Here is a 56466-nt window from a genome sequence, read left to right as displayed (position 1 = left end):
GCGGCCGGGGCCGGAGCGGTCCAGTAGTTCCGTCTGGATCGCGTCGCGGTCCGCTTCGTCAATATTCATGTCCGGGAGCAGGGCAACCGCTTCTTGCTTTAGTGCTGCATCCCAACTGGGTTCGTCGTGCAATCGTCCGGCCAGTGCCGCCACATCCTGATAATGGGCCTGCTCTTCCTTGAAGGCCTCCAGGCTGGGGTAGCGTTCCGGATCAAGCAGGCGCAGACGGGCATAGTGGCTTTCCAGGCCGAGCTGTTCCGGGGTGGCCGTCAGCAGCAGCAAGCCTCGTGCTTGTTGGGCAATGGTTTCCACGCGCTGGTAATCGTCACTGGCCTGCTGTGCGGACCATTCCAGGTGATGGGCTTCGTCGACCACCAGCAAATCCCAGTCGGCCGCCGCCAGTTGGTCGATATCGCACTGGCTGAGGAAATCCGTGCTGCACAGTATCAGCTGTTCACTGAGGAACGGGTTGTCGTCACCGCTAGCGGCGCTGACACTGCCTGGCGTTTCGTCTGCATCGTCGTCCGGGGCGTTTTCTTCTTCAATAATCTGCGCCAGCATGTCCTTGATGCTGGTTTCCGGCTGCAGGGCGTTTAGGCGCTCGGCATCAAAAATAGAGAAATGCAGATTGAAACGGCGCACCATTTCCACAAACCACTGGTGCACCAGCGGTGAGGGCACCACGACCAATACCCGTTTGGCCCGGCCAGTGAGCAATTGTTGATGCAGGATCAGGCCGGCTTCGATGGTTTTCCCCAGACCTACTTCGTCGGCAAGCAATACCCGTGGGGCAAAACGGTTGGCCACCTGGTCAGCGATATACAGCTGGTGCCCAATCAGGTCGATGCGCGGGCCACGCAATCCCTTGATGGTGGATTGCTGCTGACGGCAATGGGCATTGAGGGCGTCGATACGAAGCTCAAACCAGCGATTGGAAGACAACTGGTTGGAGAGCAGGCGGTCCAGTGCGGCCGTCAGACGCAGGGTGTGACCCAGGTTGGTTTCCGGCACTGGCTGAATATCGTCCGGGCTGCCGTCCTTGGGGTGAGCCATGTAGACCTTGAGGCCGTTGAGCTCGTTGACCTCGGTGACCACCAGCTCCACTTCATCGGCGGTGCGGATGGTGTCGCCGCTGTCGAACGTGACGCGGGACAACGGGGCATTGTTTTTTGCGTAGGTGCGCTCTTCCTCTACCGCCGGGTATTCCACGGTGACCAGTCGGTAATCCAATTCCTTGATGATGCCGAGGCCCAGTTCGGTTTCGGATTCGCTCAGCCAGCGTTGGCCGGGGATAAAGTCAGTCATTGTCGCTGCCGGTGATTGCTTGGGGGGCGAATTATACGGGTTTGTACGCCCCCCTTCGATGGTTGAAACCTATTGAATCTGATTTCGGAACCAGCGGCGGGTGGCCTCATCGGCGGGGAAGTAGTGTTCGATGCGCAGTTCTTCCATGACCACATCCAGCGCAGTGCCGAAGCTGGCCAGGGTGGAGAAGCTGCGTAGCCGCTGCCCGGCCAGCTCGATCTCCAGCGCCATCATGGGTTCGTCGCGGGGCGTGCCGGGCTGCTGGTGCAGCAGCTCATCCACATGGGCCAGTTCCGCCAGCCGGTCCAACAAGGCGGCCAGCGCCGGGTCCGGACGTGCTTGCTGGTCACGGTGCAGGCGGCGCAGCAGAAAACTGGCCACCTCATCCCAGTTGCGCAGAAACGGCCGATAACCCTGGGGATGGAACACCAGTTCGACCACATTGGCGGTGTGCGGAAAAGGCCCGCGCTCCTCAATCATCAAGCCCATTAGCCGCTGTTGAGCCTCGTTGCCCATTAATACGTTCCAGTGGGCATCGAGGACGACGGCAGGAAACGGATTATGGTTGCTGAGCATGACCGTCAGCGCTTCGCGGACCGGGGCCATGCTGTTACTGCTCAGGTCCGTTTCGGTGAAGGCGGGAGCGTAACCGGCCGCCAGCAATAACCGATTGGTGTCCCGGCAATTCAGCTCCATTTCCAGAGCCAGGCGTTTCAGCATGGTTGGGCTTGGCTGGCTGCGCCCGGTTTCGATAAAGCTCAGGTGCCGGCTGGATACGTCGGCCCGTAACGCCAGTTCCAGTTGGCTGAGGCGGCGGGCTTTACGCAGTTCCGCGAGGATCTGGCCAGTCTGCATCGGGACTCTCACTTTTCTGTGGCGGATCAGCATGGCCATGGCCGCCAGGCTTCGCCATTACCTCTGAGGTAATTGTTTCACTTCCTTGTTCAGCAGAAGCTGAATCTAACACTAACCGGCCCGTTGCGGTAATTCGCGACCGGAGCCATAAACTGGAGGTGCATCATGCCTTGGACTTCACTCAAACATGCTCTGTTATTCAATGCTGTCTGCTCAACGTTATTGGGTGCGGCGCTCTTGTTGGCCCCGGGCGGGCTGGCGTCACTGATGGGGGCGTTCAGCCCGCAGATACTGATGATTCTCGGGGGAGCCTTGCTGGTTTTTGCAGCAGATGTGGCCTTTGTGGCCACGCGCAAACCCATATCGCCCGGGCTGGCTAAAATGGTGACACTGGCGGATCTGGCCTGGGTATTGGCAACGCCGGTGGTCATGCTGCTGGGGGCATCGTGGTTGTCATTCTGGGGGCATGTTCTGCTGCTGGATGTGGCGTTGCTGGTAGCGTTCTGCGCCCTGTGTCAGTGGCGGGGGCTGCAGCGGCAAGTGTCACAATCCGAGCAGGGGGCTGCTCATGATTGAAATGACTGCGCTGGCTTTTCTGTTGATGGGGGCGGTGGCTCTGGTGTCGCCCCATTCGATAACGCGGTGGGTGGCGATAACAGCGCTGCCCGTGCCGGCCCGCAACGAGGTCCGCGCTGTGTATGGCGGTTATGGTGTGGCCATGGCTGTGCTGTTGGTGGTGTGCCGGGATCAGCCGCAATGGCGTGACGGGGTGGTGGTGACCCTGTCACTGGCCTTGCTGGGCATGGCGGTTGGCCGGTTGCTGTCCTGGTTAGTGGATCGCCGCCTGGACCGTTACCCCGCATTGTTCATGGTAATAGAAATCGTTCTGGGGGTGGGGTTGCTGACCTCGCTTTAACCGAAAGGGCTAATTTACGGTTCTTCGCGGATTAGAGTGAATAACACGCTTCTCGTCGTCTGATGGGTTTATCGCGAATAAACGCTCGACGCCGGATGCCTGACGCAAAGCCCCTTAGCCTGAGCGACTGTCGTTATTGCGGTATCTCTTTTGAGGGGTATTTTGAGGGATAGTCAGGGCCATCATTCAGGCAGTAATCGGGTAATGCATTTTGCGCAGAGAGCATGGGGGCCAAGGTTTTCAGGTTTTGAATGCAAGCGTCTGTCGTCGGGCATCCGGCGTCCAGCGGTTGCCAGGGCGGGATAATGAGACAAGTTCTGAAGCCGGTTGATCACTCAATTCCGCGATGAACCTAATTTACGGTATGCTCTGGTTACCAGTTGTAGTCACGGTGCTGAGCTAATGGGCGATATTCTGCCGTTTAAAAAACCGCAAAAGAAAATGCCAAGAAAAGGCATGTGTCAGCACGATTTTCACAAGTGGGTGATCTGCAAGGAAAAGCAGTTTGATGTGAAGCAGGGAAAGCTGGTGACGGTATACCGCTGTGACCGCTGCGGCAAAGAGAAAGTCAAAGCGCACTAACCGGGTGACCCTGATGCTTGAAATGCGATCCAGCTGTGAAAGTTGCCAGTGCTCTCTGGCGGCCGATGCAGAAGCCTATATCTGTTCCTATGAATGCACCTTCTGTGTGGACTGCTGCACCATCCATGCAAGCCGTTGCCCCAATTGTCAGGGTGAGCTGGTGAAACGCCCGCGCCGTCAGGAGGCCAGTAATGAAAGCGGCTGAGCAAATTTCTCTGCCTGGCGGCGCAGGTTATACCCTGCCGGTAAACTGGTACCCGGCAGAAAGCGCCCGTGGATCGGTGATTTTAATGGCGGCGGCGGTGAAAGAAATTGTCTGCTGGCATGAAAAAAACGGCGCAGAAAATATTAACGGCGGTCATAACGTCTGACCCACACCCTTGATTCCTTCATGCAATCCGCTATTCGATCAATAAGAGGATGCCTGTATGGCCATCGTCCTGCATCAATTCCCGATTTCCCACTATTGCGAGAAAGTGCGCTGGGCACTGGACTACAAAGGCGTGGATTACCGGCTGAAGAACCACCTGCCAGGCCTGCATTTGAAGAAGATGAAGGCGGTGGCGCCGTTCAGCAGTGTTCCGGTTCTGGAGCATGATGGCCATTACGTGCAAGGCTCTGCGTCGATTATCAGCTACCTGGATAAGCAGTTCCCGGTCCGATCATTGACCCCGCAGAGCCAGGAGGCACGAGAAGAAGCACTGCGCTGGGAATCCTTCTGCGATGACAATATTGGGCCGCACGTCCGCCGTTACTGTTATCACACCTTGCTGGACCACCCGAATCTGGTCATTCCTTTTTTTGCCCAGGGCGGCCCGCTCTGGGGGAAGGCATTTTTGCGGATGATTTTCCCGAAATTACAGGGAGTGATGCGCAAGGCCATGCAAATTCGCGAGCCCCATGTCAGTGACAGTCGTGTGGTCTTGGAGCAGTCTATCCAGATCTTGTCACAGGCTTACCAGGGGCGCACCTACCTGGTAGGCGAGCAATTCTCACGGGCAGACCTGGCGGCAACCAGCTTGTTGGCGCCGCTATTTATGCCGCCGGCGTACGGTCTGGACTGGCCTTCCTCGATGCCTGAGCCCCTGCAAACCTGGGTGAACAGCCAGGCGGGGCACCTCGAGCCGTTCAGGCGGCTATATGATGAGAAAAGATCGTTTTAAATCAATAATTTAATTTATTGCTGCCGTTTGTCGGGAAGATGCTGGTGGTTATGTTGTCTTGTGTAAGATAATTCGCACACATTGTAAGTGTGATACTGTGCACGTTTTTGCCTAACTAGAATAATAACAAGATTTCAGGATAGCCAAGATGACATTACGGATAGTGGCCGCTATTGCTGGGCGGTATTTGCTTGCGCTGGGGTTGCTGGCCTTGCTCTCGGCTTGTGGGGGCGGCGGATCCTCTGGCGGTGGGGCTGGACCGAGTACTCCAGACACAGATACCCCCACTGATCCGGGCACCGGTGGCGATCCTGATCCTGATCCGGATACCGATCCTGAAGTGTCTCCTCTGGACCAGTGGTTGCGCGCTGTGATCACCACGAAAGGGCTCACCGGGGACCCGGCGACCCCGCGGCAGCAGGCTCAGGCCACCCCCGACAGTGACCCGACAATCAAACTCGGGCAGTTACTGTTTTTCTCCCATAGTCTCTCTGGCGATCTTACTGCCTCGTGTGCTTCGTGCCACCATCCGGATTTCGGCGGGAGTGATGCCTTGTCGTTGGGCATTGGCGTGTCCCCTGTGGATGCTTCATTGGTCGGCCCGGAACGCAGGCTAAACCCTGACAACGATCTGGACCCGGCTGCTGACGGCAAACCGAATATGCACCGCAACAGTCAGACGGTGTTCAACAGTGCCTTGTTCGATCGCAGCATGACTTTCGATGGGCGAGTGTTTGTGCTGGATGACACCGTGACTGCCGGAGGTAAAGGGCAGGCCATTCGCACCCCGGAAAGCGGCAATGTATCTGATGCCTCAGAGGCGGAGGGGTTGATGGAGGTATTCTCCAAATTCCCGTTGACCAATCACAACGAAATGCGTGCCTACCTTTTCAGTGCGGAATCCCAGCAGCAATACCGCGAGCGCCTGGTGGCGCGATTGCGAGGTGAGCGAGACAGTGGACTGTTGTCGGATGACGGCCCGGAAAACTGGTTGGCTCTGTTCAGGCAGGCATTTTCCCAGCCCGAAGCCAGTGCTGAAGAAGTGATTACACTGGTGAATGTGCAGCGGGCCCTGGCGGCCTACATGCAATCCATGATCTTTATTGAATCCTCGTGGAAACGTTATGTTGAGGGCAATAATAATGTGCTGTCTCTGTCCGCAAAACGGGGGGCGCAACGCTTCTTTGCCAGCAAGGATGAAGGTGGCCTGGGGTGTGCCAGTTGCCACAGTGGTGATTTCTTTACCAATGAGAAATTCTACAATGTGGCGTTTCCGCAAATCGGGCGCGGCTTCATGCGTGCCGAAAAAGATGATATTGGCCGCTGGGCCAGCACGCGCAAGGAAGAGGATCGCTATGCTTTCCGCGTGCCGAGCCTGTTGAATATTGGTGTCACACAGCCTTATGGCCATGCGGGTAGCTTTGATCTGCTTCAGGATACCATTCGCTACCATGCTGATCCCCGTGGTGAGATTGAAACCTATGATTTCTCGTTGGCGGGTCTGGCCCAGTTCCAGGGGCTTGGCGGCTATGACTATTCAGAGACCCATACCCGAAAAGCGCTTGAGACCAGCAGTTTCCTGTTGGCAGAGCCGTTATTGCCTGGCCGGGCACTGAGTGACGGTGAAGTGGCCGACCTGGCCGCATTTCTGCGTTCGCTTACCGATGATTGTGTGAAAAATTATCTGTGCCGCAATCAATGGACGCCGGATTTGAGCGAGGACCCTGATGGCAATCTTTTGGTACATGGTGAAAATCCGGTGGCAAAGCCAGACGTGATTGTCGATCCGGAACCGGATGAAGAAGAGCCTCCGGCGGAGCCTTCGGATTATGCCAAAGCAGTTGCGCTAAATTTTACCGCTCCGGAGCTGGCCACTTTCGCAGAATTGGGAGACTGCGATGAGGACCCCTCTGTATTGGCACTTAATAGCGGGTTAAATGTATTTCTCCCTCGCCATGATTTGGCGTTCGGACTGTATGATTTTATGGGCAGACCTAGTCACCCTCACGGCTTTAATGCGGAAACATGGGATGTTTCTGATGTGTTTTCAATTGAGCCTACGATGGTTTCCGGTGGAGTGAGCGCAGGTTATCTAGATGATAATTGCTGGTTGGATCTGGCTTATGCCGGTGGGGAGGCCTCGGGTATGATTTTTTATCGTAATCGAGGCGGTCAGGCGGGGTTTGATTCAATGGAGTTGCTTGATGATGACCCGGGAGGCCTGTTTACCGGTGTAGGTATGGCAGATTTAAATGGGGATTACCGGCGCGAAATGTTATTTGGCAATATTAAGCAGAAAAATGTGCCTGTTTATTCAAGTAATAGCAGTAATAAATATTACCGTGTGGCGAATATTTCCATGAGTAGGCACACCTATGGAATGTCATTCTCAGATACTAATAATGACGGTTACCCGGAAATTTTTCTGGCGCATTGGGTTCCTGGAAATGTCCTCACTGCCCCTGTTTTTTGGAAAAATAACGGTGGTGAAGAATTGATGCATTTTGACGGTGAGTCTGGATTGTCTAGCGACAGTATGTCTCAAGATTTCAATTTTTCGCCCCAGTTTGCAGACATGAATAGCGATGGTGAAATTGACTTGTTATTGGCATCTGATTTCGGCACCAGCGTGGTTATGCAAGGGGAGGGTAGTGGTCACTTCGGTAACGTCACCGATAGGGAGGTTATTTCCGATGAGAATGGAATGGGGGCAGCATTAGGAGATTACGACAATGATGGCGATTTAGATTGGTTTGTGACCTCCATATACGATCCAAATAGTGAGGCTGAAGGTAATTGGGGGGTGACGGGTAATAGACTGTATCGTAACAATAGCAATGGTGGTGATGTTGTTCTTGAAAATATTACTGGTGAGGCTGGCGTTGCTGATGGGGGCTGGGGCTGGGGGGCCTGTTTTGCTGATTTCAATAACGATGGTTTTTTGGATATATTCCATGTGAACGGTTTTGGAACGATTCCTGATGGCATTGTAAGCAATGAAAGCGAGCAAGCCACGAAAGACTACTACCAGAGGATTACACAGGAGTATTTCGACTCCTTGCCTCGGCTCTTTATTAACCAGGGTGACGGAACCTTCAAGGATCAAGCATTCCAATGGGGCTTGATGTTACCCAGTGATGGAAGAGGAATCACTTGCCTGGATTATGACAGGGATGGTGACATGGATGTGGCGTTGTTGGATCACTCCAAGGGGTTGCAGTTCTTTAGCAACCAGACGGGTAATGGCTTTGCCAGCCGTTTCCTGTCGGTGCGTTTGGTCGGTGCTGCACCGAACACGGAAGCGTTGGGGGCAAAAGTGCAGGTGTTTGCCGATGTCGGTGGTGAATTCGGTGAGCAAACGCAAACCCGTTTCAGCATGGCCAATACCAACTTCAATGGCCAGAATCCGCCGGATCTGCATTTTGGTCTGGGCAGTGCGCAGCAGGCCGATATCACTATAACCTGGCCGGACGGCGTGCGTTGGCAGTGTGAAGCGCAGGCCAGTAACCGGTTCCTGATTTTCGACCAACGCAGCCTGCCCGGGACCTGCGCGATAGCCCCATAATTTGTGAGTTACGGGTTACGAAAAGATAAAAGAAAGTATTACCCCGAATACTTTTCGGGCTTGGCACTCTCGCTTCTCGTAATTCGTGAGTTCCTGGTTTCAGTCCAGCACCATGATGGCCTGGCCCGCATTGATCTGCTGGCCTTCCTGCCGGGCGAGGGCGATGACCTTGCCTGTGGTGGGGGCGGTGATTTCTATTTCCATTTTCATGGATTCCAGTATCGCCACCACGTCGCCCTGACTCACGTTGTCACCTTCCTGCACCTTCAGTTTCCAGATGCTGCCAGCCACCGGGGACTCTACAGGGGTGCCTTCCACATCCTCTGCGCCATTGTCGGCGTCCAGATCCTGCTCTGACTGAAAATTGATCTGGCCGCTTTCCACCCAGCGTTGCAACTCCGCATCAAATGCCTGATTGCGGGCATCGGTGAAGGATGCGATGTCCTGCTGGTTGTCATCGAGAAATTGCTGGTACGCGCTCAGGCTGAACGTGGTGTCTTCCACCTGAATCGGGTAGTGCCCCTTGGGGAAGTCGCGACGTATCTGGTTGAGCTCTTCGTGACTCACTTCGTAAAAGCGTATTTGATCGAAGAAACGTAATAACCAGGGTTGATCAAAGGCGTCAGTCTGGCGATAGCGGTTCCACATTTGCAGGGTTCGCCCGACGAATTGATACCCACCGGGACCCTCCATGCCGTACACGCACAGGTAGGCGCCACCGATGCCCACCGAGTTTTCTGCCGTCCAGGTGCGGGCCGGGTTGTACTTGGTGGTGACCAGACGGTGTCGTGGGTCGTAGGGTGTTGCCACCGGGGCACCGAGATACACATCGCCAAGGCCCATGACTACATAACTGGCGCTGAACAAAATTTCTTTCACCTCGTCCACACTGCCAAGCCCGTTAATACGACGAATGAATTCCAGGTTGGAAGGGCACCAGGGGGCGTCCTTGCGTACGGACTGCATGTATTTTTCGATGGCCTGGTGACAGGCTTCGTCATCCCAGCTCAGCGGGATATGGACAATGCGTGAAGGCACTTCCAGATCGTCCTGCCGTTGCAGGGCATGTTCGGCGTCGGCGAGTTTTTTCAGTAATGCAGGGCGCGGTAGTCGCAGTGGATCGAAATGAATCTGCAGAGAGCGAATGCCTGGCGTCAGTTCGATAACGCCATCCAGTTTCTGTTCTTCCAGCCATAGCATCAGGGCGTGGGCACGGAAACGCAGACGCAGATCCAGAACCAGCGGGCCATATTCCACCAGCAAATAGCGATCCCCCGCGGCGCGGTAGACTACGTCCACCCCGGCCTCGTCTGCGGACAGGGTGTTGAGGATGGGAGTAGTCATGGCCGCGCTTTCTACCTGTTTCACGGGGGCATGCAGGCCGGCTACACAGTTGTTCTGTTCTTCCGCCAGTGCATCCGCGTCTTCCAGGCTGATGGCGTCGAACCGCAAGGTGTCGCCGGCTTTCAGCTGACCGAGTTTCCAGCGGTCCGCGAGGATCACGGTAGCCGGGCAGACGAAACCGCCGAGGGAGGGGCCGTCGGGACCGAGGATCACCGGCATGTCACCGGTGAAGTCCACCGTGCCCACCGCGTAGGCATTGTCGTGAATGTTGGAGGGATGCATGCCGGCTTCGCCGCCGTCACTGCGAGCCCAGCTGGGCTTCGGGCCGACCAGGCGAATCCCGGTGCGGCTGGAGTTGTAATGCACCTGCCAGTCGGTGGAGAAGAACATGGCCATGTCGTCGTCGGTAAAAAAGTCCGGGGCGCCATGGGGGCCGTAAATAACGCGCAGGGTCCAGTGGTTGCCGAGCGCGGGCTTGAGGGAGTCCGGCACGGTTGCTGATGGCGGTGTCGGCGCGGCTTCCTGAAAATGCAGAACATCGCCGGTGCGCAGGGCGCGGCCACCATGCCCGCCAAACTGCCCCAGAGTGAAGGTGCTGCGTGAGCCCAGATAGGGCGTGCACTGCAGGCCTCCAGCCACGGCCAGATAGGCGCGGGCCCCTTCGCCGCTGACCTTGCCCAGCTTGAGGATCTGCCCGGGCTGTATCGCGATGACGCAATAGGAGGCAACCGGCTGACCATCCAGTGTGGCTTGCATGTCCGCACCGGTGAGGGCGATGCGGGTGACCTGGTTGAATTTCAGCGTGGGGCCATTAAGAGTGAATTCCAGCCCGGCGGCGTTTTCCGCGTTTCCGAGCAGGCGGTTGCCCAGACGGAAGCTTAGGTTGTCGAACGGACCGGATGGCGGAACGCCCACAGGCCAGTAACCCGTGCGGCCAGGGTAGTCCTGCACCGTGGTGAGTGTGCCTCCGGCCAGCACATCCATGGTGAACGGCTGATAGCGGAAATCGTTAAGGTAGCGGGTGGTCATTTCGCCCTGGGCAAAGACCGGGTCCGCCAGAATGGTGCGGATGTAATCCCGGTTGGTTTCAATGCCTTCGATGCCGGTTTCCGCGAGAGTGCTGTTCAACGCGGCCAGTGCGGCATCGCGGCTGGTTTCGTGAACGATCACTTTGGCCAGCATGGGATCGAACAGGGGCGACACCGTGAGCCCGGCTTCCACCCAGTGATCGATGCGGCGCGATTGCCCGTCTGCATCGGGGAACTGCACGGCGGTAAGCAGTCCTGCGCTCGGTTGGAAATCCTTGTTCGGGTCTTCCGCGTAAATCCGCGCCTGAATGGCGTGACCGTTGGCGGTGAGGTGGGTGCCGAGCGTATCCAGGGCAGGCAAGTTTCCGGCGGCCAGTTGTAGCATCCATTCCACTAGGTCCACGCCGTACACCTGCTCGGTGACACCGTGTTCGACCTGCAGGCGGGTATTCACTTCCAGAAAATAAAAGGCGTTGCTGTCCTGGTCGAGAATGAATTCGACGGTGCCGGCGTTGCGATAATGAACGGCTTCCATGAGGTTTTTTGCGGTGGCATGCAAGTCTGCGCGCACTGCATCTGGCAGGTTCGGCGCCGGGGTTTCTTCCAGCACTTTCTGGTGACGACGCTGGGCGGAGCAATCCCGTTCGCCCAGGGTGATAGCGTTGCCCTGGCCATCGCCGAAAACCTGCACTTCGATATGGCGGGCCCGGGCGATATATTTTTCGATGAAGACGCCGTCGTTGGAAAAATTATTGGCACTGAGGCGCCGAACGGTATCCCAGGCTTTGTCCAGGCTGGCCGCGTTTTCGCAGACCTGCATGCCGATGCCGCCGCCGCCAGCGGTGCTCTTGAGCATGATCGGGTAACCAATGGTGTCGGCGGCACTTAGCGCTGCACTTTTATCGGTGAGCAGGGCGGTGCCTGATAGCAGCGGGACACCGGTCTCTTCTGCCAGTGCGCGAGCGGTATGTTTCAGGCCGAAGGTGTTCATCTGCTCCGGGGTGGGGCCGATAAAGGCAATCCCCCGTGCTTCGCAGCCTTTCACAAAATCGGGGTTTTCACTAAGAAAACCGTAGCCGGGGTGCACCGCATCCACGCCATGCTCCTGCATCAGTGCGAACAGGGCATCCTGATTCAGGTAGGTATCCCGGGCGTTGCCATCGCCCAGGCAGTAACTTTCATCCGCCTGGGTGACGTGCAGGGAGTCCCGGTCGGCTTCGGCGAAAACGGCCACGGCGGTGACGCCCATTTTTTTCAGGGTACGGATAACACGGGTGGCAATGGCGCCGCGGTTGGCAATCAGCACTTTGTTGAACATGTGAGTGTCTCTTGACGGTAGCGGGCCGTCCCGCTGTGAATCCTTGCGCTGTATCCGGGTCGTCCCGGCAGGCGCGATCAATCGTTCCAGATCAGCACTTCGATCGGTGTCGGGTTGTATCCGTTGCAGGGGTTGTTCAATTGCGGGCAGTTGGAAATCAGGATGACCACATCCGTGCAGGCGGTCAGCTCCACATATTTTCCTGGTGCGGAAATGCCGTCTTCAAAGGTCAGGCCGCCTTCTGCGGTGACCGGCACGTTCATGAAGAAGTTGATGTTGTGAGTGATGTCGCGTTTGCCCAGGGCGAATTCCGGATGCTGGTTAACGGCGAGCATCCAGCTATCGCGACAGGCATGCATGCAGCGCTTTTCCAGATCGTAACGCACGGTATTGCTTTCCGTCGCACAGGCGCCGCCGAGGGTGTCGTGGCGGCCACAGGTGTCGGCAACAATTTCCAGTAATGGCTTCACCCGGTTGGACATCAGCGTGGTGCCGGCGGTGAGGTAGACATTGCCCTGTTCGCGGATGGTGTCCATGGCACTGTAGCGTTCTGCCGGGTCAGCGGCGCTGTAGAACAGGGTGTCGGCGGCCTGGTTCCCTTCCAGATCCAGCAGACGCACGGTCTGGCCCTGCTTCACGGTATGAATGAAGTAATCACCTGCCGCCACCACTTCGCGAAAGCTGGCCTGGTTCGGTTCACGTTGGCTTGCTTTGATCATGTTTTTTCCCTTGTTGCGTAATGCCTGTTACATGCAGCCGGGCTTACATGCCCAGGTGGTAAAGTCGGTTGTTCTCGAAGGCGCGGATGTTTTCCGGACGAAAATTTTTGCAGTAATCATCGTCGGGTACCGGAGGCGCTTTGAGCATTTCGATACCTACCGGCTTCATCGGGTAATCCTTCGCTGGATTGAGCGGATGGGGGCAGCTGTTCAGGATGACCAGGGTGTCCATTTCAAAACGCAGGGTGAGACTGGCTCCGGCTTTGGCCGCAGACGAATCAAAGACCAGGTTGCCGTCATTGTCGGTGGTGACCTTGGAAAACAGATTCAGGTTGGCGGCCATGTCCCGTTCGGTGAGGCCGTATTTCGCCAGTTCCGTGAGGAAGCTGTGTTCACCACTGAGGGTCCATTGATTGTGGTGATCCTGATAAGAGCGAGCGGTGTACTTTTCTTGCAGCGCTTTCTCGCTGAGTGTCCCGCATACGGAGTCATGCCAGCCGAAGTCGTCTTCCACAATGGACGCGAATACCCGGCCCATGTCGGAATACAGGCAGTTGCCCCGGGTCAGCTTGAAGGTGTGCTGGCCTTTTAATGTGTCCGGTGCGTTGTAGCGTTCCAACAGGTCTTCCGGGTTGTACATCAGCAGGCCCAGGTTGGCGCCACCGTCCAGGTCGGTGAAGCGCAGCTGCATACCACGGCGTACCCGCAGCGACCAGTGAGCGCTGCCGGGCAGGGTAGTGCTGTAGAGGGCATGACTGGGGGTGGCAGAATTGCTGAGTGATTCGGTCATGGTGAGCACCTTAAAAACGGTCGATGGCGCGGCTGGTGTTGTCCACGCTTTCGTTAATGGAGGTAAGCGTGCCGGTTTGGCAGTCCCCTACGGGCAAGTCATAGGTCACGCGGGCGCCGTAGGCACCGGGGGCTTGCGGGTCCAGGCGGGGTTTGTCGAAGACCCACAGACGGGTGCCCAGATAGAAGCCTTCGTTGATGTCATGGGTGATCATGAACACGGTGAGCTTTTGTTCTTTCCACAGGGACAGCACCAGCTTGTGCATGTCGGCGCGGATGCCCGGGTCCAGGGCACCGAAAGGTTCATCCAGTAGCAGGATGCGAGGCTTCTTAATCAGTGCCTGGGCGAGGGCAAGGCGTTGTTGCATGCCGCCCGACAGTTCATGGGGGTATTTGTCTGCTGCCTGATCCAGGCCTACCGATTCCAGCATTGCCAATGCTTCCTTGCGAAGCTTGCGGCGCTGTTTGCCGAAACTGATGCCCAGCCAACGGCTGCTTTGCAGCTCGCCTCCAAGCATGACATTGTCCAGTGCGGTTAAATGACTGAGCACGGAGTACCGCTGGAAGACGACACCGCGGCTGTCATCGGGCTCGGGAGTGAGAGGTTGGCCATCCAGTAGCATTTCTCCACGGGTAGGTTCCTCTGTGCCCAGCAGCATTTTCAGAAAGGTGGTCTTGCCACAACCGGAGGCCCCCACGATGGTGACGAACTCACCTTCCTGAACGGTGGCATTGAGCCTTTCCAGCACCACCTGGTCGCCATACTCCTTCCACAGGTTTTTCATCTCGATAATCGCCATCAGGACTTTCCTCCATGGAACCAGGGGTAGCGCCATTGCGAGTAGCGGCTGAGAATGAAGTCGATGGCAAAGGCCAGCAGGGTAATCCACATGACGTAGGGCAGAATCACATCCATGGCCAGGTAACGGCGCACCAGAAAAATCCGGTAGCCGAGCCCGTCGGTGGCAGCGATGGCTTCTGCGGCGATAAGGAAAAGCCAGGCGGGTCCCAATGAGAGACGCACGACGCCAATGAGTCGTGGCATCAACTGTGGCCATACCAGGCGGGTAATGATTTGCCAGGTGTTAGCACCCAGTGTCTGCATCTTGATGATTTGTTCGGCGGGAATTTCCAGCGCTCTTTGTTGAAGATCCCGGATCATGAAAGGGGTGATGCCAATAATGATCAGCATGACCTTTGCCAGCTCTCCCAGCCCGAATACGATGAACAAAACGGGAAGGATGGCCATGGGCGGCACGAGAGAAAGGCCGGTCACCAGAGGGGAAAATGTGGCACGAATCAAGGGGATGGTGCCGTTCCCTATCCCTACCATAAGGGCAACCAGGGCACTGATCCCGACCCCAATGGCCAGTCGCTGGAGGCTGGCCATTGTGTCGTTAAGCATCAGGTAGTCACCGGTGCGCTTACTGGGCTCAAACGCCATCCGCTCGATGGCCTGCACAAATGTATCCAGCGCAGGCAGCAGTTTGTCATTGGGGTTCTCTGCCAGGCGGGCATCGGATGCCAGCATGTAGATGATGAGAAGCAGCACAAAAGGCAGCATCCCCAAAGCCCAGCGAGCAGCGTTGGCTGGTCGGCGATTGATAAATTTCTTCATGGCGTTTCCTTGGTGCGAAGGCAGATGGCTCGCCAGCGGCAGAGGCCGGCACCTTGCGTGCCAGCGTGCCGTGCGGATGCGTCTTTACAGCTTCCCTTCGGCGGCCATGGCCATATAGTCCGGGATGAATCGCAGTTTGATGTTGCCCTTGTTGCCATAAACTCCAGACGGCGTTTCGATGCCAATAAAGCCGGCATCCGGGGCTCCTTCACCCAGCAGTCCATGGTCGAAAGAGAACCCCGCCACTTTCTGCATGGTGTCTTTCAGTGCGGCGCTGTTCACAAACTCCACCGCTTCAGCGGGTTGGTAGAACATGCGGGTGGAGGCCAGTTGCGCTTCGTAGCCGGCCAGGTCGGTGCCGGAGGCTTGGCCCATGAAGGTTCGGGCCGCTTTGCCGGCATCATCGTCGGCGGACATGGTGGCCATGATCTCGTACCAGGCACCGGTGAGGGCTTTGCCGAAATTGGGGTTGGCGTTGAGTGTTTCTGTGTTAACGATCATCAGGTCGATGATCTCGCCAGGAATTTTCGAAGAGTCGAAGACCTTGTGGCTGTTCGGCATGCGGGTGATTTCGCTGAGCAACGGATTCCAGGTGGCCACGGCAGTGACGTCATCACTGGTATAGGCAGAAACCAGATCAGCGTCGGAGGTGTTCACCACGGTCAGGTCTTTTTCGCTCAGCCCCACGCTTTCCAGTCCCCGTGCCAGCATGTAGTGAGAAACAGACAGTTCCACCAGGTTCACGTCCTGGCCCTTGATGTCAGCCAGTGTGTCAGCGCCTTTCAGCACAACGCCGTCATTGCCGTTGGAGAAATCGCCGACGATAAGAGCCGTGGAATCCACGCCGCCGGCGGCGGGAATGGTCAGGGCGTCCATGTTGGTCATGGCGCAACCGTCGTAGGCGCCGGCGGTGTACTGGTTGATGGATTCCACGTAGTCGTTGATCTGCACCACGTCGATGTCGATGTCGTACTTGTCGGCCCATTTATCCACGATTTTTTGCTGGGCGCCGTAATCCCACGGCATCCAGCCCACATAGATGGACCAGCAGATGCTGAAGGAATCTTTAGCCAGCGCGGTGACCGGCATGAGTGAGGTGAACAGGGCAAGTGCTGCAACGGCAGCGGTCTTTCGTACGGAACGGGTCATGGTGGACCTCCTTGGCTACGGACGATGAGGAATCCAATGACAAGGTTGTCATCGTGTCCTCCCGGGCTTTTGTCCCGCCGTGTAACCCCCTGCCGGTAGACGTTGTTGCGGGTCTATCGGCGCCAAGAAGGTCGACTGCTCTCGGACCAGGCATCGGCTGCTGACGCAGACGACCGGAACCCTAGCGGTCTATTGGTGCACATTGTGTTGAGCGTTGGATGGCAACAAGGCCATTCGATTCCTCTGTTCATAGCAAAGCAAAGGGAGTGCCAAGATAGACCTGTGTTGAGGAAAAAAGTGGGTTGGCCGCACGGGCTATGGGCTGGCGGAGAAAGAAGGAGAGCGCGAAAGGGGTGGTGTTTGCGAGGAGGGTGACCATGCCGGTACGTGAATTTGTGCCGGCATGGTGCGTGGTGCGCGGTGATGCGCAATTCTGGTGCGGGTGGTTATTCCTCGTGTTCCAGAAAGTCGACCAGCGCTTTCCAGCTGACCTGGTCCGCATGGGCACTGTAGGCCAGCGGCATGTCGAAGCGTTTGCCGGCGGCATCTGCCCCCGGATTGGTGAAGCTGTGTTTCACGCCGGGGAAGCTGAGTAACTGGAAATCAGCGCCGGCGGTGGTCATCTCGCTGACGAAACCACTGACCTGTTTGGCGGGCACCATGGGGTCTGCCTGGCCGGTGGCGACCAGCACGCGGGCCTTGATGTCGCCGGCCTTGGCCGGGTTCTCCGTGCCCAGGCTACCGTGGAAGCTGGCTACTCCGGCCAGGTCGGTTCCCCGGCGCGCCTGTTCCAGCACCACCGCACCGCCAAAGCAGTAGCCAATGGCAAACAAGCGGCCCGGTGCTACCTGCTGCTGTTTGAGCATCATGGAGCGGGCCGCCTGGAAACGGGCGTTCATGGTTTCCGGGTCAGCCAGGGCGGTTTCCATAAAGCTTTTTGCGTCTTTGGGGTGGGTCGCGACTTCGCCGGTACCGTACATGTCCACGGCCAGGGCGGTGTAACCCGCCTGGGCCAGCATGTGGGCGCGGTTACGGGCATAGTCGTTCAGGCCCCACCATTCGTGCACCACAATCACCCCGGGGCCAGGGTCTTTCTGGTCATCGTTGAGGTACATGATGCCTTTGCCCAGGCCGTCAGGCAGGGTGACTTCGGTTTCAATAATCTCGGCGTAGCCGGCCTGGCCAGCGACAATCAGGGATACCAGCAGGAAAAACCGTTTCATAGACCTGTCCTTGGATGTGCCATAAGGGTGCCATAAGGCGGGTTATTTATTCTGCCAGACCCAGCGTAGTGGTTCGCCGAAGTCGTCATAAACCAGTTTGCGCTGCGGTCGGGCATTCAAGCGTTGCCGGCGTGGCTTGTGCTTGCGTGAATCAATCGTGGCTGCCACCTGGCTCAGGTCAGTGCGTTGCGCCTGACGTGGGCCATTGAACAGCACCGTCTGGTGGCCTTTGCCGGAGACTGCATCGGCGCCACTCACCCCGTTTGGCACTTCACTAATGGACCCGCCTTCGGAGAGAAAGCGTTCCATGTCGCGTTCCAGGCGATACCGTTGTTGTTCCTTACTGTTACGAACTTTCACGGGACTCATCGGGGCTGATGGGTTGATCGATCACAATAGCAGGCTCATATGAACGCTGCCACCACCACAGTGGCTAGTCCGCCTGGCCTTGAGAGCCGGGCAGCGCTTGCCGGATGGCCGCTTCCAGCTTGCCACCCAGAGGCTTTTCCGCTGAGGGGAAATGGATAATGCCGTCGCCGCTGGCGGGCACCAGGTATTTGTTGAAGTTCCAGGCGGGCTCGCCGGCCGCCTGGTTCAGCGCCTTGAACACCGGGTTGGTGGCATCGCCCTTGACTTGACTGGTGGCTGCCATGGGGAAGCTGACGCCGTAGTTCACATAGCAGATGCTGGCGGTATCGGCCTCATCGTCCAGTTCCTGGCGGAAGTCGTCGGAGGGGAAGCCGATCACGATCATGCCCTGCTCGCGATACTTCTGGTATAGCGCTTCCAGGCCTTTGAACTGTGGGGTGTAGCCGCACTGGCTGGCCGTGTTGACGACCAGTGTCAACTTGCCCGCCGTCAGGGCGCACAAGTCCAGCTCGCTACTGGCGTGCAGCTTGCGCACGGAGGCATCCAGCGCCGGGGCGCAGGCTGAGTCGGCGCTTGCCAGCGGGGTCGCCAGCAGGGCAAGCGTGGTCAGGGCATGGCGCAGGGGGCTGGGCATGCAGGGTGTCCTTTGTTTGCGTCAGCGTGATTGCCGGAACGCTCGATATTGAGAGTATCGCGAAGACCGGTCAAGGCAGCGCGAAGGGACGTTCCGGCCTTGATGAGATTTCCTGTTCGCCGCATCAGGCGCCCAGCCAGCGCTATCCACGATGCCGCTATTTTGCTGCCAGTGCGGGAGTGTCGAACACCACCTGGCTCAGGCCGTGGCGCATGAAGGTGCGAATGTTGGCGTGGTCGCTGCCGTCCGGTTTGCCCAGTACGTGCTCGCGGTAAAAATGGCCGAAGCAGGCCAGGGTCTGCGCATCGGAAAGCGTCTGGAGTTTGGCGAAGGCAAAAACCTTGCACGAGCCTTCGTTGGTGCCGGCTTCGTTACGCACACTGTCATCGCCCTCACCATTGATGAAGGAGGCCGGGGTGTAGTGGTAGTGCTCGGCAATGACGGCTTGTACCGCGTCGAAAGTGATGCTTTCGGGGGCGCTGTTCAGGGTGTCCAGCAAGGTGCTTAGGGAGGTGCTCATGGGGGAGTCCTGTGCGATGTAAAGCGCTGCAGGATAGCGCCAACCCTGCACAGAGTCACGGTTGGCGCGGGGCGTTGCGGTTACTGCACAGCGGAATCTTTAGGCAGAACCATGCCAGTGCTTTGCAGCGGGCTACAGTTCTTGATGATGACTTTCCCTTCCAGCATGTTGCCACGGGAATATTCCCGGAAAATGCACTCGTTGGTTTCCGGGTTGTAGTTTTCGATCCACAGGTTGTCATCTTTCCAGGTGGCGCTGATGTGGTACTGCTCTTCGGGCACGGTGATATGCATGGTGCCGCCAAAGCGTTTCACGAAGACCTGCTGAAGCCAGAAGTAGTAGGCGATGGTGGCGGTCAGCCAGATGATCACAGCAATAATCAGCGCGGGCTTCCATTTTCCCAGCCGTACGCCCAGACCGAACAGCGTACCAATGACCAATGCTGCCACCAGGAACCAATAAAGATAGGTCACCATAATTGCATCCTTGTCGCTTGAGGTTTGTTGTAATGGCGCTTAAGTGCGCGCAGTGTCTCTGGCATCATACCAGCCATCGCAGGGGTGGGTGTAAAACCATGCAACAGTGGTGGGTGTATATGGTGGAGTGTGCGGACCGGTCATTGTATACCGGGATCAGCACCGAACCGGCGCGCCGGTTTCACGAGCACAACACCAGCCCGAAAGGGGCGCGTTATACCCGGGCCCGCCGTCCGGTGCGCCCGGTGTTGCTGCTGCCGGGGGGTGACAGGGCCTCTGCCAGTCAGCTGGAAGCACGGATAAAACGGTTAAGCCGCCGCGACAAACAACGGTTGCTGGCGGCCCTGCAAGCAGAAAAACGGCAGCAGCCGCTGTCGGTCTGGATCGATACGCTCAGAGAGCCGTGACGATTCTGACAACACAAACACCATCAAGGAGACTGGATCGATGACAAAGACACTGACCGCGCGGGCGATGCCGCGCATGGCCACGGTGTGGCGCAGCGCCATGCTGGTATTGCTGGCTGGCTGGTTGAGCGGCTGTGGCATCAACAACATCCCCACCTACGACGAGCAGGTCAAAGCCGCCTGGTCCCAGGTGGAAAACCAGTACCAGCGCCGCGCCGACCTGATCCCCAACCTGGTCAATACGGTCAAGGGCTATGCCAGCCACGAGCAGGAAGTGTTGGTGGACGTGACCCAGGCTCGGGCCAAGGTGGGCTCCATCCAGGTGGATGGCAACATGCTCAATAATCCGGAAAAGCTGAAGCAGTTCGAGCAGGCCCAGCGTCAACTGGGGTCCGCCCTGCAGCGGCTGATGGTGGTGGCAGAACGCTACCCGGATTTGAAGGCCAACCAGAACTTCCTGGCCCTGCAATCGCAGCTGGAAGGCACGGAAAACCGTATCAGTGTGGCGCGCCGGGATTACATCGCTGCGGTGCAGCAATACAACACGGAAATCCGCACCTTCCCCGGTCGCCTGTGGCACAGCTTCCTGTACAGCGACATGGAACAGCGTGACACCTATGAAGCCACCGCCGAAGACGCGGACCAGGCTCCCACCGTGAACTTTAACTAGGGCAGGGTTTAATGCGCTATTTCGCACTGATTGTTCTGCTGCTCAGCACCTCGCTGTGGGCGGCGCCGGAATTTCCGGCGTTGTCCGGTCGGGTGGTCGATGAAGCGGGGTTGCTGACCCCCGCCCAGACCCAGAGCCTCACCCAGGCCCTGGCCGCTGCAGAACAGAATACGTCCAATCAGCTGGTGGTGGTTACCTTGCCCGATTTGCAGGGCTACGACATTGCCGATTATGGCTATCAACTGGGCCGTGAATGGGGCATCGGCAGCAAAGAGAACGACAACGGCGTGCTACTGATCGTGGCCCCCAATGATCGCAAGGTGCGCATTGAAGTGGGCTATGGTCTGGAAGGTGTCCTCACGGATGCGCTTTCCAGTGTAATCGTCCAGCAGGAAATTTTGCCGGCTTTCCGTCAGGGGCAATTCTATGGCGGCATTCAGGCCGGGGTAACCAGCATCCAGGCTGCGATCAAGGGCGAGTACCAGGGTGAACAGCAACCCCGGCAGAAAGTGTCCAGCGGCAAGGCATTGCTGATTCTCTGCGTCATGATCGTGCTCACCTTCCTGCTCTCCTTTGGGGGCGGCGGTGGCCGTGGTGGTCGTCGTGGTGGCTTGATGTTCCTGCCCATGGGAATGGGCGCCGGTGGTTTCGGCGGTGGCGGTTTTGGTGGCGGCGGCTTCGGCGGCGGCGGTGGTGGTTTTGGAGGCGGTGGTGCCTCGGGAGGTTGGTAATGTTGTTGGATAACACTGCACAGGATGCACTGGCCCGCGCCATCAGCGAACAGGAAACCCGCACTGACGCGGAGCTGGTTACCGTGTTGGCCCGGCAGGCGGATGATTATCGCTACGTCACCGTCATGTGGGCGGCCCTGCTGTCCTTGTTGGTGCCGGCGGTACTGCTGTTCCTCCCCGTGTGGCTCACCCCGTTTGAAGCTCTGCTGCTGCAGTGGGGCGTGTTGTTGGGGCTGGCGGTGCTGTTCCGCGTGAAGCCAATCCAGTTCCGGCTGGTGCCGCGGCGGTTACAGCAGGCCCGTGCTGCCGGGTTGGCGCGCCAGGCGTTTCTGCAGCAGGGGCTGCATCGCACCAAAGGTGCCACGGGCGTGCTGATCTTTGTCAGCGAGGCCGAGCACTATGTGGAGATTCTTGCGGATCAGGGGATCGCCCAGCATGTTCCCGACAGCGAGTGGCAAAGCATGGTGGATGCCTTTATCGCGGACCTGAAACGCGGTGACGTGGCCAAGGGGTTCCAGGAATGCGTGGCCGCCTGCGGTGACAAGCTGGCGGCTCATGTGCCCGCCACGGAGCAGAAAAACGAATTGCCCAATCATCTGGTTATTCTCTGATTTCGGGGCATTCTCAAGAAGGGGCCATGTGGCCCTTTTTTTGGTTCTTTGCGGATGAACGTGAAAAACACCGGTTGCGCCTGATTGATCGTAGCGTTGCCAGAAATGCCGGCATTGCTGGATGGCTGGATGCCAAACGCCTGATGCTCGAGGTTAAATCAGCCCGCTGATGCGCTGGAAGGTTGAAGCGATGAACTGGGGAGCCTCTGTAAAACGCCCAACGGCACGGCTTCTACTGATTTTGTGGGAAGTGATGCTTGCATCACGAATGACGTTGGAGTGTGGCAGGCTTCTTATCACAGTAGAACGGGGGGCAGAGGTGACCAAGAGTACATTCGGGATGCAAGCATCCTCTCCCACAATATCTACAACGCACCGCAGAAGGGTCAGGCCGGGTGTCGAGCGTTTGGCAAAGTGCCGGGTATTCGCGAATCGATCAGACGGCGAGAAGCGTGTTATCCACTCTCACCCGTGAAGAGCCTAAAAAAACGGCGCCGCTCTGACTGCGTTCACGCAGCAGAGACGGCGCCGTAATGTGAGCCTTGAAAATTACTGGTCGCGTAGTTCGCGGCGCAGAATCTTGCCCACGGTGGATTTGGGCAATTCCGCATGCACGATCACGTGCTTGGGCACCTTGTAGGCGGTCAGCTCCTCGCGGCAGAAGGCAATAATGTCGTTCACTGGCACGTCTTCCGACAGGGCCACATGGGCACACACCGCTTCGCCGGTCTTGTCATCGGGCTTGCCGACGACAGCCGCTTCCACAACGCTGGGGTGACGACTCAGTACATCTTCGATTTCGTTGGGGTACACGTTGAAACCGGAGACGATGATCATGTCTTTCAGGCGATCGACAATCTTGATATTGCCATTTTCCTGCACCACACCCACGTCACCGGTGCGGAAGAAACCGTCCTTCATGGACTTGGCCGTTTCTTCCGGACGATTCCAGTAACCCTGCATCACCTGTGGCCCGCGGATCACCAGTTCGCCCACTTCGCCAATGGCCAGCGGGTTTCCCTCTTCGTCCCAGGCTTGCACTTCGGTTCCGATCAAGGGGGCGCCGACGGTGCCCAGCTCTTCGGCACCGAACTGGTTCAAGGTGGCGACCGGTGAGGTTTCGCTCAGGCCCCAGCCTTCGGTAACCGGGCAGCCAGTTACGGATTGCCACAGCTTGGCGGCGGAGCTGGTCAGCGCGCTGCCGCCGGAGAAGGTGAGCTTGAGGCTGGAGAAGTCCAGAGCCTTGAAATCCGGATGGCGGCACAGGCCGACAAACAGGGTATTGATACCGGCCAGGCCGGTGAACTTGAACGGCTGGATGGTTTTCACAAAGCCGTCCAGATCCCGCGGGTTGGGAATCAGCACATTCATGGCGCCCAGGTTGAACAGGGCCAGCATGTTCACGGTGAACGCATAGATGTGGTACAGCGGCAGCGGGCAGACAAAAATCTCCTTGCCGGCTTCACAGCGCTCGCCCAGGCGGTCTTCCATCTGCGCCGCGTTGGCCAGAATGTTGGCGTGGGTCAGGCTGGCGCCTTTGGCCACACCGGTGGTGCCGCCGGTGTATTGCAGCACGGCGATGTCTTCACGCTGGGCCTTGATGGGTTCCAGGTCAGGCAGGTTGGCGCCTTGTTCCATGGCCGCCACAAAATCGTGATAGCCGTGCTGGGTCTCTTTGGGCGGGGCAATCAGGTCTGCCGGGCCGGTCACCAGCACGTGCTCAACCTGGGTGTCGGCCTTGATGGCTTCCAGCCGGTCCAACGCGTCGGCAAACACCACCAGCGCTTTGGCGCCGGAATCACTGAATTGATGCTGCATTTCCCGCGGCGTGTACAGCGGGTTGGTGTTGACCACCACCAGGCCGGCCCGGAAAGCGGCGTAAGCGGCAATCGGGTACTGGTTCAGGTTGGGCAGCTGAATGGCCACGCGGTCACCCTGTTGCAGTCCGCAGGCATGCTGGAACCACTTGGCCAGATGGCGGGACTTCTCTTCCAGGTCCGCAAAGGTCAGTGTCTGGCCCAGACAGTGGTAGGCAGGCATGTCCGCATACCGCTGGCAGTTATGCTCGATAAATTCGGCGGTATTGGTGAACTGCTCGTTCAGTGAAGGGGTGCTCATGGAATACTTCTCCCGATAGTGTTGTGCGCGTATTAGTACTGGCATTTCTGCCGTTGAATCGTTGTTATTGTGCCGGGCGAGAGCCTGAACCACTGCTCTGCGCCAGCAAGGCGGGGGCTGGCCTGCCGTCCATCTGAAATGGTCCCGAGGGGACTGCGCTGCTGATGGGGCAGCGCGTCAGACGGTGGCGCAGCACCCGCATCGTCGGCCAACACCTTACCCCGGTGATCGGAAATCGCCATGGCTGTGCACGCCAATCTGTTGTCCCATCGCGCCGTGGCGGTAAAATGGGGGCTTGGAGCAAAGGTGTAATGCCGGGGCCAGTAGGGGCCGCCGGGGCAATAAAGGCTGAAAATGTGCAAAGCGAATATATAGCCCTGAGCGGCTGGGTGATCCCCATATCCAAGACCATGCAGGCCCATGGTATCGACGTGCAGGCGGCGTTCGATGCCTGTGGTATCGCCGCCGCGGATCTGGAGAACTTGGAATCCAGAATGGCGGTGGCCAAGCTCTCCTCCCTGGTGGCCTATTGCAATGCCCGCCTGCCGGGGAAAGATTTCAGTGTTCAGGTGGGTCAGCATTTTCACCCCGGCATGTTCCATGCGCTGGGCTACGCAATGATGTCGTCGGCCTCCCTGGAAGATGCGTTGCTGCGCATCGTGCGTTACAAGCGCGTGCTCTCGAATGCCTGCTGGGCTGACGTGCTCGAAGAACCGGCGGGCCTTGCCATCCGCACCATGCCGGTGTTCAACGAGGTGACCGGCAAGCCGGCGCTGGGGCGTTGGGAAATCGAGATATTCTTCGCCACCCTGGTGACATTTGCCCGTGAAGCGGTGGAGACGGCACTGCGGCCGTTGCACGTCAGTTTTCATACGCCCCCTCCGGAGCAGGGAGCGGCCTATCTGGAAGACTTTTTCGGCTGTGATATCCACTTCAATGCGGACTGCAACGTGGTGGTGTTCGATCGGGAGCAGGCCGCACAGAAACTGCTTACCCACAACATGATGCTGACCCAGAGCCATGAAAAAATGCTCGACGAGTACCTGTCTCGTGTCGACCAGAATGACCTGGCCAACCGGGTGAAGTGTCGCATCCAGGACAAGCTGGCCCTGGGCTCGCCCACCCAGGCTGACATTGCCAGCACCCTGGGAATGAGCTTGCGCAATTTACAGCGAAAACTCAGCGAGCAGGGCACCAGTTTCAAAGACATTCTGGAACAGACCCGCAGGAAGCTGGCGCTGGAATATATCGAGCAGCGTCACCTGACACTGGGCGAAATCGCCTATCTGGTGGGCTTTTCTTCCGCAGCCAACTTTAACCGTGCCTTCAAACGGTGGACCGGCGTCAGCCCGGGAGAATTCCGGGTGAGCCACTCGGTCACGGCGTAATGGAAAGGCGATGTGTATCCGCCATGAGGGATACAAAAGGGCAACGATACGGTGATTCGGGCTGCTGCCTGACGCAGCACTATCGCGGTAGACTCAACGGATAATCCAATAATGATCGCAGGGAGCGACTCATGGCTTTACTCAGAAACTTTATCGTATTGTCTTGCAGCATGGTGCTGGCAACGACCGCCGCCGCCGACCTCAATGTGCACGGCGCCTTGAAAGGAGGCTGGACCGATCTGGATTACGGTGACGGGGATTTTCCTGCCGGCACAGATGTCGACTCCACTGACCACACCTTTTCCCTCCTCGCAGGGCTCACGTTTCCGGTGGCCAGGGATCGCATTCACCTGGGCGGTGAAATTGCGCAAACCTATCTGGGCGAATACACGGCGGAATTTGGCGGTGCTGACGAAGACGTCAAACTTTACGGCAGTGAGGTCGTGTTCGCCGGCTTTTTCGACGTAGCGACCGGCACCCGGTTATTTGTACGCGCTGGCGGCTGGGCCTGGGAATCTGACGTTGATCACGGCGACGATGATTCCGGTTTTGATCCGGTCTGGGGAGCGGGCTTCACCTATGGCTTGGATAATTTGTTATTACGTGGCGAAGCAAACCGCTACGACGCCGATGATGTGAAGGTGGATGCCTACACCATCGGTTTGCAGTATCAGTTTATGTAGAACGTGCGCGTTTCAAGAAAACGAAAAGGGGCCTGACGTTTCCGTCAGGCCTTTTTTTGTCTGGTAGCAAGGGGCGGACTTGAACCGCCGACTCCAGCATTGTGAGGGCGAATTCACCTTTCCATAAATTGGCTTATTTTTACAAAACAGCAAGTTAAATTATTTAGGGTTGCTGTAAAGAGGACTTCCTGTCTAAGCGGGTGTCATGTGGGCAATGTGATTTTTGATTGCAACTACATGTTCCCGGGCCGTTTTTCACCAGCGCGCAAATTAAGTATGTAAGGTATCGCTTACATAAATTTGTAAGTTGATGATGTAAAGTGAGTTTTGAAAATTCGAGGTGCAAGAAAAGTCGAAGTAAAAATTCCTGTTCAACACGCAAATGCAAGAAAAGTCAGGTGAGAGTGATTCCTTTTTTTATAGTAACTCATTGAACTGTTTTTATTTTGGCGTGATTTGAGCAAAGAGCCAGATCGGGGATATATTGCAAAGTGATATATCGCAAGTGCAATTGAATACGCTGTTAAGTGAGAAAAATGAAGGCTAAGGAAGCGATTAAGAAATGGTGGGAAGGAAAATATGTGCCTGAACCTCCTGGTAGCCCAATGCTGATGGGTTCTTATGAGCGACACTGGACTTCAATTGCGCTCCATTCCTGCGTTCGATTCTATTTGGCACATTGGAAATGGATCTGGCCGTTTCTGGTGAGTGTTGTCGGATTGATGATTGTAAGAACAAAAGGGTGAGGTTGGTGAAATCACTTAACAAGCGGCGGCAGGCGGACCAAATTTCCGCTCGTTCCTCGCTCCAATTTGCCCGCTGCGCCGAGCGTTAAACTCCACAGTATTCCTTCTCTTTAGCGATCTTCCGCTCAGAATCAGGCTGATCTCGCCAAAACTGACAAAGCTGTAAGTTGATTTTGTACGCATCGACTTGCTGCTTTGCCTGTTCCCGCTGGCGTTGCTGCTCTTGCCGCTTTTGGAACATGGCTTCTTTGTGGTGCTCTTGACCTACTTTCATCCAGTAAGCGCGTTCGGTTCCTTCCAGTTCCCAGACTCGTTTCCCCTGTGGAGTCATGAAACAAAGCGCGGAATTACTATGGTTGCCTTCGCTTTCACAAAGGGCGGTCATTGATGCGGCTTGGGAGGCTTTGCGTTGTTCTTCGGCAATGGCTCGCGCAATCCCGGCGGCTGAATTTCCGATAGCCTTAACGATCTCTTTACTGACATCAGCTTGGGCGAAAAAAATAATACCGAGGAGTAGTGAGGCTATCAGGTATTTCATTATCTATTTTCTCAGCGGTAGCGGTACTTGTTCTGCATGTGCCTGTCTGTATCACGGCTCATCTTGATGGCCTTTCGTCCTTGTTCTAGTGCCCGTTTTCTTCGTTCACCAGTCATTTGGTATGCGGCTTGATAACTACCAGGTGGACGGTGGCATTCTGCAATTTTCTTTGCACTTTCGTAGTCTGAACAGATGGGCTTGTACTTGGTGATGCGCTTTTCAAGCACGGCATCGGCTAGAGCGGTATTGGATAAACCAAAGAGGAGAGCGACAGACAGAGCAAGCTGCCAGCCTTGGCGTGGTGTGTTCATATCCCTTCCCTGAGATTGAAATTTATTCTGTGCTGAACTTTATGAGCTGTGTTCAGTAATCATGTGCAGATTTTATTCTATTTGAGAACTATCTTTGCGCTGCGCGCTGGATGACCTCTATTCCTTGTTGCGCGACGCAGTCCGCACCAACTCACCAAGGATATCATCCTGTTTTATCTCGAGATCTTCAAGATACGAGGTTTTGCCCCGTGCGCGTGTTTCTCTGTTTTGCCAGGTCGAGGCGCATTGGTTCACACCTCGAGAGTTGCTCCTACAGCCCAAGGAGAGAGGAGAAGGGGGCGCTGACTCGGACAGAGCAGGTGTTGTCAGCCTGTTGAGTGGCGCATAAAGCTTGATGCGGCCGCGGCGCGACTATCGGCGGCCACAAAAAAGGGTTAGAGATCGCTCTCTAACCCTTTTTCTTTGTCTGGTAGCAAGGGGCGGACTTGAACCGCCGACCCCAGCATTATGAGTGCTGTGCTCTAACCAGCTGAGCTACCTTGCCATTTGAGGTCGCGAATTTTCCGTGAGGTGGGGGCGGGTGTCAAGCATTGCCGGTGAGGCTGGGTAATGTTTGATCAGAAGTTGCCTGTAGGGCAAGGAATCTGCCATAGTTGCCGTGTAAATGAAAATCACTATCATTTGCTGGCTGGGTTCGTTAGTCTTGCAAAGCAAGAATACTTGACCAAATTGCTCGGGATTACTACTCTCACTCTTTAAATACACGCAAGAAAGGTGTGGATATGCGTTTGACGACCAAAGGCCGCTATGCGGTAACCGCGATGCTGGATCTGGCGCTGCATGCAGCGACGGGGCCTGTGTCGTTGGCGGATATTTCCGAGCGTCAGGGTATTTCCATTTCCTACCTGGAACAGCTGTTCGCCAAGCTTCGCCGTAATGGGCTGGTGAGCAGTGTGCGTGGCCCCGGCGGCGGCTATCAGCTGAGCCGGGAGAGTGAGCAGATTGACGTGGCGGCGGTGATTGCGGCGGTGGATGAATCGGTGGATGCCACCCGTTGTGGTGGCCATGGGGATTGTCAGGAAGGCGATACCTGCCTGACCCATCATCTGTGGTGCGATCTGTCCGACCAGATTCAGGATTTTCTCAGCGGTATTACGCTGGGTGAGCTGGTGGCCCGCCAGGAAGTGCGGCATGTGGCCCAGCGCCAGGATCGCCAGCAGCAGCGCTTGCCCGTCAGCAGTCTTTGATTGTGTGCCGGCGCGCTGCCGGCCTCAGTAACCCGATACCAGCCATACGATACCCATCATGAGTAATGCCGTTTACCTGGACTATGCGGCGACCACTCCGGTAGACCCGGCGGTGGTAGACGCTATGGTCCGTCATCTTGGCCCTGAGGGCACCTTTGCCAACCCCGCATCACGCAGCCACCTGTACGGTTGGCTGGCGGAAGAAGCGGTGGAATCTGCCCGCCGTCAGGTTGCCGACCTGTTGAATGCGGACCCCCGCGAAGTGGTGTGGACCAGTGGTGCCACCGAGGCCAATAACCTGGCGCTGAAAGGGGCTATCGATGCCCGTGGTGGTGGCCATGTGATCACCAGTGCCACCGAACACAAGGCGGTGTTGGATGCCTGTGGCTGGCTGGAAAGCCAGGGCCATGCGGTGACCTACCTGAAACCGGAGAAAGACGGCCAGGTGAGCCCGCAGAGCGTGGCGAATGGCATGCGTGAGGACACGGTGCTGGTGAGCGTGATGCACGCCAACAACGAGACCGGGGTGATCAATGATATCGCCGCCATCGGTGCCCTGTGCCGCGAGCGTGGCGTGCTGTTCCACACGGATGCCGCCCAGTCTGTCGGCAAGCTGCCCCTCGACGTGAAAACCCTGCCGGTGGATCTGGTGTCAGTGTGTGCTCACAAGGTCTACGGCCCAAAGGGTATCGGCGCCTTGTATGTGCGCCGTTCGCCAGACGTGAAGGTGGCCGCGCAAATTCACGGCGGTGGCCATGAGCGCGGTATGCGCTCCGGCACCCTGGCGACGCACCAGATTGTGGGGATGGGCGGAGCCTTTGCGCTTGCCGGGTTGCTGAAGGACGAGGAAGGGCCGCGTATCGCTGCGTTGCGTGATCGCCTGTGGCAAGGAATCGAGGCCCTGGGCGGCGTGAGTGTGAACGGCGAGGGCGCTCCGCGTTTGCCGGGGCACCTGAATGTGGCGTTCGAGGGCGTGGATGGCGAGATGCTGCTGACGGCCATGAATGGCGTGGCGGTGTCGTCCGGTTCGGCGTGTACCTCTGCCTCGCTGGAGCCTTCCTATGTGCTCAAGGCCATGGGGGTTGAAGATGCGCTGGCCCATGGGTCGGTACGTTTTTCCGTGGGGCGTTTTACCACGGACGAGGATATCGAGCGCGCCATTGCGTCGGTGACCGACGCGGTGTCGCGACTGCGCACTGTGTCCGCCTGACAGCAGCGATCGGGGACCGTCCGGGTAAGAATGTGACGGTTTCCGGCACTGTGTTGTCTCCACCGCCCGGGCGAGCCTTGCCCAGCGGTGTTTCCGGGCCGCTCAGAGGCCCGTTTTCCGGTATGGCTTTTGCTTTGCTCTCAGTGAGGATTAACCGCACTGATCGCGAGGACGTGCCATGCATGGTGTCATCGTTTCCAACTTCAAAACTTACCTGGATGAATTTCTCGGTGCGGATGCCTGGGGCGATGTGATTGCCGGTGCCGGGCTTGACGGAAAAACCTACCTGCCGGTGGCCCTGTACCCGGATGCGGAAATGGAGGCGTTGCTGGAGGCGGCAGTGAATGCCACCGGCCTGCGCCGGGAGGACTTGCTGGCGGATTTTGGTGAGTGGGTCATTGGGCCGCTGGTGCGCATGTACCAGGCCATGATTCCGGCGGATTGGGGCACCCAGGCGCTGCTGCTGAATATGCAGACCATCCATGAGCGGGTGCTGAAACTCAAGGACCCGGCCGCCAGTGCGCCGAATATTCAGGTGCGCCAGTGCGGTGAAGGCACGCTGGAAATTCACTACCTTTCACACCGTAATATGGCGCCGATGATTCTGGGGGCGGTGAAGGGGCTGGCTGAGCATTTTCAGGAGACGGCGTTGCTGCTAGCCGCAGAGGACGGCGAGCAGGAAGGGGAATGTCGGTTCTTGTTCCAGCTGCAGTCGCAGTGTTTTTCTGCTCAGGATGTGGGCTAGGTTTTGTAGGAGCGCTGCTTGAGGCGCCAACCGCACCCGGAAAGGCTTTCGCAAGCAGGTTCGCGGCTCGAGAGCCGCCCCTGCAGAGAAGAGGGAGCGCGTTCAGGCGGCCAGTTGGGTGGCCTGGTGTTTGATCTTGGCGACCATGGCGCGCAGGCCGTTGCCACGGGTGGGACTCAAGTGGCCGAGCAGATCGATACGGTCGAAGAAGCCGTCCATGTCGTAGTCATGAATGCCCTGGGGGGATTGCTGGTTGAGTGCCGACAGCACGATGGCGGCCAGCCCTTTCACGATCAGCGCATCGGAATCCACCGCCAGATACAGGGTGTCGGCATCACTGTCGTAATCGGTTTCCAGCCATACCTGGCTCTGGCAGCCGCGCACAAACCGGTCTTCGGTCTTCAAATCGTCAGGGAGGCCGGGCAGCTGCTTGCCGAGGTCGATGATATAGCGATAACGCTCTTCCCAGTCATCCAGAAATTCCAGGTCCTCGGCAATGTCCTCGGCGGTCACGTCCTTGCCAAGCTTGATGCTGCGAATATCAAATTGCACGTCGTTGAGCTCCGTGGCCTGACGCTGGACGCCTGATGCCTGACGCTAAACCGGTGATGGTTTTCCTCGTCTGGCGTTTGGCGTCAAGCGTCTGGCGTAAATTTAGAACATCCCCAGTTCGAGCTGGGCTTCTTCGCTGATCATCTCGCGGCTCCAGGGTGGGTCGAACACCAGGGCCACTTCCACCTTGTCCACGTTGGGGACTTTGCCGAGCCGGTCTTCCACGTCGCCCACCAGCACCGGGCCCATGCCGCAGTTGGGGGCGGTCAGGGTCATGCGTACCTGTACCACGTTCTGCCCGTCTCGCTGGATGACGTCGCAGCCATAGACCAGACCCAAAGCCATGATGCTCACCGGGATTTCCGGATCGAAAATGGTCTCCAGGACGGTGTTCAGGTCATCGTCGCGCACGCTGCCGTCGCCGTTGGCGGGCGCAAAATTCAGCTCCAGCGGTTCCTGGCCGATGGCATCGGCGTCGGTGCCGTCGATGCGCGCCATGTTGCCGTTGATGGTGACGGTATAGGTGCCACCCAGCGCCTGGCGCAGGTTGACGAAGCTGTTCTTGGGAATGGTAATACGGGTGCCGTCCGGTACCTTACGGGCCGGAACGTCGCGTTGAACCACTACCGTACGTTGGTCTGCCATTGTCTTCCCGGGCCGGTGGTTAGACGTCGTCTACCGTAAAACTTTCGCCGCAGCCGCATTCGCCGGTGGCGTTGGGGTTGCGGAACTTGAACAGGCTGTTGACGCCTTCGGTGACGTAGTCGATGACCAGGCCGTTGAGCATGGGGAGCCATTTTTCCGGTACGTAGAGGTTTACGCCGTCGATTTCAAACAGCTTGTCGCCGTCCTTGGGTTCTTCCACGAAGTCCAGGGTGTACATGAACCCGGAGCAGCCGGACTCGTCCAGATCCAGGCGAATACCGGTGGCATTGGCCCGCTGGATTTCACGCAGAGCCTGTTGGTTGGCTGCCTCGGTCAGGTTGAGGGTGACCTGGCCGGGTTGGAATGTCTGAACGGTCATGTGTTACCTACCTTGCATGAAACGCCAGACGCTTAACGCCCGACGCTTGACGCGAAAAAACCGGATCAGGTGTGCCTGGTGTCACAGGAAGGTTTTGACCTTCTCAAGACCTTCGAACAGGCGATCCACCTCTTCCAGCGTATTATAAATCGAGAATGAGGCCCTGACAGTACCGGGAATACCCAAAGTATCCATCAATGGCATGGTGCAGTGGTGGCCGGTGCGAACGGCGATGCCCTGTTTATCCAGCAGCATGCCCACATCGGCCGGGTGGCCACCGTCCAGCAAAAAGGACAGTACACTCACTTTACTGGTGGCGGTGCCGATGATTTTCAAGCCGTCGCAGGCTTGGGCGCGCTCGGTGGCGCGGGCCAGTAAGGCGTCTTCGTGGACGGCCAGGGCCGGGCGATCCTGCTGGTTCAGCCACTCAATGGCGGCGGCCAGGCCGATGGCGCCGGCGATGTTGGGCGTGCCCGCTTCGAATTTGTAAGGCAGCTGGTTCCAGGTGCTTGCTTCGAAGCTGACCGTTTCAATCATTTCCCCGCCGGTCTGGTAGGGCGGCATGGCTTCCAGCAGTGCGCGGCGGCCATAGAGTACGCCGATACCGGTGGGGCCAAATAGCTTATGCCCGGAGAAGGCGTAGAAATCCACGTCCAGATCCTGCACGTCCACCGGGAAGTGGGCCACGGCCTGGGCGCCGTCGATCAAGGTGATGGCGCCGGCGGCTTTCGCCCGGGCCACCATCTCTTTCACCGGGTTCAGCGTGCCCAGCGCATTGCTGGCATGGCCAATGGCGAAAATTTTGGTTTTCTCACTGAGTAGTTGGACGAAGGCGTCCTGATCCAGGCTGCAGTCGTCACGCAGCGGAATCACTTTCAGTGTGGCGCCGGTGGCGGCGCAGGCCTGTTGCCAGGGGACGATGTTGGCGTGGTGCTCGCTGGTGCCGATCAGCACTTCATCGCCGGGCTGCAGGCGCTCCCGGGCCACGCACTGGGCCACCATGTTGATGGACTCGGTGGTGCCCTTGGTCCACAGGATTTCTTCGCGGCTGGCGTTGAGGAAGTGCGCTACCGTTTCGCGGGCACCTTCGAACTGGCCGGTGGCTTCGTCGCTCAGGTAGTGAGCGCCACGGTGCACGTTGGAATTCACCGTGCGGTAGTAGTTATCCAGCGCTTCCAGCACCGCCACCGGTTTCTGGGTGGTGGCGCCATTGTCCAGATAGACCAGCGGCTTGCCGTTCACCTGTTGATCGAGAATCGGAAATTGTGCGCGCAGGGCCTGGATATCCATCATGCGGCAGACTCTCCCGCCGGCGTGGTGTGAGCCAGCTCGGCTTCCAGCCAGGGCGTGGCCCATTCGGCTACTTTCTCGTGGGGCAGGGTCATCAGCAGCTCGTTGACGAAGCCCAGGCTCAGCATGCGCTTGGCTTCGGCGGCCGGAATGCCGCGCGATTGCAGGTAGAACTGCTGCATGGCATCAAGCTGGCCGACGGTGGTGCCGTGGGCACACTTTACGTCGTCGTTGTAGATTTCCAGCTCCGGCTTAGTGTTGATTTCGGCGCCGGGATTGAGCAGCAGGTTCTTGTTGGACAGCTCGGCATTGGTGCCGCTGGCACCGGGGTGAATATGGATGCGGCCGTTGAACACTGCCTTGCCATTTTCGCCGGCCAGGCCTTTGAAGTTCTGGTCCGATTCACAGTTGGGCACCGAGTGCTCTACGCACAGCTGGTTGTCCACGTGGGTCTTGTCGCGCACCACGAAGATGCCTTTCATGTTCAGTTCGGCGCCGCTTTTGCTGACCAGGGCGCGCACGTCGTTACGACGCAGGCGGTTGCCGGTCATCAACTGGTAGCTGTCGACCTTGCTGATGCCTTGCTGATCGATGATCAGGGTGCCGATATGCAGGCTGCTGGCCTGCTCGCCCTGCAGCCGATAGTGAGTCAGCTGGGCATTGTCGGCGGTGACCAAGGCGGTGACCGCATTGGTCAACGCCTCGCCTTGCCCATGGTAATGCTCGATCACGGCGGCTTCGGCGCCCTGATTCAATACCACCACCAGGCGCGGATTGCAGTGCGCGGGGGCATCGCTGGCAGACTGGATCTGCACATGGATGGGCTGCTCGATACGGGTGTTGGCGGCCACGGTCAGCACCACGGGCTGGCTGGCAACGGCGCTGTTGTAGAACGCAAACGGGGTCTGCAGGCCGTTGATGGCAGGGCCATCGTGGGACAGGGTTACGCCATCGGGCAGGTTGTGGCTGACCAACTGGCCGTTGTTGATCGTCACCACATGCTCAGACAGAGCGGGCAGCGGTTGGCTGATTTCGCCGTCGGCGATGGCATTGAGATGGCCATCGGCCAGTGCCTGCAAAGAGGTGTACTTCCAGCGCTCGGTTTTGCGCTCAGGGAAGTTGGCTGCTTCCAGGGCGGCCAGAGCATCGCCTTCGCTGCCGCTACGCTGTGCGTTGGCCAGCGCCTGGGTTTTCAGTTCCTGCGCCAGGGAGGAGGCAGAGAGACTCATGCGGACTCCTCTTCTCCGGTCAACCAGCCGTAGCCTTTCTCTTCCAGCTCGTGGGCCAGTTCCTTGCCGCCGGATTTGATGATCTGGCCGTTGGACAGCACGTGCACGAAGTCCGGCACGATGTAGTCCAGCAGGCGTTGATAGTGGGTCACCAGCACGATGCCGCGTTCCGGGCTGCGCAGGGAGTTGACGCCCTTGGCCACGGTTTGCAGGGCGTCGATGTCGAGGCCGGAGTCGGTTTCATCGAGCAGCGCCAGCTTCGGTTCCATCAGCAGCATCTGCATGATTTCGTTGCGCTTTTTCTCGCCGCCGGAAAAGCCTTCGTTAACGCCGCGCTTGAGGAAGCTGGCATCCAGGTTGACCTGTTTGCAGGCCGCGCGGGCCTGACGAAGCAGGGTGACCGAATCCCACTCTTCCTTGCCCTGGGCTCCGCGCACGGATTCCAAAGCCGCTTTGAGAAATTCCATGTTGGAGACGCCGGGGATTTCCACCGGGTACTGGAAGGCCAGAAACAGGCCGGCCTGGGCGCGCTCTTCCGGTTCCAGGTCCGCCAGGCTGTTGCCTTCGAAAAGGGCTTCGCCGCCGGTGATTGCGTAATTGTCACGACCCGCCAGTACGTTGGCCAGAGTGGATTTGCCGGAGCCATTGGGGCCCATGATGGCGTGTACCTCGCCCGGTTTAACGGTCAGGTTCAGGCCCTTGAGAATCGGCTTGTCCGCCACGGTGGCGTGCAGATCACGAATTTCCAGCATATTTTGATGCGCCTTTCGGTTGGGCCGGGAATCCGGCCCGAGTTAATTCAGGGTGTTGTTCGGTGGAGCGGGGGGTTAGCCCACCGCCCCTTCCAGGCTGACTTCCAGCAACTTGCCCGCTTCCACGGCAAACTCCATGGGTAGTTCCTTGAACACCTCTTTACAGAAGCCGTTCACGATCATGGAAACCGCCTTTTCCGGGTCGATACCGCGCTGGCGACACAGGAACATCTGGTCGTCACTCACCTTGGAGGTGGTGGCCTCGTGTTCGATGGTGGCCGAGGGGTTTTTCGACTCGATGTAAGGGAAGGTGTGCGCGCCGCAGGTATCGCCCAGCAGCAGGGAGTCGCACTGGGTGAAGTTGCGGGCGTTTTCTGCTCGGGGGCTGATCCGCACCAGGCCGCGGTAGGTGTTGCTGCTGCGTCCGGCGGAAATGCCCTTGGAAATGATGGTGCTCTTGGTGTTCTTGCCCAGGTGGATCATCTTGGTGCCGGTGTCCGCCTGCTGCATGTGGCGGGTCAGGGCCACGGAGTAGAACTCACCAATACTGTTGTCGCCGCGCAGGATCACTGACGGGTACTTCCAGGTGATGGCGGAGCCGGTTTCCACCTGGGTCCAGCTGATCTTGCTGTTGTCGTGGGCGACGCCGCGCTTGGTCACGAAGTTGTAGATGCCGCCCTTGCCGTTTTCGTCACCGGGGTACCAGTTCTGTACGGTGGAGTATTTGATCTCGGCACCGGGCATGGCCACCAGCTCGACCACGGCTGCGTGCAGCTGGTTTTCGTCCCGCTGGGGCGCGGTGCAGCCTTCCAGGTAGCTCACGTAGCTGCCTTCGTCGGCAATGATCAGGGTGCGCTCGAATTGGCCGGTGTTGGCTTCGTTGATACGGAAGTAGGTGGACAGCTCCATGGGGCAGCGCACGCCCTTGGGGATATAGACAAAGGAGCCATCGGAAAACACGGCACTGTTCAGGGCGGCGTAGAAGTTGTCGCCCTTGGGTACCACGGAGCCCATGTATTTCTGAATCAGCTCCGGGTATTCCTGAATCGCTTCGGAAATGGAGCAGAAGATGACCCCGGCTTCCCACAGCTTCTCTTTGAAGGTGGTGAAGACGGAAGAGGAGTCGAACACCACGTCCACGGCCACGCCTGCCAGCATTTCCTGCTCGTGCAGGGGTATGCCCAGCTTTTCATAGGTGGCCAGCAGTTCCGGGTCTACCTCATCCAGGCTTTTCGGGGCGTCGTCCAGGCTCTTGGGCTTGGAATAAAAGGACACCTCGTTGACGTCGATGGGCGGGTGATGCAGGTGGGCCCAGTCCGGGGGAGTCATCTCCAGCCACTTGTGGTAGCTGTCCAGACGCCATTCCAGCATCCATTCCGGTTCGCCTTTCTTGGCGGACAGAAAACGGATGACCTCCTCGCTCAGCCCGGGGGGCAGGGTCTCGGTGTCCACCGTGGTGGTGAAACCGGCCTCGTAGTTGGAGCGAATCAGCTTGTCCAGTTCGGCTTGGCTCATAGATCAGGGCCTGCGGTTCAGGTGGTGTTGGAATACCAGAGTAATTTAGTCGGGTATTATACGCCATTACAGGGCGCTGTCGAATAGGGGGCGAGGAAGAAAATGGGCGCCCCCGGCAACAGCGGGACATGGGCGCCTCCGACGGGGCGGCAACGGTATCATAATTCGCCCCGCTTGCGTATAATCCGCCGGTTCCAAGGGGTGGTGTCACTGGCGGCTTTGACCGGCCAGCGATCGCCCCTGTCATTGCCCCGGACAGCCCTTGCTGTTCCCGAGGACCACATTTAACGCAAATCTGGAGTGAACTGACTGATGGCTGTTGAGCGCACACTCTCTATCATCAAGCCTGATGCCGTGGCCAAGAACGTGATCGGCGAAATCGTTACCCGTTTCGAGAAGGCTGGCCTGAGCGTGGTTGCCATGAAAATGGTACACCTGAGCGACGAAAAGGCGGGCGGCTTCTACGCTGAGCACAAAGAGCGTCCTTTCTTCAAGGATCTGGTGGGCTTCATGACCAGCGGTCCTGTCGTTGTACAGGTGCTGGAAGGTGAAGATGCGGTTGCCAAAAACCGTGACCTGATGGGGGCTACCAACCCGAAAGAAGCGGAAGCTGGCACTATTCGTGCAGATTTTGCGGAAACAATCGATGCAAACGCGGTCCATGGTTCTGACTCCACCGAATCTGCCGCACGCGAACTGGCCTACTTCTTCTCTGACGAAGAACTGTGCCCGCGCGCTAGCTAATTTCAGCCTGCGTGCAATACCAACCACGGCCTTGGCCGTGGTTGGCGTTTAAAGGAAACCCGGTTTCCTATTGGAGAATGCTATGACTGCCCAACAGAAGGTGAATCTGCTCGGCCTTTCTCGCCCGCAAATGGAAGAGTTCTTCCTGACCATGGGGGAGAAAAAATTCCGTGCCCAGCAGGTGCTCAAATGGATCCACCACCACCAGGCGGATTCCTTCGAGCAAATGACCGATGTGGGTAAGGCATTGCGCCAGAAATTGTCCGAGGTGGCGGAAATCCGCGGCCCGAAGGTAACCCACGAGAGCATCAGCCGTGACGGCACCCGTAAATGGGTGTTCGAAATGGATAACGGCGGTGCCGTGGAAACCGTATTTATTCCCGATGGTCGTCGCGGCACCCTGTGTGTGTCATCCCAGGTGGGCTGTGCAGTGGATTGCAGCTTTTGCTCCACCGGCAAGCAGGGCTTTCAGCGCGACATGACCAGCGCCGAGATCATCGGCCAGGTGTGGCAGGCAAGCCGCGCCTTTGGCCCGCGCCGTAACCTGGGTCAGCACCCGATTACCAATGTGGTGATGATGGGCATGGGCGAGCCGCTGCTCAATTACGACAAGGTGCTCACGGCCATGCGGATCATGAAAGATGATCTGGGCTACGGCATTGGTAAAAAGCGCATCACCGTGTCCACCTCCGGGGTGATTCCGAAGATGAATCAGCTCAGCGAAGATCTGGATGTGTCCCTGGCAGTAAGCCTGCATGCGCCCAATGATGAGCTGCGCAACCAGCTGGTGCCGCTGAACCGCAAGTATCCGCTGAAAGACCTGATGGCGGCCTGCAAGAGCTACAGCAAGAACATCACCCACCGTCATAACACCATCACCATGGAATATGTGATGTTGCGGGATGTGAACGACAAGCCGGAACATGCACGTCAATTGGTTAAACTGCTTAACGGCATTCCCGTGAAGGTTAACCTGATCCCGTTCAACCCGTTTCCGCATGCCGGTTATGAGCGGTCACGCAAGAACGATATTTTGGAGTTCCACAAGTACCTGAATGACAATGGAGTAATGACCACGGTCAGGACAACGCGCGGCGATGACATCGATGCCGCTTGTGGTCAGTTAGTGGGGCAGGTGAAGGATCGCACCCGGCGCAGTGAGCGCTGGAAGGAATCCATTTTTCATCGCGCCGAACAAACCGATAACAACACAGCGCAGACCTAATGAGACGTTTTTTTCAGGTTATTTTTATCCTGAGTTTTGCAGGATTTTTGGCCGCCGGGTGTGTGACGGTGGACGATGGACCCAAGGTAAAAGTGGATGATGCGGTAAACAGCCGTGTGGCTGCTGGCTTGCAGTACCTGCAGCAAGGCAGCCCGTCAGAAGCGCGCCGTCATTTTTCCCGCGCACTGAGCCTGGATGATGACAGTGCCGTTGCACACAACGCCATGGCGTTGCTGTACAAGTACGAGCAGGATCCTGCCAACGAAGAATACCATTACCGCAAGGCACTGGATGCGAACCGCCATTATTCCCCGGCCCTGAATAACTACGGCACCTTGCTGTATGGCCGTGGCGAGTACAAGGAAGCGCTCAAGCATTTCAAGAAAGCCGCTAACGACCCGTCCTATGAAGGGCGCGGCAGTGCCTGGGAGAACATGGGCCGTTGTTACCAGAAACTGGGGAACGATGACGATGCACGCAATGCCTATGTGAAAGCACTGCGTCTGAATCCGCGTTCCGTTCAACCCAGCCTGGAGCTGGCGCAGCTGTACTTCGATGAAGACCGCAGCCGCCTGGCCTGGGATTATTACCAGCAATATGTGCAGCGCACCGGTCGGCAGAGTGCCCGGGCCCTGTGGCTGGGGATTCAATTGTCCAATTCATTGGGCTACCGCAACCAGCAGTCCAGCTATGAGCTGGCGCTGGATAATTTGTACCGCCGCTCTGGCGAGTACCGTCAGTGGCAGGAATGGAAAGCTGAGCAAGAAAAAGGAGCGCAGCAATGAGCGATGACATGGTGGTCTTACCCGGCGAACGTTGTCGCAAAGCCCGTGAAGCCCAGGGCATGACCCAGGCACAGGCGGCCCAGCGTTTGCACTTGTCGCTGACCTACCTGCAGAGCCTGGATGCGGACGATTACGAGCGCCTGCCGGAAGCGACTTTTGTGAAAGGCTATCTGCGCAATTATGCGCGCCTGCTCGGGTTGCCGGCAGATGAAATCGCCAACACCTTCCAGCAGATGGTTAACGACGATGTGCTGGACAAGCCGTTGCAGTTGCCGTCCATTGCGCCGCCGCCTTCGGCCTGGCGCAAGCCGGTGCTGATCGCGCTGGCGCTGGCGGTGCTGGTGGCGTTGTTATGGGCGCTCTGGCCTGCCAGCGGCGAATTGCCTGCACTGCCGGAAAAAGCGCCGGCGACAGAGCAGGAGACCGCTCAGGAAAACATGAATGACAATGTCGGCACCCAGCCCTCTGGTGGCGCTGTTGACGGTTTTGATGGCATGGGCTCCGAGAGCGCCCCGGCGGGCGCGGGGCTTGACGGCGAAGGTGTCACTGGCGACGGTATGCAGAGCGATGAGACTGATGCCAGCGCCGCCAGCGATCCCCAGGCGGATGATGGCCAGGCTGAGCAGGCTGATGATGGCTCGTCCATGCTCGCAGCCAACGGTCTGGATCGCCTGCTGCTCAGTTTTACCAGCAATTGCTGGATCAAGGTCACCGATGCCACCGGGCGCACCCTGCGCCAGGGCGAGCAATCCGGTGGCGCATCCCTGATGCTGGATGGTAAAGCGCCGTTCAGCCTGACTCTCGGTAACGCCGGCGCGGTGGACGAGCTGCTGGTCAACGGCAGCGCTGTCACCTTGCCGACGGATTCCCCCGGTAAAGTTGTGCGAATCTCCGCTCCCTGATTCGCGAGGGTAGAAAACACCATGGAACCGGAAGTTAAAATCCAACGTCGTAAAACCCGCCAAGTCATGGTGGGAAATGTCCCTGTCGGTGGCGATGCCCCGATCTCCGTACAAAGCATGACCAATACCGAAACCTGTGATGTGGACGCCACCGTTGGCCAGATCCGCCGTTTGCAGGATGCCGGTGTGGATATCGTGCGGGTGTCGGTGCCGTCCATGGATGCCGCCGAGGCTTTTGGCAAAATCCGCAAGCAGGTGGATGTGCCGTTGGTGGCGGATATCCATTACGACTACAAGATTGCCTTGGCGGTGGCCGAGCAGGGCGTGGATTGCCTGCGTATCAACCCCGGCAACATTGGCCGCGAAGACCGTATCAAGGCGGTGATTCAGTGCGCCAAGGACAAGGGGTTGCCAATCCGTATCGGCGTGAACGCCGGTTCCCTGGAAAAAGAATTGCAGCGTAAATACGGCGAGCCCACCTCTGATGCATTGGTGGAATCGGCCTTGCGCCATGCGGATATTCTTGACCGTTACGATTTCCAGGATTTCAAGGTCAGCGTGAAAGCCTCCAATGTGTTCATGACCTTGCAGGCCTATCGCAAACTGTCCTCACAACTGGAACAGCCGCTGCATCTGGGGGTCACCGAAGCGGGGACGTTCCGTTCCGGCACAGTGAAATCTGCAGTGGCACTGGGTTCGCTGCTGATGGAAGGCATTGGCGACACGATCCGTGTGTCCCTGGCCGCAGATCCGGTGGAAGAAGTGCGAGTGGGCTTTGATATTCTGAAAAGCCTGAACCTGCGCAAGAAAGGCGTGAACATTATTGCCTGCCCCAGCTGCTCACGGCAGAACTTCGATGTGATCAAAACCGTGAACGAGCTGGAAGCGCGGCTGGAAGATATCAACGAATCCGTTGATCTGGCGGTGATTGGTTGTCTGGTGAATGGCCCGGGCGAGGCCCGTGAAGTGGATGTGGGGCTCACCGGCGGCACGCCCAATAATCTGGCCTACCGCGACGGTGAAAAAAGCCATCACATTACCGCTGACGATCTGGTCGACGAGCTTGAGCGAATGGTGCGCGCCAAGGTCAAGAAGCAGCGCGAAGACGAAGAGAGGGGCATTATTGCCCGTAGTGAATAGACGGCGCGGGATCTTGGCCGGGCGTGGGTTAGCGTCCGCCGCTAGGCGCCCAGCGTTCTGCGTTTTTTAAGGAATTTTCGTGAGCAAGAAAATCACCTCCATCCGCGGGATGAACGATATCCTGCCGGAACAGACGGGGCTGTGGCAGTGGCTGGAAGCAAAAGTGGGGGCCGTGCTGGCCAGCTACGGCTACCAGGAAATCCGCATGCCCATCGTGGAGCAGACCGATCTGTTCAAGCGCAGCATCGGTGAAGTGACCGATATCGTCGAAAAGGAAATGTACACCTTCGACGACCGTAACGGTGACAGCCTGACCCTGCGTCCGGAAGGCACGGCCAGCTGTGTGCGTGCCTGCGAGCAGCATGGGTTGCTGTACAACCAGACCCAGCGGTTGTGGTACACCGGGCCCATGTTCCGTCACGAGCGGCCCCAGGCAGGCCGGTATCGCCAGTTCCACCAGATTGGGGTGGAAACCTTCGGCATGTCCGGCCCGGATATTGATGCTGAAGTCATTCTGCTCACGGCACGTCTGTGGAAAGCCCTGGGCCTGGCCGACAAGGTCACGCTGGAGCTGAACTCCCTGGGTGACAGTGCGGACCGGGCGCGCTATCGCGATGCGCTGGTGGATTATCTGAAAATACACGTTGACGCACTGGATGGGGACTCGCAGAAACGTCTGGAGCGCAGCCCGCTGCGCGTGCTGGACAGCAAGGACCCGGGGACCCGCGAGGTACTCAAGGATGCGCCACAGCTGGCCGATTACCTGAATGATGAGGCTGTCGCCCATTTTGAAGGGCTGAAAGCCTTGCTCGATGCCAGTGGCATTGCTTATAAAGTGAACCCGTATCTGGTGCGTGGGCTGGATTACTACGGCAAGACCGTTTTCGAGTGGGTCACCGATGCCCTGGGCGCCCAGGGCACCGTCTGTGCCGGCGGTCGCTACGACGGGCTGGTGGAGCAGTTGGGCGGCAAGCCGACCCCGGCAGTGGGCTTCGCCATGGGGGTCGAGCGGCTGATTTTGCTTATCGAGCAGGAAAAGCCGGAACTGTCGGCGCCGGTGGACGTCTATGTGATGGCCATGGGGGACGTATTGGCATCCACCATGGCATTGTCCGAACAGCTTCGCGATGCCTTGCCCGGCCGTGCAATCCAGTTGCACTGCGGTGGTGGCAGCTTCAAAAGCCAGATGAAAAAAGCCGATCGCAGCGGTGCCGCGGTGGCCTTGATTATCGGCGAGGATGAACTGGCCAGTAACAGTGTTATGGTCAAACCCCTGCGCGGCCAGGCCGAGCAGCAGCAAGTATCCCGGGATCAGGTTGCCAGTGAGCTGGTAGCGCTCCTGGCGGACAATTAATAAGAAAGGAGAGCAGGGTGGCAGATTACATGCGTGATGAAGACGAACAGGCGGAGCTGCTTAAAGAGTGGTGGCAGAAGAACGGCACCGCCGCGATTATTACCGTGGTACTGGCCGTGGCAGCCCTGATTGGCTGGCGTGAGTGGCAAGGCCATCAAGGGGAGCAGTCCTCCGAAGCGTCCAAGCAGTATCAGGTGATGGTGGAAGCGCTGACCGCGCAGCAAGTGGATGAAGCCGCCGTCAACAAACAGGCGGAAGCCCTGAAAGACGATTTCCCCGGCAGTGCCTATGCGGGCTATGCCTCTTTGGCCCAGGCACGCCTGGCGGTACAGGCGGGCGAGTACGATAAAGCCGCGTCCCTGCTGCAAGATGTGGCTGACAACGGCGCCACCGATGCGCTGACTTACACGGCACGCCTGCGCCTGGTGCGTGTGCTGCTGCAGCAGCAGGCCTACGATAAAGCCGCCGCCGAGCTGGATCACAGCTTCCCGGCTGCCTTTAACGGCATGGCTCTGGAGCTGCGTGGCGACCTGGCAAAAGCCCGTGACGACCAGCAGGCCGCCACAGAGGCCTATACCCAGGCGCTGGAAACCCTGCAGGACAACGGTGAAAAAGACCGTGTGCAGATGAAACTGGATGACCTGAAGAGCTAAATGAAATATTTCCTTCTCCCCCTCGTACTGGCCAGCATGCTGTTGGCCGGTTGTAGCTCCAACCCAAATGCCATTGAGCCCAATGACCTGCCGGATTTTGATGCCAGCTACAAGGTAAAACGGCTCTGGAAAGAAGGTGTTGGCGACGGGGTGGAAGACAGCCAGCTGACCCTGCGCCCGGCCGTTACCCAGCAACAGGTATTTGCCGGTGATGTGTTCGGTGAGGTGTATGCCATCAGCCGTGACAAGGGCAAGCGCCAGTGGCGGGTGAAAACCGAAGATCGTATCGGCGGCGGTTTTTACGCCGGTTACGGCATGGTGCTCTACGGCACCCGTGAAGGGATGGCCGTGGCCCTGTCCATGGAAAATGGCGAAGAGCTGTGGCGTACCCAGCTTTCCGGTGAAGCGCTGGCGATTCCCAACAGCAACGGCACCATCGCCGTATTCCAGACCCAGGATGGCCATGTAACGGCGCTGGACGCCAATACGGGTGATCAGGTGTGGGATTATGAAACCCCGGTGCCCACCCTGACCCTGCGTGGCCTGGCCCAGCCTGCCATTGCGGATGGGCGTGTGTATGCCGGTTTTGCCAATGCCAAGCTGGCGGCCCTGGACGCTGAGACTGGCGTGCCCGCCTGGGAGCAGCGCATTGCCGAACCGACCGGCCGCTCCGAGCTGGATCGTCTTACCGATGTGGATGGCAACATGATCGTGGAAGGTGGCGGGGTTTTCGCCGTGGCTTTCCAGGGCAAGCTGGGCGTGGCGGACCAGATCAATGGTCGTCAGTACTGGGGCAAGGAAATGTCCAGTGCTCAGGTGATCAGTGCCAGCGGTGGCCGCTTGTTTGTGGCGGATGATGTTGGTGTGGTGCGGTCCGTGGACCAGCGCACCGGTAGCGTGCTCTGGCAGCAGGACAAGCTGTACGGCCGTCGACTGACCGGCACTGCCGTGCAGGGCGATCTGATGGTGGTGGGTGACTTTGAAGGCTACCTGCACTGGATGGATGCGGATGACGGCACCCTGGTGGCGCGCAAGCGACACGATGGTGACGGCTTTGCGGGCACCCCGGTCAGCTATGAAGATACCCTTTATGTGTTGAGTTACGACGGCAAACTGGCGGCCTACACGGTACGCCCCAAATAACCGGTCCGGTTTCTCGATGCCTGAAAAATCTGCGCCCCGCGCAGATTTTTTCGTTTGAATCCCCCTTTGGCGTTACCATAGCGCCGTTGAAACCTCGTTGAGATGACTATGAAGCCGGTAATCGCCCTGGTGGGGCGGCCCAATGTGGGCAAATCCACACTCTTCAACCGACTGACCCGTACCCGGGACGCCCTGGTGGCCGATTTCCCGGGGCTTACCCGTGACCGTAAATACGGGGATGGCCAGCTGGGCGGCTATTTGTACACGGTGGTGGATACCGGCGGTATCGGCGAGAACGATGACGGCATCGACGTGCCGATGACCAGCCAGTCCCTGCAGGCCGTGGGCGAAGCAGATGTGGTGTTGTTCATGGTGGACGGTCGTGCCGGCCTGACCGCCGCCGATGAACAGATTGCCAGCGAGTTGCGCAAGCTGCCCAAACCCACCTACCTGATCGTCAACAAGACCGATGGGGTGGATGCGGATTCGGCCATGTCCGAGTTCTTTGCGCTGGGCCTCACTGAGGTGCTGCCGATTGCGGCGGCCCATGGTCGCGGTGTGACCAGCATGATCGAGCATATTCTGGAAGGCTTTACCGATCTGGAGCTGCTGCCGGAAGGCGAGCACCGCACCTCCAAGAAGCCCGGCGAAGACAGCATTCGTGTGGCCGTGCTGGGGCGCCCCAATGTGGGCAAGTCCACCCTGATCAACCGCATGCTCGGCGAAGAGCGGGTAGTGGTGTTCGACCATGCCGGGACCACGCGGGACTCCATTGAAGTGCCATTCGAGCGCATGGGGCGCGCCTATACCCTGATCGACACCGCCGGGGTCCGGCGCCGCGGCAAAGTGTTCGAAATGGTCGAGAAGTTTTCCGTGATCAAGGCGCTGCAGGCCATGGAAGCGGCCCAGGTGGTTGTCGTGGTGATCGATGCCCGCGAAGGCATTACCGATCAGGACCTGCATCTGCTGGGCTACGCCCTGGACAGTGGCCGGGCCCTGATGATCGCCGTGAACAAGTGGGATGGCCTGGAAGCGGACCATAAAGAGCGGGTACGGGTGAACCTGGGGCGGCGTCTGGAATTTGCCCCCTGGGTGAAGATCAAGTTTATTTCTGCGCTGCATGGCACCGGGGTGGGGGACCTTTGGGGCATGGTGGAGCAGGCCTGGGACAGCGCCTTTATCAAGATCGGTACCAACGAGCTGACCCGGATGATGGAAGAGATCACCAATGGCCATCCGCCGCCCCGCAATGGGCGCTTCCGGGCAAAATTGCGCTATGCTCACCTGGGCGGCAACAATCCGCCGACACTGGTGCTGCATGGCAATCGCACGGAAGCCCTGCCAGCCAGCTACAAGAAGTTTCTGGAGAACCGCTTCCGCGAGCTGCTGAAACTGGAAGGCACACCGATCCGGCTGGAATTCAAGTCCGGCACTAATCCGTATGAAGGGCGCAAGAATGTGCTCACCGACCGACAGGTGCACAAGCGCAAACGGATGATCAAGCGAATGAAAAAATAATCCGCCTCGCTGAACAAGGAAGGGGACCGGGGCGGCAACACGGAGGGTGAGTCATCAAACGCTGGGGGTATTGGGGAACAGCCGGTTGCTTAGGCGTGTTTTGCGCGTCTGCGCAAGCGATAGAACCAATGATGGAACCGGCCCAGCAGCCAGCCATGGTGCTGACTCCTGCCCGTGTCAGCCAGCCCCAGTCTGAAGCCCCCGCCAGCGTTACCGTTATCGACCGCACTCTGATCGAAGCCAGCGGTGCCCGCGAGCTGTATGAAGTCCTGAAACTGGTCCCGGGCATGGCTGCGGTGAAGGTGGACGGCAATGTCCCTTCGGTAGCCTACCACCCCACCCAGGCCCGCGATCAGCGGCGCATGCTGGTGTTGCTTGATGGTCGCAGTCAGTATCAGCCGGGCCTGTCGAGGGTGAGCTGGAATGCCATGCCGGTGGATATCCGTGACGTGGAGCGCATCGAGGTCACCCGTGGCCCGGCGGCGGCCGCTTACGGGGCCAACGCCTTTAGCGCCGTGATCAACATCATTACCCGTGACCCCAGGGATATCAGCAAGAGCAGTGTGACCCTGCAGGGTGGCAATAACGGTATTCGCGATGCGCATCTGGTCGGTGTTCACCAGCTGGAAAACGGAGCGCTGCGTGCTTCCGTGTCGAGTCGGGGAGATAACGGCTATGACGAACCCTTCGAAGGTGAAACCCTGCCGGATGGCAAACGCATTGATACGCTCAACACCGAGTGGGTCTGGGACGCGGATGCGCGCAATACGCTCACGATGCAGGCCGGCGGCAGTCGCAGCCGGCTGGAGCGCCAGCAGGAAGCAGGCGTGGCCGATATTGGTGAGTATCAGGGTGACCCGGTGCAAAAGGGCGAACGGGCGTTTGTGTCGCTGCAGTGGCAGCACAGTTTTAGCCGGACCCACCAGCTGCAGGTGCATACTTACGGTCAGTACAATCAGGAGATTACCGATTTTGATGTCTGTTATCTCGACCCTGTAACCGGCCAGACCGGGCCCGGTGGCGGGCTGTTTTTCAGCCAGGAATTGCGGGATTTGTATCTGCAGAATGGCAGCGACATGGGGGCCACTTTTGCCGCCTTCCCGTCTGATGCCGATGCCACTAACCGTTATCTGACCTTGCAGGGTGCTGGTGCGCCTTTCTGTGCTGGCAGCGAGCTGGATATTCAGGAGGTGCGTTATGACCTGGAAATCCAGGACACCTTGCAGCTGACTCGCTGGGCCCGGTTGGTCAGTGGTGCTGAAATTCGTCATGACCGGGTTCAGTCCGACAGTTACCTGGGGGGCACGCAAGACAATATCAGCTACCGGTTCTTCGGCAATCTGGCACTGGATGTTCTGGATCCGGTAACGGTGAATCTGGGGGGCTATTGGGAGCGAGACCAGATCAGCGGCGATCATTTTAGTCCCCGCGTCGGCGTGAACTGGCGGGTGCTGCCGGGCCATCACCTGCGTTATGTGTATTCCGAGGCGCTGCGCACACCGGATATCTATGAAGAGCGCGCCAATATCAATATTCAGGCGCAAACCCTGTCGCCACCGTTTGCCAGTAACACCCAGGCGTTACTGGGCTGGGCGCCGGCGTATTTTTTTGTGACCCAGCAAAGCCCGGGCACTTTTGAGCCGGAGCGTATCCGTTCCTGGGAGGCGGGCTACTACGGGCAGTTTTCTGCGGTCGAACTGGATGTGCGCTATTTCCAGGAAACCCTGACCGACCTGTTAAGCACGGCGTTGAATCCGTTTGAATTTGAGCCGAGCAATGAGGGGTGGGTGAACCATCAGGGCACAGAAGCCCAGCTTTCCTGGCGGCCGAGTGTATCGCACCTGTTCCGCGTCACCGGCTCGCACATACACACCCGGACGAATGTGAAGACCGAGCGACGCCTGGCCGCCCGGGATGCCGGCAGCGCCTTGTGGTCCTGGCAATTCAGTCCCCATTGGGCGTTTTCGTCCGCCTATTATCTGTCCAATGATTATAACGACAACGTTTTTGAGCGAGCGGACGTGCAATTTCGCTTTCGCCACCGTGCCGGCCCCACGGAGCTGGAATGGCGGGCGGTTGTTCAGCATAGGCTGAATGGCGCCCCGGTAGTCTTTGCAGAAAATGACTACCAGCAAGATCGAATGTGGCTGGGCGTGACGGTGAGGATATAGCCGGATGCGGAGTCAGCATGGACGCGTACTGGTTTTTCTCTTGCTGCTGGCAACGGCCGGTGGTGCGTTGTCCGCGCCGGCGCAAACCGTACACGTACTGGCTGAGCCCAGCCCCTTCAAGGATGTGTTTGTGCTTTCGCTGGCGCAGGATCTGCCGGCGAACCTGCGTGTGGTCGATGAGCCTGACGCGGCCGATTTACTGGTTGCCCTCGGTGATGCCGCTTTTACCCGTGCCTTGGGCCAGGAAAAACCGTTACTGGGCGTGCATGTCAGCCGCGCCCTGAGTGAAAAGGCCGCGCGGCTGGGGTGTCAGTGTGCGGCCATCTGGGCGGGGGTCAGCCTGGCGAATCAGGTGCAATTGGTGCACACCATCATGCCTCTGGCACGCCGCATTGGCGTGGTGCAGGGGCCGGACAGCGTCTGGCCGGCGGAGGCGGTGCGTGGTTTTCGCGGGCCGGTCAAACTGGAATTGCTGTCGGTAAAAGATACCCGGGAGCTGGGCAACACCCTGCGTGAAAACCTCAATCATCTCGATGCTATTGTGCTTCCCGTGGACGATGCCCTGCTGGGGCCGGACGCAGCCAAGCTGGTGTTGCTGACCAGTTACCGCCAGCGCCGGCCCGTATTTGGTCCGGACCTGACGTTTGTGAATGCGGGCAGTGTGGCATCGTACTATGCCAGCGGTAGCGATCTGGTCAGCGAAGCGGTTCAGCGGCTGCGTGTTTATGCTGACACGGGCGAGTGGGGTGCCTCTGCCTTTGTGTCTCGCCCGTCGGTGGTGGTCAACGAGCACGTTGCCAGCAGTTTCGACATGCATTACCGGGAAAGCGGAGCGCTTGAGGATGCTCTGAAAAATGCCGGGGAGGTGCCATGACGCGTGACGGTATGCCGCGCAAAGGCCCGGGAATTCGCAAGCAGTTGCAAGTGCTGGGGCTGGTGCCTGCCCTGTTCATGCTGGGGCTGTTGCTGGTGGCGTTGACCTGGCAGCGCTTTGAGGATGCCGATCGGGACCTGCGCGAGTTGGGCCGTTTTCTCGCCCAGCAGATTGCCTCAGCGTCGGAATACGGCGTACTGGCCGGTAACTACACAGACTTGCGCCGTCAGGCGCAGCTGGCCATGCAGCGGGCGGATCTGCAGTACGTGGTGTTCCGCGATGGGGATGGTCAGGTGCTGCTGTATGAGGGGCGTGACCGCGAGGAAAGCAACAACGAAATCATCGAATTTCATTCCGGCATTTATCGTCAGTCTGTGGCACCGGAAGGTATGCTGGAAGGCGCGGTGGAGCGTGATGACAGGCCCGATCGCATTGGTGAGGTGGTGCTTGGGATGTCCAGTGCCAGGTTGTTGGCACGGCAAAAGGAAATTTTGCTGGCCAGTATGATTCCCGCCTTCTTTGCCATGATTCTGGGGCTCTGGATTGCCCACTATCTGGCACGTCAGATCGCTGCGCCTCTGGGGTACCTGTCCGGTCTGCTGCGGACCCTGCGCCAGGGTGAATATTCTGTGCGAGGCAACAGCCGCTTGCAGGGGGAGTTGGGCGAACTGCAGGACAACATCAACGAGTTGGCTGGCGCCCTGGAAGGCGCCCGGCACAAGCAGCAGGCTGCCATGACTGAATTGCAGCAGGCCCATCGTCAGGCGGAAACCGCCAGCCAGGCGAAAAGCGACTTCCTGGCCATGATGAGCCACGAGCTGCGTACGCCCATGAACGGTGTGCTGGGGATGCTGCAATTGCTGGAAGAAACCGCCCAGAACGGGGAGCAGCAGGAGTACACCGAGGCGGCGCTGGAATCCACTGGCCATCTGCTGGATGTGATTAACGATATCCTCGATTTTTCGCGCATCGAAGCCGGGCGTATGGACCTGGACCCGTCTTTCTTCGAGCTGCAGCCCCTGTTGCAGAATTGTGTTGCTACCTTTCGCTATGTGGCGGAAAGCAAGGGGCTGTATCTGCGGCTTGAGGGCGACGAGGTGCTGGCGGGCAAGGTGACTCGGAGTGATCCCACGCGGTTGCGTCAGGTGCTCAGCAACCTGATTTCCAATGCGGTGAAATTTACCCAGGAAGGGGGCGTCACTGTCACCGTATCGGTGCGGCCGGTTCGGGGGGACTGGCTGGACTTGAGTATTGCCGTGGCCGATACCGGTATTGGCATTCCTGAGGCAAAACGTTCAAGTCTGTTCAAGGCCTTCTCACAGATCGATTCTTCCACCTCGCGCCGTTTCGGTGGCACCGGGCTGGGGTTGGCGATTGCGCGCAGGCTCAGTGAAATGCTGGGAGGGAACTTGTCAGTGGGCAGTCAAGAGGATGCGGGCAGTGTCTTTACGCTGTCGTTGCGGCTGTTCTTCCGCGAGCAGGCGGAGGCCGGTGGGTCGGCGGGGCGGCACCGTCTGGCTGACCCGGAGCACCAGGCCCTGCACGGCCTGGTGTTGCTGGTGGAAGACAATGTGGTCAATGCCATGGTGGCACGGCGTATTCTTGAACAGATGGGCGTTACCGTGGTGACGGCCAGCAATGGTGAGGAAGCATTGGAGAAAGCGCGCCAGCGTGACTTTGATTGCATCCTCATGGATGTGCAGATGCCGGTGATGGATGGCCTGGAGGCTACCCGGCGGCTGCGACAGTGGGAACGGGAACAGGGCCGGGCGCCCATGCCTGTGGTGGCGTTGACCGCCAATGCCATGCACGAAGAGCGTGAACGGTGCCTGGCGGTGGGTATGAACTCCCACCTGGCCAAGCCGTTCCGCCGTCAACAGTTGGCGCGGGTACTCAGTCCGTATCTGACTCCTGGACGTGTTCCACCCGGGCAGTAACTTCGCCGTCGACCAGTCGGGTGGTCAGGGTGTCACCGGGCTGTAATTGGCTCACGGAGCGCACCGCGTCGTCCCCTTTGAAGGTAATGCTGTACCCCCGCGCCAGGGTTTCCAGCGGGCTGGCCGTTTGCAGGCGCTTACTTAGCCCGGCCAGCTGCACTTGCTGTTGTTGAATCTGCCGCTGTATCGGTTGTGGCAATCGCTTGTTCAAGGCCGCCAGCTGTTGCTGGCGGTCCAGCAGAAGCCGCTCTGGCGATAACCGCGCGAGGCGTTGCTGGCTGGGCTGCAGGCGGCCCTGGAGCAGAGTGAGGCGGTGCTGCATTTGCCGTTGCAGGCGATTGTGCAATTCATCCAGTCGCTGGCTGCTTTGCTCAAGGTGCTGGCGAGGGGAGCGAAGCCGCTGGCTCAGATGGCGCAGGCGCTCCTGCGGGGTGCGGAGTTGTTGCGCCATGGCCCATCGCAACCGCCGATGCAGGCCGGCCAGTCGCTGGCTGACCACCGACAGATCCGGGCTCACCAGTTCCGCGGCGGCGGAAGGGGTCGGAGCGCGCAGATCGGCGGCAAAATCGGTCAGCCCGGTGTCCACCTCATGGCCCACGGCCGAGACAATGGGAATGGGGCACTCGGCAACCGCCCGGGTCAGGGCTTCGTCGTTGAAGGCCCACAAATCTTCCAGAGACCCGCCGCCCCGGCCGATAATCAGGACGTCACATTCGTTGCGTGTCACGGCCAAGCCCAGCGCCTGGCGCAGCTGTGCTGGCGCATCGGCACCCTGCACCGCTGCCGGATAAATCACCACGGGAATGGACGGGCAGCGGCGTTGCAGTACCTGCAGAATATCGCGAATGGCAGCGCCGCTGGGGGAGGTGATCACCCCAATCTGGCTGGGCCAGGCCGGCAGTGCCTGTTTGCGGTCCTGGGCGAACAGCCCTTCGCTCTGAAGCTGGGCCTTGAGCGCGTCGAACTGGGCCTTGAGGGCGCCCTGTCCGGCGGGCTCCATGTGTTCGACCACAATCTGGAAGTTGCCACGGGGCACATACAGGGTGACTTTGGCCCGCACCAGCACCTGCTGGCCATTTTGGGGGGCAAAATCCAGCAGCCTGTTGCGATTTCGAAACATGGCCCCATTAATCTGGGCACGCGTGTCTTTCAGGCTGAAGTACCAGTGACCGGAGGCGGGGCGGGACAAGTTGGACAGTTCGCCCTGGAGCCAGATCAGGGGGAAAGAGCTTTCCAGCAGGCCCTGGGCATCCAGGTTCAACTGGCTGATAGACAGTGGTTCGGCGCGGGATGAAATGGTCATCGCGGGAGGGTAGCCCGTTTTTTTGTACCCTGCCAGCGGTGATTGTGTGGTTAGCCGGTAATGTCGTATAATCGCCCGCTTAATTTAACGGGGTGCCTGTCTCATTCTAGGTGCTGCCGCTCCGCCCGGTGGCATCCGCCAGGCTCCCCCCTCACTTCCTACGGTGCAATATGCTCAGAATTGCCCAAGAAGCATTAACGTTTGACGACGTTTTGCTTGTGCCTGCCCATTCCAATGTGCTGCCCAAGGACGTGTCCCTGAAATCCAAATTGACTCGGGACATCGCTCTGAACATTCCGCTGGTATCCGCAGCCATGGATACAGTCACCGAGCACCGCCTGGCCATTACCATGGCGCAGGAAGGGGGCGTTGGTATCCTCCATAAAAGCATGGATACCGAAGACCAGGCGCGCAATGTGCGCATGGTGAAAAAATACGAATCCGGTGTGGTAAAAGATCCGATTACTGTCAGCCCCGATACCACGGTGGCCGAATTGATCCGCATCACTGATGCGAACAACATTTCCGGCGTTCCGGTGGTTGAGAAAAACGGAGAAGGTGACAAGGTAGTAGGCATCGTCACCAGCCGCGACACCCGTTTCATCACCAACTACGACCAGTGCGTTAAAGACATCATGACTGGCAAGGACCGGCTGGTGACGGTGCAGGAAGGTGTTGGCGCTGACGAAGTGCAAGCACTGCTGCACAAGCATCGTATCGAGAAGGTCATTGTGGTGAATGAAGCTGGCGACCTGCGCGGCATGATCACCGTGAAAGACATCGAAAAAGCGGCCAAGTATCCCAACGCCTGCAAGGACTCCCAGGGGCGCCTCCGCGTGGGTGCGGCAGTGGGCACCGGGGCCGGTACCGACGAGCGCGTTGCTGCGTTGGTGGAAGCCGGGGTGGACGTGATCGTGGTGGATACCGCACACGGCCATTCCCAGGGTGTGATTGACCGTGTCGCTTGGGTGAAGAAGCATTTCCCCGAGGTGCAGGTGATCGGCGGCAATATCGCTACGGCCGCTGCAGCCAAAGACCTGGTGGCCGCTGGCGCCGATGCGGTGAAAGTGGGCATTGGTCCCGGTTCCATCTGTACTACCCGTATCGTGGCCGGTATTGGTGTGCCGCAGATTACCGCCATTTCAGACGTGGCCGCGGCGCTGCAAGGCACCGGCGTGCCCTTGATCGCCGACGGCGGTATCCGCTTCTCCGGTGATATTTCCAAAGCCGTTGCCGCGGGCGCCAGCGCTATTATGATCGGTTCCCTGTTGGCCGGCACTGAAGAAGCGCCGGGTGAAGTTGAGCTGTTCCAGGGGGGCTACTACAAGGCCTACCGTGGCATGGGCTCGCTGGGCGCCATGTCCGGCTCCACCGGTTCCTCTGACCGTTACTTCCAGGATGCGGCTGCTGGTATCGAGAAGCTGGTACCGGAAGGCATCGAAGGGCGTGTGCCTTACAAGGGGCCGATGAGCGCTATCGTGCACCAGCTGATGGGCGGCCTGCGTGCCTCCATGGGCTACACCGGCTGTGCCACCATCGAAGAGATGCGCACCAAGCCGGAGTTCGTGAAGGTAACGAACGCGGGGATGAAAGAGTCCCACGTGCACGATGTAACGATTACCAAGGAAGCGCCGAACTACCCGGTGGGGTAATTTGGACTTTGGTGTAACTGGCCAAGGCCTGATGCCTGGAGCCAGACGCCAGCTGCTGAAATCGGTCGAGCCGTGCTCGACCGATTTTTGTTTTTAAAGCGTCAGGCGCCAGGCATTTGGCGTCAGGCCCGTTTTAACAAGATCCGGCTGCAATCCGCCGACAATCACCGGGATAGATCCCCATGACAGACATCCATGCCCAGCGCATCCTGATTCTGGACTTCGGTTCCCAATACACTCAGCTGATTGCACGCCGTGTGCGGGAAATCGGTGTGTACTGCGAGATTCGTGCCTTCGACATGACCGCTGAAGAGCTCAGCGAGTTTGCGCCCAAAGGGATTATTCTTTCCGGTGGGCCGGAATCGGTGACGGCAGCAGAGACGCCGCGGGCACCTCAGGCCGTGTTTGACGCAGGCATTCCGGTGCTGGGTATCTGTTACGGCATGCAGACCATGGCCGAGCAGTTGGGTGGCAAGGTCATCGCCGGTGAGAAGCATGAATTTGGCTACGCCCGGGTGGAAAAGGCTGATGCCAATGCGCTGCTGGACGGCATCGTCGACCATGAAGAGCAGGGCAAGGAATACCTCGACGTATGGATGAGTCACGGTGATCGTGTCGGCGAGATGCCGGCGGGTTTCGTGGCGACCGCCACCACGGGCAGCTGCCCCATTGCGGGCATGGCCAACGATGAAAAGCGTTTCTACGGTATCCAGTTCCACCCGGAAGTGACCCACACCCTGCAGGGCGGCCGTTTGCTGGAGCGTTTTGTCCGCGAACTGTGCGACTGTGAAGCCCTGTGGACGCCGAGCAATATCATCAGCGATGCCATCGACACCATCCGCGAGCAGGTCGGCACCGACGAGGTGATCCTGGGCCTGTCCGGCGGGGTGGATTCCTCCGTGGTGGCGGCGTTGCTGCACAAGGCCATCGGTGACCAGCTCACCTGCGTGTTCGTGGACAATGGCCTGCTGCGTCACCAGGAAGGTGACCAGGTCATGGAAATGTTCGCCGACAACATGGGCGTGAAAGTGATCCGGGTGGACGCGGAAGACAACTTCCTCGGCAAACTGGCCGGCGAGGCGGATCCGGAGCTGAAGCGAAAAATTATCGGTAACACCTTTATTGATATTTTCGACGAAGAAGCGGGCAAGCTGGAGAATGCCAACTGGCTGGCCCAGGGCACCATCTACCCGGACGTGATCGAATCCGCCGCCAGCAAGACCGGCAAGGCGCATGTGATCAAGAGCCACCACAACGTGGGCGGCCTGCCGGAAGACATGAAGCTCAAGCTGGTGGAGCCCCTGCGTGAACTGTTCAAGGATGAAGTGCGCAAGATCGGCCTGGAGCTGGGTCTGCCCTACGACATGGTCTACCGCCACCCCTTCCCGGGGCCGGGTCTGGGTGTGCGTATTCTTGGTGAAGTGAAGAAGGAATATGCCGATACCCTGCGTCTGGCGGACCATATCTTCATTGAGGAGCTGCGCGCCGCCGGTCTGTACCACAAGACCAGCCAGGCCTTTGCCGTGTTCCTGCCGGTCAAGTCCGTGGGCGTGGTAGGCGATGCCCGCCGTTATGAGTACGTGGTGGCACTGCGCGCCGTGGAAACCATCGACTTCATGACCGCACGCTGGGCGCACCTGCCCTATGATTTCCTGGAGCTGGTTTCCAGTCGCATCATCAATGAGATCCCGGGCATCAGCCGGGTGACCTACGATATCTCGTCCAAGCCGCCTGCCACGATTGAGTGGGAGTAGGGCAAACGGC

At 58.6% G+C, this 56466-nt stretch carries 55 protein-coding genes, 1 tRNA gene and 1 riboswitch (1 of these 57 only partly in view); of the genes, 31 read left to right on the top strand and 25 right to left on the bottom strand.

Annotation, left to right across the window (positions count from 1 at the left end):
- Together rapA and ADG881_RS05570 are read right to left on the bottom strand one after the other, a co-directional pair.
- Positions 1 to 1305, bottom strand: partial view of an RNA polymerase-associated protein RapA gene (gene rapA, locus ADG881_RS05575; protein WP_007148884.1) — the beginning only. 1605 nt of this gene lie to the left of the window's left edge; 1305 of the gene's 2910 nt are visible here — the first part of the coding sequence; its start codon is at positions 1303 to 1305; its stop codon lies beyond the left edge, outside the window.
- Between the two features lie 69 nt (positions 1306 to 1374).
- Positions 1375 to 2160 (bottom strand): helix-turn-helix domain-containing protein, encoded by a 786-nt coding sequence (locus ADG881_RS05570; RefSeq protein ID WP_007149104.1) that lies wholly within the window; start codon positions 2158 to 2160, stop codon positions 1375 to 1377.
- A 165-nt stretch (positions 2161 to 2325) separates the two neighbouring features.
- Here ADG881_RS05570 and ADG881_RS05565 point away from each other — a divergent pair, with 165 nt between their 5' ends.
- From ADG881_RS05565 to ADG881_RS17230, 7 genes are all read left to right on the top strand, one after another.
- Positions 2326 to 2736, top strand: a complete 411-nt coding sequence (locus tag ADG881_RS05565) for a hypothetical protein (RefSeq protein WP_156790347.1) — start codon at positions 2326 to 2328, stop codon at positions 2734 to 2736.
- Positions 2729 to 3076: a DUF4345 domain-containing protein gene (locus ADG881_RS05560; protein ID WP_007151544.1), complete on the top strand. Its 348-nt coding sequence runs from the start codon at positions 2729 to 2731 to the stop codon at positions 3074 to 3076. The genes ADG881_RS05565 and ADG881_RS05560 overlap by 8 nt, the downstream gene beginning before the upstream one ends.
- 402 nt (positions 3077 to 3478) lie before the next feature.
- On the top strand, positions 3479 to 3658 hold the full coding sequence (locus ADG881_RS05555; protein ID WP_007148642.1) for a hypothetical protein: 180 nt from the start codon (positions 3479 to 3481) through the stop codon (positions 3656 to 3658).
- Between the two features lie 13 nt (positions 3659 to 3671).
- Positions 3672 to 3863 carry a DUF1272 domain-containing protein gene (locus ADG881_RS05550; RefSeq protein WP_039926291.1) on the top strand — a complete coding sequence of 64 codons (192 nt, stop codon included), beginning with the start codon at positions 3672 to 3674 and terminating at the stop codon, positions 3861 to 3863.
- On the top strand, positions 3850 to 4029 hold the full coding sequence (locus tag ADG881_RS05545; protein ID WP_007151345.1) for a hypothetical protein: 180 nt from the start codon (positions 3850 to 3852) through the stop codon (positions 4027 to 4029). Before ADG881_RS05550 ends, ADG881_RS05545 begins: the two co-directional genes overlap by 14 nt.
- A 57-nt stretch (positions 4030 to 4086) precedes the next feature.
- On the top strand, positions 4087 to 4821 hold the full coding sequence (locus ADG881_RS05540; RefSeq protein WP_007148935.1) for a glutathione S-transferase family protein: 735 nt from the start codon (positions 4087 to 4089) through the stop codon (positions 4819 to 4821).
- Positions 4822 to 4969: 148 nt separating this feature from the next.
- Entirely contained in the window at positions 4970 to 8386 is a 3417-nt protein-coding gene (locus ADG881_RS17230; RefSeq protein ID WP_083787460.1) for an FG-GAP-like repeat-containing protein, read from the top strand.
- 99 nt (positions 8387 to 8485) lie between these two features.
- On the opposite strand, the gene uca is transcribed toward ADG881_RS17230, so the two are convergent.
- The 11 genes from uca to ADG881_RS05480 form a co-directional block, all read right to left on the bottom strand.
- On the bottom strand, positions 8486 to 12076 hold the full coding sequence (uca, locus tag ADG881_RS05530) for an urea carboxylase (RefSeq protein ID WP_007149816.1): 3591 nt from the start codon (positions 12074 to 12076) through the stop codon (positions 8486 to 8488).
- Positions 12077 to 12153: 77 nt separating this feature from the next.
- The gene (locus ADG881_RS05525; protein WP_007149035.1) at positions 12154 to 12795 is read right to left on the bottom strand and encodes an urea amidolyase associated protein UAAP2; all 642 of its coding nucleotides are present in this window, start codon (positions 12793 to 12795) and stop codon (positions 12154 to 12156) included.
- A gap of 43 nt (positions 12796 to 12838) precedes the next feature.
- Entirely contained in the window at positions 12839 to 13585 is a 747-nt protein-coding gene (locus tag ADG881_RS05520; protein WP_039926288.1) for an urea amidolyase associated protein UAAP1, read from the bottom strand.
- A 10-nt stretch (positions 13586 to 13595) separates the two neighbouring features.
- On the bottom strand, positions 13596 to 14384 hold the full coding sequence (locus ADG881_RS05515) for an ABC transporter ATP-binding protein (RefSeq protein WP_007149997.1): 789 nt from the start codon (positions 14382 to 14384) through the stop codon (positions 13596 to 13598).
- Positions 14384 to 15202 carry an ABC transporter permease gene (locus ADG881_RS05510; protein WP_007149209.1) on the bottom strand — a complete coding sequence of 273 codons (819 nt, stop codon included), beginning with the start codon at positions 15200 to 15202 and terminating at the stop codon, positions 14384 to 14386. Before ADG881_RS05510 ends, ADG881_RS05515 begins: the two co-directional genes overlap by 1 nt.
- Positions 15203 to 15286: 84 nt before the next feature.
- A complete protein-coding gene (locus tag ADG881_RS05505; protein WP_007150509.1) occupies positions 15287 to 16351 on the bottom strand; it encodes a putative urea ABC transporter substrate-binding protein in 1065 nt (354 codons plus the stop codon).
- A 56-nt stretch (positions 16352 to 16407) separates the two neighbouring features.
- Positions 16408 to 16547, bottom strand: a riboswitch (guanidine-I (ykkC/yxkD leader).
- Between the two features lie 250 nt (positions 16548 to 16797).
- Positions 16798 to 17574, bottom strand: a complete 777-nt coding sequence (locus tag ADG881_RS05500; protein WP_007150449.1) for a dienelactone hydrolase family protein — start codon at positions 17572 to 17574, stop codon at positions 16798 to 16800.
- 42 nt (positions 17575 to 17616) lie between these two features.
- The gene (locus ADG881_RS05495) at positions 17617 to 17943 is read right to left on the bottom strand and encodes a hypothetical protein (protein ID WP_155132931.1); all 327 of its coding nucleotides are present in this window, start codon (positions 17941 to 17943) and stop codon (positions 17617 to 17619) included.
- A 64-nt stretch (positions 17944 to 18007) separates the two neighbouring features.
- Complete coding sequence (locus tag ADG881_RS05490) at positions 18008 to 18577, bottom strand: glutathione peroxidase (protein ID WP_007149689.1); 570 nt, start codon at positions 18575 to 18577, stop codon at positions 18008 to 18010.
- Between the two features lie 157 nt (positions 18578 to 18734).
- Positions 18735 to 19097 (bottom strand): HopJ type III effector protein, encoded by a 363-nt coding sequence (locus ADG881_RS05485; protein WP_007149779.1) that lies wholly within the window; start codon positions 19095 to 19097, stop codon positions 18735 to 18737.
- An 80-nt stretch (positions 19098 to 19177) separates the two neighbouring features.
- Positions 19178 to 19573: a hypothetical protein gene (locus tag ADG881_RS05480; protein WP_007150039.1), complete on the bottom strand. Its 396-nt coding sequence runs from the start codon at positions 19571 to 19573 to the stop codon at positions 19178 to 19180.
- Positions 19574 to 19671: 98 nt separating this feature from the next.
- On the opposite strand from ADG881_RS05480, the gene ADG881_RS05475 reads away from it, so the two are divergent.
- From ADG881_RS05475 to ADG881_RS17500, 5 genes are read left to right on the top strand one after another with little or no spacing between them, the layout of a single operon-like run.
- Complete coding sequence (locus ADG881_RS05475; RefSeq protein WP_007149151.1) at positions 19672 to 19980, top strand: GIY-YIG nuclease family protein; 309 nt, start codon at positions 19672 to 19674, stop codon at positions 19978 to 19980.
- A gap of 40 nt (positions 19981 to 20020) precedes the next feature.
- Entirely contained in the window at positions 20021 to 20650 is a 630-nt protein-coding gene (locus ADG881_RS05470) for a LemA family protein (protein WP_007151255.1), read from the top strand.
- An 11-nt stretch (positions 20651 to 20661) separates the two neighbouring features.
- Positions 20662 to 21381 (top strand): YgcG family protein, encoded by a 720-nt coding sequence (locus ADG881_RS05465; protein ID WP_007149952.1) that lies wholly within the window; start codon positions 20662 to 20664, stop codon positions 21379 to 21381.
- A complete protein-coding gene (locus ADG881_RS05460) occupies positions 21381 to 21992 on the top strand; it encodes a TPM domain-containing protein (protein ID WP_007150800.1) in 612 nt (203 codons plus the stop codon). Before ADG881_RS05465 ends, ADG881_RS05460 begins: the two co-directional genes overlap by 1 nt.
- A 26-nt stretch (positions 21993 to 22018) precedes the next feature.
- Positions 22019 to 22162, top strand: coding sequence for a hypothetical protein (locus ADG881_RS17500; protein WP_007150790.1), 144 nt, complete (start codon positions 22019 to 22021; stop codon positions 22160 to 22162).
- Positions 22163 to 22541: 379 nt separating this feature from the next.
- On the opposite strand, the gene ADG881_RS05455 is transcribed toward ADG881_RS17500, so the two are convergent.
- Complete coding sequence (locus tag ADG881_RS05455; protein ID WP_007149334.1) at positions 22542 to 24110, bottom strand: AMP-binding protein; 1569 nt, start codon at positions 24108 to 24110, stop codon at positions 22542 to 22544.
- 356 nt (positions 24111 to 24466) lie between these two features.
- Here ADG881_RS05455 and ADG881_RS05450 point away from each other — a divergent pair, with 356 nt between their 5' ends.
- Together ADG881_RS05450 and ADG881_RS17225 are read left to right on the top strand one after the other, a co-directional pair.
- Entirely contained in the window at positions 24467 to 25498 is a 1032-nt protein-coding gene (locus tag ADG881_RS05450; RefSeq protein WP_039926285.1) for an AraC family transcriptional regulator, read from the top strand.
- A 131-nt stretch (positions 25499 to 25629) separates the two neighbouring features.
- Positions 25630 to 26181, top strand: a complete 552-nt coding sequence (locus ADG881_RS17225) for an outer membrane beta-barrel protein (RefSeq protein WP_050760122.1) — start codon at positions 25630 to 25632, stop codon at positions 26179 to 26181.
- A gap of 831 nt (positions 26182 to 27012) precedes the next feature.
- Here the strand turns inward: ADG881_RS17225 and ADG881_RS05440 are convergent.
- From ADG881_RS05440 to ADG881_RS05430, 3 genes are all read right to left on the bottom strand, one after another.
- On the bottom strand, positions 27013 to 27465 hold the full coding sequence (locus ADG881_RS05440; RefSeq protein ID WP_039926283.1) for a hypothetical protein: 453 nt from the start codon (positions 27463 to 27465) through the stop codon (positions 27013 to 27015).
- Between the two features lie 11 nt (positions 27466 to 27476).
- Positions 27477 to 27776, bottom strand: a complete 300-nt coding sequence (locus ADG881_RS05435; protein ID WP_039926282.1) for a hypothetical protein — start codon at positions 27774 to 27776, stop codon at positions 27477 to 27479.
- A gap of 428 nt (positions 27777 to 28204) precedes the next feature.
- Positions 28205 to 28281, bottom strand: a tRNA-Met gene (locus ADG881_RS05430).
- Between the two features lie 238 nt (positions 28282 to 28519).
- On the opposite strand from ADG881_RS05430, the gene iscR reads away from it, so the two are divergent.
- The 3 genes from iscR to ADG881_RS05415 all read left to right on the top strand — a co-directional run bounded on the left by iscR (position 28520) and on the right by ADG881_RS05415 (position 30939).
- Positions 28520 to 28984 (top strand): Fe-S cluster assembly transcriptional regulator IscR, encoded by a 465-nt coding sequence (iscR, locus tag ADG881_RS05425; RefSeq protein ID WP_039926280.1) that lies wholly within the window; start codon positions 28520 to 28522, stop codon positions 28982 to 28984.
- Positions 28985 to 29042: 58 nt separating this feature from the next.
- On the top strand, positions 29043 to 30194 hold the full coding sequence (locus ADG881_RS05420) for an IscS subfamily cysteine desulfurase (protein WP_007151309.1): 1152 nt from the start codon (positions 29043 to 29045) through the stop codon (positions 30192 to 30194).
- A gap of 178 nt (positions 30195 to 30372) precedes the next feature.
- Positions 30373 to 30939 carry a heme NO-binding domain-containing protein gene (locus tag ADG881_RS05415; RefSeq protein WP_007149583.1) on the top strand — a complete coding sequence of 189 codons (567 nt, stop codon included), beginning with the start codon at positions 30373 to 30375 and terminating at the stop codon, positions 30937 to 30939.
- Between the two features lie 102 nt (positions 30940 to 31041).
- On the opposite strand, the gene ADG881_RS05410 is transcribed toward ADG881_RS05415, so the two are convergent.
- From ADG881_RS05410 to sufB, 7 genes are all read right to left on the bottom strand, one after another.
- Positions 31042 to 31491, bottom strand: a complete 450-nt coding sequence (locus tag ADG881_RS05410; RefSeq protein WP_007151003.1) for a SufE family protein — start codon at positions 31489 to 31491, stop codon at positions 31042 to 31044.
- Between the two features lie 102 nt (positions 31492 to 31593).
- Entirely contained in the window at positions 31594 to 32136 is a 543-nt protein-coding gene (sufT, locus tag ADG881_RS05405) for a putative Fe-S cluster assembly protein SufT (protein WP_007149671.1), read from the bottom strand.
- Positions 32137 to 32155: 19 nt separating this feature from the next.
- On the bottom strand, positions 32156 to 32515 hold the full coding sequence (locus ADG881_RS05400) for an iron-sulfur cluster assembly accessory protein (RefSeq protein ID WP_007149186.1): 360 nt from the start codon (positions 32513 to 32515) through the stop codon (positions 32156 to 32158).
- An 81-nt stretch (positions 32516 to 32596) separates the two neighbouring features.
- Complete coding sequence (locus ADG881_RS05395) at positions 32597 to 33808, bottom strand: aminotransferase class V-fold PLP-dependent enzyme (protein WP_007151028.1); 1212 nt, start codon at positions 33806 to 33808, stop codon at positions 32597 to 32599.
- Complete coding sequence (sufD, locus tag ADG881_RS05390; protein ID WP_007149693.1) at positions 33805 to 35034, bottom strand: Fe-S cluster assembly protein SufD; 1230 nt, start codon at positions 35032 to 35034, stop codon at positions 33805 to 33807. Before sufD ends, ADG881_RS05395 begins: the two co-directional genes overlap by 4 nt.
- On the bottom strand, positions 35031 to 35786 hold the full coding sequence (sufC, locus tag ADG881_RS05385; RefSeq protein WP_007148819.1) for a Fe-S cluster assembly ATPase SufC: 756 nt from the start codon (positions 35784 to 35786) through the stop codon (positions 35031 to 35033). Before sufC ends, sufD begins: the two co-directional genes overlap by 4 nt.
- A 75-nt stretch (positions 35787 to 35861) precedes the next feature.
- Complete coding sequence (sufB, locus tag ADG881_RS05380) at positions 35862 to 37301, bottom strand: Fe-S cluster assembly protein SufB (protein WP_007148491.1); 1440 nt, start codon at positions 37299 to 37301, stop codon at positions 35862 to 35864.
- Positions 37302 to 37613: 312 nt separating this feature from the next.
- Here sufB and ndk point away from each other — a divergent pair, with 312 nt between their 5' ends.
- The 12 genes from ndk to ADG881_RS05320 all read left to right on the top strand — a co-directional run bounded on the left by ndk (position 37614) and on the right by ADG881_RS05320 (position 51747).
- Positions 37614 to 38045: a nucleoside-diphosphate kinase gene (ndk, locus tag ADG881_RS05375; protein WP_007148916.1), complete on the top strand. Its 432-nt coding sequence runs from the start codon at positions 37614 to 37616 to the stop codon at positions 38043 to 38045.
- A gap of 82 nt (positions 38046 to 38127) precedes the next feature.
- Positions 38128 to 39270, top strand: coding sequence for a 23S rRNA (adenine(2503)-C(2))-methyltransferase RlmN (gene rlmN / locus ADG881_RS05370; RefSeq protein WP_007148979.1), 1143 nt, complete (start codon positions 38128 to 38130; stop codon positions 39268 to 39270).
- The gene (gene pilW / locus ADG881_RS05365; RefSeq protein WP_007149718.1) at positions 39270 to 40055 is read left to right on the top strand and encodes a type IV pilus biogenesis/stability protein PilW; all 786 of its coding nucleotides are present in this window, start codon (positions 39270 to 39272) and stop codon (positions 40053 to 40055) included. The genes rlmN and pilW overlap by 1 nt, the downstream gene beginning before the upstream one ends.
- Entirely contained in the window at positions 40052 to 40957 is a 906-nt protein-coding gene (locus tag ADG881_RS05360; protein WP_007151429.1) for a RodZ domain-containing protein, read from the top strand. The genes pilW and ADG881_RS05360 overlap by 4 nt, the downstream gene beginning before the upstream one ends.
- Before the next feature lie 21 nt (positions 40958 to 40978).
- Complete coding sequence (gene ispG / locus ADG881_RS05355; RefSeq protein WP_007149726.1) at positions 40979 to 42097, top strand: flavodoxin-dependent (E)-4-hydroxy-3-methylbut-2-enyl-diphosphate synthase; 1119 nt, start codon at positions 40979 to 40981, stop codon at positions 42095 to 42097.
- 79 nt (positions 42098 to 42176) lie between these two features.
- The gene (gene hisS / locus ADG881_RS05350) at positions 42177 to 43451 is read left to right on the top strand and encodes a histidine--tRNA ligase (RefSeq protein ID WP_007150562.1); all 1275 of its coding nucleotides are present in this window, start codon (positions 42177 to 42179) and stop codon (positions 43449 to 43451) included.
- A gap of 17 nt (positions 43452 to 43468) precedes the next feature.
- Positions 43469 to 44104, top strand: coding sequence for a tetratricopeptide repeat protein (locus ADG881_RS05345; RefSeq protein ID WP_232211691.1), 636 nt, complete (start codon positions 43469 to 43471; stop codon positions 44102 to 44104).
- Complete coding sequence (gene bamB, locus ADG881_RS05340) at positions 44105 to 45247, top strand: outer membrane protein assembly factor BamB (protein WP_007148606.1); 1143 nt, start codon at positions 44105 to 44107, stop codon at positions 45245 to 45247.
- 108 nt (positions 45248 to 45355) lie between these two features.
- Positions 45356 to 46765 (top strand): ribosome biogenesis GTPase Der, encoded by a 1410-nt coding sequence (gene der / locus ADG881_RS05335; protein ID WP_007150450.1) that lies wholly within the window; start codon positions 45356 to 45358, stop codon positions 46763 to 46765.
- A gap of 128 nt (positions 46766 to 46893) precedes the next feature.
- A complete protein-coding gene (locus ADG881_RS05330) occupies positions 46894 to 48936 on the top strand; it encodes a TonB-dependent siderophore receptor (RefSeq protein ID WP_007148978.1) in 2043 nt (680 codons plus the stop codon).
- 4 nt (positions 48937 to 48940) lie between these two features.
- Complete coding sequence (locus tag ADG881_RS05325) at positions 48941 to 49810, top strand: hypothetical protein (RefSeq protein ID WP_050760121.1); 870 nt, start codon at positions 48941 to 48943, stop codon at positions 49808 to 49810.
- Positions 49807 to 51747: an ATP-binding protein gene (locus ADG881_RS05320; RefSeq protein ID WP_232211690.1), complete on the top strand. Its 1941-nt coding sequence runs from the start codon at positions 49807 to 49809 to the stop codon at positions 51745 to 51747. The genes ADG881_RS05325 and ADG881_RS05320 overlap by 4 nt, the downstream gene beginning before the upstream one ends.
- Here the strand turns inward: ADG881_RS05320 and xseA are convergent.
- Positions 51704 to 53050 carry an exodeoxyribonuclease VII large subunit gene (gene xseA, locus ADG881_RS05315; protein ID WP_007148662.1) on the bottom strand — a complete coding sequence of 449 codons (1347 nt, stop codon included), beginning with the start codon at positions 53048 to 53050 and terminating at the stop codon, positions 51704 to 51706. The two genes, ADG881_RS05320 and xseA, sit on opposite strands and share 44 nt — an antisense overlap.
- A 170-nt stretch (positions 53051 to 53220) precedes the next feature.
- Between xseA and guaB the strand changes: the two genes are divergently transcribed.
- Both guaB and guaA read left to right on the top strand, forming a co-directional pair.
- Entirely contained in the window at positions 53221 to 54702 is a 1482-nt protein-coding gene (gene guaB / locus ADG881_RS05310) for an IMP dehydrogenase (protein WP_039926277.1), read from the top strand.
- A gap of 182 nt (positions 54703 to 54884) precedes the next feature.
- A complete protein-coding gene (gene guaA / locus ADG881_RS05305) occupies positions 54885 to 56456 on the top strand; it encodes a glutamine-hydrolyzing GMP synthase (RefSeq protein ID WP_007149901.1) in 1572 nt (523 codons plus the stop codon).
- Positions 56457 to 56466 lie beyond the last annotated feature (10 nt).

It is taken from the genome of Alcanivorax sp. DG881 (genome assembly GCF_000155615.1).
Lineage (GTDB): Bacteria > Pseudomonadota > Gammaproteobacteria > Pseudomonadales > Alcanivoracaceae > Alcanivorax.
The sequence above is the reverse complement of the archived record's forward strand: the minus strand, read 5'-3'. Positions and strand labels throughout refer to the sequence as shown.

Excerpts from the sequence above, each read along its gene's own strand:
- ADG881_RS05440 (WP_039926283.1), bottom strand. The coding sequence starts at position 27,465 with ATGAAATACCTGATAGCCTCACTACTCCTCGGTATTATTTTTTTCGCC.
- sufT (WP_007149671.1), bottom strand. The coding sequence starts at position 32,136 with ATGGCAGACCAACGTACGGTAGTGGTTCAACGCGACGTTCCGGCCCGT.
- iscR (WP_039926280.1), top strand. The coding sequence starts at position 28,520 with ATGCGTTTGACGACCAAAGGCCGCTATGCGGTAACCGCGATGCTGGAT.
- rlmN (WP_007148979.1), top strand. The coding sequence starts at position 38,128 with ATGACTGCCCAACAGAAGGTGAATCTGCTCGGCCTTTCTCGCCCGCAA.
- ADG881_RS05550 (WP_039926291.1), top strand. The coding sequence starts at position 3,672 with ATGCTTGAAATGCGATCCAGCTGTGAAAGTTGCCAGTGCTCTCTGGCG.
- ADG881_RS05480 (WP_007150039.1), bottom strand. The coding sequence starts at position 19,573 with ATGGTGACCTATCTTTATTGGTTCCTGGTGGCAGCATTGGTCATTGGT.
- ADG881_RS05455 (WP_007149334.1), bottom strand. The coding sequence starts at position 24,110 with ATGAGCACCCCTTCACTGAACGAGCAGTTCACCAATACCGCCGAATTT.
- guaB (WP_039926277.1), top strand. The coding sequence starts at position 53,221 with ATGCTCAGAATTGCCCAAGAAGCATTAACGTTTGACGACGTTTTGCTT.
- ADG881_RS05415 (WP_007149583.1), top strand. The coding sequence starts at position 30,373 with ATGCATGGTGTCATCGTTTCCAACTTCAAAACTTACCTGGATGAATTT.
- ADG881_RS05560 (WP_007151544.1), top strand. The coding sequence starts at position 2,729 with ATGATTGAAATGACTGCGCTGGCTTTTCTGTTGATGGGGGCGGTGGCT.
- ADG881_RS05565 (WP_156790347.1), top strand. The coding sequence starts at position 2,326 with ATGCCTTGGACTTCACTCAAACATGCTCTGTTATTCAATGCTGTCTGC.
- ispG (WP_007149726.1), top strand. The coding sequence starts at position 40,979 with ATGGAACCGGAAGTTAAAATCCAACGTCGTAAAACCCGCCAAGTCATG.
- sufD (WP_007149693.1), bottom strand. The coding sequence starts at position 35,034 with ATGAGTCTCTCTGCCTCCTCCCTGGCGCAGGAACTGAAAACCCAGGCG.
- ADG881_RS05515 (WP_007149997.1), bottom strand. The coding sequence starts at position 14,384 with ATGGCGATTATCGAGATGAAAAACCTGTGGAAGGAGTATGGCGACCAG.
- ADG881_RS05360 (WP_007151429.1), top strand. The coding sequence starts at position 40,052 with ATGAGCGATGACATGGTGGTCTTACCCGGCGAACGTTGTCGCAAAGCC.
- ADG881_RS05325 (WP_050760121.1), top strand. The coding sequence starts at position 48,941 with ATGCGGAGTCAGCATGGACGCGTACTGGTTTTTCTCTTGCTGCTGGCA.
- ADG881_RS05420 (WP_007151309.1), top strand. The coding sequence starts at position 29,043 with ATGAGTAATGCCGTTTACCTGGACTATGCGGCGACCACTCCGGTAGAC.
- ADG881_RS05505 (WP_007150509.1), bottom strand. The coding sequence starts at position 16,351 with ATGACCCGTTCCGTACGAAAGACCGCTGCCGTTGCAGCACTTGCCCTG.
- ADG881_RS05395 (WP_007151028.1), bottom strand. The coding sequence starts at position 33,808 with ATGATGGATATCCAGGCCCTGCGCGCACAATTTCCGATTCTCGATCAA.
- ADG881_RS05465 (WP_007149952.1), top strand. The coding sequence starts at position 20,662 with ATGCGCTATTTCGCACTGATTGTTCTGCTGCTCAGCACCTCGCTGTGG.
- ADG881_RS05545 (WP_007151345.1), top strand. The coding sequence starts at position 3,850 with ATGAAAGCGGCTGAGCAAATTTCTCTGCCTGGCGGCGCAGGTTATACC.
- ADG881_RS05470 (WP_007151255.1), top strand. The coding sequence starts at position 20,021 with ATGACAAAGACACTGACCGCGCGGGCGATGCCGCGCATGGCCACGGTG.
- ADG881_RS05435 (WP_039926282.1), bottom strand. The coding sequence starts at position 27,776 with ATGAACACACCACGCCAAGGCTGGCAGCTTGCTCTGTCTGTCGCTCTC.
- ADG881_RS17500 (WP_007150790.1), top strand. The coding sequence starts at position 22,019 with ATGTGGCCCTTTTTTTGGTTCTTTGCGGATGAACGTGAAAAACACCGG.
- sufC (WP_007148819.1), bottom strand. The coding sequence starts at position 35,786 with ATGCTGGAAATTCGTGATCTGCACGCCACCGTGGCGGACAAGCCGATT.
- ADG881_RS05330 (WP_007148978.1), top strand. The coding sequence starts at position 46,894 with ATGATGGAACCGGCCCAGCAGCCAGCCATGGTGCTGACTCCTGCCCGT.
- ADG881_RS17230 (WP_083787460.1), top strand. The coding sequence starts at position 4,970 with ATGACATTACGGATAGTGGCCGCTATTGCTGGGCGGTATTTGCTTGCG.
- ADG881_RS05510 (WP_007149209.1), bottom strand. The coding sequence starts at position 15,202 with ATGAAGAAATTTATCAATCGCCGACCAGCCAACGCTGCTCGCTGGGCT.
- ADG881_RS05490 (WP_007149689.1), bottom strand. The coding sequence starts at position 18,577 with ATGCCCAGCCCCCTGCGCCATGCCCTGACCACGCTTGCCCTGCTGGCG.
- bamB (WP_007148606.1), top strand. The coding sequence starts at position 44,105 with ATGAAATATTTCCTTCTCCCCCTCGTACTGGCCAGCATGCTGTTGGCC.
- ADG881_RS05540 (WP_007148935.1), top strand. The coding sequence starts at position 4,087 with ATGGCCATCGTCCTGCATCAATTCCCGATTTCCCACTATTGCGAGAAA.
- ADG881_RS05495 (WP_155132931.1), bottom strand. The coding sequence starts at position 17,943 with ATGAGTCCCGTGAAAGTTCGTAACAGTAAGGAACAACAACGGTATCGC.
- ADG881_RS05525 (WP_007149035.1), bottom strand. The coding sequence starts at position 12,795 with ATGATCAAAGCAAGCCAACGTGAACCGAACCAGGCCAGCTTTCGCGAA.
- ADG881_RS05320 (WP_232211690.1), top strand. The coding sequence starts at position 49,807 with ATGACGCGTGACGGTATGCCGCGCAAAGGCCCGGGAATTCGCAAGCAG.
- guaA (WP_007149901.1), top strand. The coding sequence starts at position 54,885 with ATGACAGACATCCATGCCCAGCGCATCCTGATTCTGGACTTCGGTTCC.
- ADG881_RS05400 (WP_007149186.1), bottom strand. The coding sequence starts at position 32,515 with ATGACCGTTCAGACATTCCAACCCGGCCAGGTCACCCTCAACCTGACC.
- ADG881_RS05555 (WP_007148642.1), top strand. The coding sequence starts at position 3,479 with ATGGGCGATATTCTGCCGTTTAAAAAACCGCAAAAGAAAATGCCAAGA.
- der (WP_007150450.1), top strand. The coding sequence starts at position 45,356 with ATGAAGCCGGTAATCGCCCTGGTGGGGCGGCCCAATGTGGGCAAATCC.
- ADG881_RS05500 (WP_007150449.1), bottom strand. The coding sequence starts at position 17,574 with ATGAAACGGTTTTTCCTGCTGGTATCCCTGATTGTCGCTGGCCAGGCC.
- uca (WP_007149816.1), bottom strand. The coding sequence starts at position 12,076 with ATGTTCAACAAAGTGCTGATTGCCAACCGCGGCGCCATTGCCACCCGT.
- xseA (WP_007148662.1), bottom strand. The coding sequence starts at position 53,050 with ATGACCATTTCATCCCGCGCCGAACCACTGTCTATCAGCCAGTTGAAC.
- ADG881_RS05570 (WP_007149104.1), bottom strand. The coding sequence starts at position 2,160 with ATGCAGACTGGCCAGATCCTCGCGGAACTGCGTAAAGCCCGCCGCCTC.
- ADG881_RS05520 (WP_039926288.1), bottom strand. The coding sequence starts at position 13,585 with ATGACCGAATCACTCAGCAATTCTGCCACCCCCAGTCATGCCCTCTAC.
- ADG881_RS05475 (WP_007149151.1), top strand. The coding sequence starts at position 19,672 with ATGCAACAGTGGTGGGTGTATATGGTGGAGTGTGCGGACCGGTCATTG.
- ADG881_RS05460 (WP_007150800.1), top strand. The coding sequence starts at position 21,381 with ATGTTGTTGGATAACACTGCACAGGATGCACTGGCCCGCGCCATCAGC.
- pilW (WP_007149718.1), top strand. The coding sequence starts at position 39,270 with ATGAGACGTTTTTTTCAGGTTATTTTTATCCTGAGTTTTGCAGGATTT.
- ADG881_RS17225 (WP_050760122.1), top strand. The coding sequence starts at position 25,630 with ATGGCTTTACTCAGAAACTTTATCGTATTGTCTTGCAGCATGGTGCTG.
- ADG881_RS05485 (WP_007149779.1), bottom strand. The coding sequence starts at position 19,097 with ATGAGCACCTCCCTAAGCACCTTGCTGGACACCCTGAACAGCGCCCCC.
- ndk (WP_007148916.1), top strand. The coding sequence starts at position 37,614 with ATGGCTGTTGAGCGCACACTCTCTATCATCAAGCCTGATGCCGTGGCC.
- sufB (WP_007148491.1), bottom strand. The coding sequence starts at position 37,301 with ATGAGCCAAGCCGAACTGGACAAGCTGATTCGCTCCAACTACGAGGCC.